Annotated in this window: 49 protein-coding genes and 2 pseudogenes (2 of these 51 cut by a window edge); 15 read left to right on the forward strand and 36 right to left on the reverse strand. The window is 45.3% G+C overall.

What is annotated here, in order from left to right; genetic code table 11:
- The 6 genes and pseudogenes from D0A34_07035 to D0A34_07060 form a co-directional block, all read right to left on the reverse strand.
- On the reverse strand, positions 1 to 21 hold the 5' end (the start) of the coding sequence (locus D0A34_07035) for a CHAT domain-containing protein (protein ID UNU18662.1). 2,886 nt of this gene lie to the left of the window's left edge; the window shows 21 of its 2,907 coding nt (coding positions 1-21); it begins with the start codon at positions 19 to 21; its stop codon lies beyond the left edge, outside the window.
- A gap of 279 nt (positions 22 to 300) precedes the next feature.
- Complete coding sequence (locus tag D0A34_07040) at positions 301 to 1,458, reverse strand: transposase (protein ID UNU18663.1); 1,158 nt, start codon at positions 1,456 to 1,458, stop codon at positions 301 to 303.
- 232 nt (positions 1,459 to 1,690) lie between these two features.
- Entirely contained in the window at positions 1,691 to 2,062 is a 372-nt protein-coding gene (locus D0A34_07045; GenBank protein ID UNU18664.1) for a hypothetical protein, read from the reverse strand.
- Between the two features lie 28 nt (positions 2,063 to 2,090).
- The gene (locus D0A34_07050; GenBank protein ID UNU18665.1) at positions 2,091 to 4,442 is read right to left on the reverse strand and encodes a filamentous hemagglutinin N-terminal domain-containing protein; all 2,352 of its coding nucleotides are present in this window, start codon (positions 4,440 to 4,442) and stop codon (positions 2,091 to 2,093) included.
- Positions 4,443 to 4,528: 86 nt separating this feature from the next.
- Positions 4,529 to 5,131 (reverse strand): annotated as a pseudogene (locus tag D0A34_07055) (hypothetical protein).
- Between the two features lie 140 nt (positions 5,132 to 5,271).
- Positions 5,272 to 8,337, reverse strand: a complete 3,066-nt coding sequence (locus D0A34_07060; GenBank protein ID UNU18666.1) for an NACHT domain-containing protein — start codon at positions 8,335 to 8,337, stop codon at positions 5,272 to 5,274.
- A 643-nt stretch (positions 8,338 to 8,980) separates the two neighbouring features.
- On the opposite strand from D0A34_07060, the gene D0A34_07065 reads away from it, so the two are divergent.
- From D0A34_07065 to D0A34_07075, 3 genes are all read left to right on the forward strand, one after another.
- Positions 8,981 to 9,514, forward strand: coding sequence for a DUF2726 domain-containing protein (locus D0A34_07065; protein ID UNU18667.1), 534 nt, complete (start codon positions 8,981 to 8,983; stop codon positions 9,512 to 9,514).
- 535 nt (positions 9,515 to 10,049) lie between these two features.
- On the forward strand, positions 10,050 to 11,513 hold the full coding sequence (locus D0A34_07070) for an ABC transporter permease subunit (protein UNU22205.1): 1,464 nt from the start codon (positions 10,050 to 10,052) through the stop codon (positions 11,511 to 11,513).
- Complete coding sequence (locus D0A34_07075; GenBank protein UNU18668.1) at positions 11,479 to 12,228, forward strand: amino acid ABC transporter ATP-binding protein; 750 nt, start codon at positions 11,479 to 11,481, stop codon at positions 12,226 to 12,228. Before D0A34_07070 ends, D0A34_07075 begins: the two co-directional genes overlap by 35 nt.
- Positions 12,229 to 12,375: 147 nt before the next feature.
- On the opposite strand, the gene D0A34_07080 is transcribed toward D0A34_07075, so the two are convergent.
- From D0A34_07080 to D0A34_07095, 4 genes are all read right to left on the reverse strand, one after another.
- Complete coding sequence (locus D0A34_07080) at positions 12,376 to 13,101, reverse strand: hypothetical protein (GenBank protein ID UNU18669.1); 726 nt, start codon at positions 13,099 to 13,101, stop codon at positions 12,376 to 12,378.
- Positions 13,102 to 13,119: 18 nt separating this feature from the next.
- Positions 13,120 to 14,427: a glutathionylspermidine synthase preATP-grasp family protein gene (locus D0A34_07085; protein ID UNU18670.1), complete on the reverse strand. Its 1,308-nt coding sequence runs from the start codon at positions 14,425 to 14,427 to the stop codon at positions 13,120 to 13,122.
- A 95-nt stretch (positions 14,428 to 14,522) separates the two neighbouring features.
- On the reverse strand, positions 14,523 to 15,176 hold the full coding sequence (locus tag D0A34_07090; protein UNU18671.1) for a DUF1190 domain-containing protein: 654 nt from the start codon (positions 15,174 to 15,176) through the stop codon (positions 14,523 to 14,525).
- Positions 15,177 to 15,396: 220 nt separating this feature from the next.
- Positions 15,397 to 16,458, reverse strand: coding sequence for a UPF0104 family protein (locus D0A34_07095; GenBank protein ID UNU18672.1), 1,062 nt, complete (start codon positions 16,456 to 16,458; stop codon positions 15,397 to 15,399).
- Between the two features lie 254 nt (positions 16,459 to 16,712).
- Here D0A34_07095 and D0A34_07100 point away from each other — a divergent pair, with 254 nt between their 5' ends.
- Positions 16,713 to 18,758, forward strand: coding sequence for a peptidase S8 (locus D0A34_07100; GenBank protein UNU18673.1), 2,046 nt, complete (start codon positions 16,713 to 16,715; stop codon positions 18,756 to 18,758).
- 165 nt (positions 18,759 to 18,923) lie between these two features.
- Here the strand turns inward: D0A34_07100 and D0A34_07105 are convergent, their stop codons facing one another.
- The 9 genes and pseudogenes from D0A34_07105 to D0A34_07145 all read right to left on the reverse strand — a co-directional run bounded on the left by D0A34_07105 (position 18,924) and on the right by D0A34_07145 (position 30,078).
- The gene (locus tag D0A34_07105) at positions 18,924 to 19,403 is read right to left on the reverse strand and encodes a hypothetical protein (GenBank protein ID UNU18674.1); all 480 of its coding nucleotides are present in this window, start codon (positions 19,401 to 19,403) and stop codon (positions 18,924 to 18,926) included.
- A gap of 177 nt (positions 19,404 to 19,580) precedes the next feature.
- Positions 19,581 to 21,317 (reverse strand): annotated as a pseudogene (locus D0A34_07110) (hypothetical protein).
- A 58-nt stretch (positions 21,318 to 21,375) separates the two neighbouring features.
- On the reverse strand, positions 21,376 to 24,351 hold the full coding sequence (pruA, locus tag D0A34_07115) for an L-glutamate gamma-semialdehyde dehydrogenase (protein UNU18675.1): 2,976 nt from the start codon (positions 24,349 to 24,351) through the stop codon (positions 21,376 to 21,378).
- A gap of 85 nt (positions 24,352 to 24,436) precedes the next feature.
- Entirely contained in the window at positions 24,437 to 25,360 is a 924-nt protein-coding gene (locus D0A34_07120; GenBank protein UNU18676.1) for a hypothetical protein, read from the reverse strand.
- Between the two features lie 270 nt (positions 25,361 to 25,630).
- Positions 25,631 to 26,071: a PIN domain-containing protein gene (locus D0A34_07125; protein UNU18677.1), complete on the reverse strand. Its 441-nt coding sequence runs from the start codon at positions 26,069 to 26,071 to the stop codon at positions 25,631 to 25,633.
- Positions 26,068 to 26,349, reverse strand: coding sequence for a hypothetical protein (locus D0A34_07130; protein ID UNU18678.1), 282 nt, complete (start codon positions 26,347 to 26,349; stop codon positions 26,068 to 26,070). Before D0A34_07130 ends, D0A34_07125 begins: the two co-directional genes overlap by 4 nt.
- 252 nt (positions 26,350 to 26,601) lie before the next feature.
- Positions 26,602 to 29,304: a protein-arginine deiminase gene (locus tag D0A34_07135; GenBank protein UNU18679.1), complete on the reverse strand. Its 2,703-nt coding sequence runs from the start codon at positions 29,302 to 29,304 to the stop codon at positions 26,602 to 26,604.
- 102 nt (positions 29,305 to 29,406) lie between these two features.
- Positions 29,407 to 29,748, reverse strand: a complete 342-nt coding sequence (locus D0A34_07140; protein ID UNU18680.1) for a hypothetical protein — start codon at positions 29,746 to 29,748, stop codon at positions 29,407 to 29,409.
- A 3-nt stretch (positions 29,749 to 29,751) separates the two neighbouring features.
- Positions 29,752 to 30,078, reverse strand: a complete 327-nt coding sequence (locus D0A34_07145; protein UNU18681.1) for a DUF433 domain-containing protein — start codon at positions 30,076 to 30,078, stop codon at positions 29,752 to 29,754.
- Between the two features lie 415 nt (positions 30,079 to 30,493).
- On the opposite strand from D0A34_07145, the gene D0A34_07150 reads away from it, so the two are divergent.
- The 4 genes from D0A34_07150 (at position 30,494) to D0A34_07165 (ending at position 32,346) form a co-directional block, all read left to right on the forward strand.
- Positions 30,494 to 31,228, forward strand: coding sequence for a hypothetical protein (locus D0A34_07150; protein UNU22206.1), 735 nt, complete (start codon positions 30,494 to 30,496; stop codon positions 31,226 to 31,228).
- A gap of 134 nt (positions 31,229 to 31,362) precedes the next feature.
- Positions 31,363 to 31,569, forward strand: a complete 207-nt coding sequence (locus D0A34_07155) for a type II toxin-antitoxin system HicB family antitoxin (GenBank protein UNU18682.1) — start codon at positions 31,363 to 31,365, stop codon at positions 31,567 to 31,569.
- Positions 31,570 to 31,642: 73 nt separating this feature from the next.
- Positions 31,643 to 31,984 carry a DUF433 domain-containing protein gene (locus tag D0A34_07160; protein ID UNU18683.1) on the forward strand — a complete coding sequence of 114 codons (342 nt, stop codon included), beginning with the start codon at positions 31,643 to 31,645 and terminating at the stop codon, positions 31,982 to 31,984.
- The gene (locus D0A34_07165; protein ID UNU18684.1) at positions 31,984 to 32,346 is read left to right on the forward strand and encodes a hypothetical protein; all 363 of its coding nucleotides are present in this window, start codon (positions 31,984 to 31,986) and stop codon (positions 32,344 to 32,346) included. Before D0A34_07160 ends, D0A34_07165 begins: the two co-directional genes overlap by 1 nt.
- 203 nt (positions 32,347 to 32,549) lie before the next feature.
- Here D0A34_07165 and D0A34_07170 read toward each other — a convergent pair whose 3' ends face one another.
- The 3 genes from D0A34_07170 to D0A34_07180 all read right to left on the reverse strand — a co-directional run bounded on the left by D0A34_07170 (position 32,550) and on the right by D0A34_07180 (position 35,655).
- Positions 32,550 to 33,959 carry an NAD(P)(+) transhydrogenase (Re/Si-specific) subunit beta gene (locus D0A34_07170; protein UNU18685.1) on the reverse strand — a complete coding sequence of 470 codons (1,410 nt, stop codon included), beginning with the start codon at positions 33,957 to 33,959 and terminating at the stop codon, positions 32,550 to 32,552.
- Entirely contained in the window at positions 33,956 to 34,249 is a 294-nt protein-coding gene (locus D0A34_07175; protein ID UNU18686.1) for an NAD(P) transhydrogenase subunit alpha, read from the reverse strand. Before D0A34_07175 ends, D0A34_07170 begins: the two co-directional genes overlap by 4 nt.
- 257 nt (positions 34,250 to 34,506) lie before the next feature.
- Entirely contained in the window at positions 34,507 to 35,655 is a 1,149-nt protein-coding gene (locus D0A34_07180; protein UNU18687.1) for a Re/Si-specific NAD(P)(+) transhydrogenase subunit alpha, read from the reverse strand.
- A 444-nt stretch (positions 35,656 to 36,099) separates the two neighbouring features.
- On the opposite strand from D0A34_07180, the gene D0A34_07185 reads away from it, so the two are divergent.
- Both D0A34_07185 and D0A34_07190 read left to right on the forward strand, forming a co-directional pair.
- The gene (locus D0A34_07185) at positions 36,100 to 36,612 is read left to right on the forward strand and encodes a DUF2808 domain-containing protein (GenBank protein UNU18688.1); all 513 of its coding nucleotides are present in this window, start codon (positions 36,100 to 36,102) and stop codon (positions 36,610 to 36,612) included.
- A gap of 289 nt (positions 36,613 to 36,901) precedes the next feature.
- Entirely contained in the window at positions 36,902 to 38,173 is a 1,272-nt protein-coding gene (locus D0A34_07190) for an MFS transporter (GenBank protein ID UNU18689.1), read from the forward strand.
- A 415-nt stretch (positions 38,174 to 38,588) separates the two neighbouring features.
- Here the strand turns inward: D0A34_07190 and D0A34_07195 are convergent, their stop codons facing one another.
- The 3 genes from D0A34_07195 to D0A34_07205 form a co-directional block, all read right to left on the reverse strand.
- Complete coding sequence (locus D0A34_07195) at positions 38,589 to 39,356, reverse strand: ATP-binding cassette domain-containing protein (protein ID UNU18690.1); 768 nt, start codon at positions 39,354 to 39,356, stop codon at positions 38,589 to 38,591.
- 158 nt (positions 39,357 to 39,514) lie between these two features.
- Complete coding sequence (gene glyQ / locus D0A34_07200) at positions 39,515 to 40,393, reverse strand: glycine--tRNA ligase subunit alpha (GenBank protein UNU18691.1); 879 nt, start codon at positions 40,391 to 40,393, stop codon at positions 39,515 to 39,517.
- 308 nt (positions 40,394 to 40,701) lie between these two features.
- Complete coding sequence (locus D0A34_07205) at positions 40,702 to 41,955, reverse strand: hypothetical protein (protein UNU22207.1); 1,254 nt, start codon at positions 41,953 to 41,955, stop codon at positions 40,702 to 40,704.
- A 361-nt stretch (positions 41,956 to 42,316) separates the two neighbouring features.
- Between D0A34_07205 and D0A34_07210 the strand changes: the two genes are divergently transcribed.
- Entirely contained in the window at positions 42,317 to 42,520 is a 204-nt protein-coding gene (locus D0A34_07210) for a response regulator (GenBank protein ID UNU18692.1), read from the forward strand.
- A 271-nt stretch (positions 42,521 to 42,791) separates the two neighbouring features.
- On the opposite strand, the gene D0A34_07215 is transcribed toward D0A34_07210, so the two are convergent.
- From D0A34_07215 to D0A34_07250, 8 genes are all read right to left on the reverse strand, one after another.
- On the reverse strand, positions 42,792 to 43,079 hold the full coding sequence (locus tag D0A34_07215) for a hypothetical protein (protein UNU22208.1): 288 nt from the start codon (positions 43,077 to 43,079) through the stop codon (positions 42,792 to 42,794).
- 113 nt (positions 43,080 to 43,192) lie between these two features.
- Positions 43,193 to 43,480 carry a hypothetical protein gene (locus tag D0A34_07220; GenBank protein UNU18693.1) on the reverse strand — a complete coding sequence of 96 codons (288 nt, stop codon included), beginning with the start codon at positions 43,478 to 43,480 and terminating at the stop codon, positions 43,193 to 43,195.
- A 112-nt stretch (positions 43,481 to 43,592) separates the two neighbouring features.
- Positions 43,593 to 43,880 (reverse strand): hypothetical protein, encoded by a 288-nt coding sequence (locus D0A34_07225; GenBank protein ID UNU18694.1) that lies wholly within the window; start codon positions 43,878 to 43,880, stop codon positions 43,593 to 43,595.
- A gap of 260 nt (positions 43,881 to 44,140) precedes the next feature.
- Positions 44,141 to 44,344, reverse strand: a complete 204-nt coding sequence (locus D0A34_07230) for a hypothetical protein (GenBank protein ID UNU18695.1) — start codon at positions 44,342 to 44,344, stop codon at positions 44,141 to 44,143.
- 467 nt (positions 44,345 to 44,811) lie between these two features.
- Positions 44,812 to 45,282 (reverse strand): GNAT family N-acetyltransferase, encoded by a 471-nt coding sequence (locus tag D0A34_07235; protein ID UNU18696.1) that lies wholly within the window; start codon positions 45,280 to 45,282, stop codon positions 44,812 to 44,814.
- Positions 45,282 to 45,911, reverse strand: coding sequence for a restriction endonuclease subunit R (locus tag D0A34_07240; protein UNU18697.1), 630 nt, complete (start codon positions 45,909 to 45,911; stop codon positions 45,282 to 45,284). Before D0A34_07240 ends, D0A34_07235 begins: the two co-directional genes overlap by 1 nt.
- A 43-nt stretch (positions 45,912 to 45,954) precedes the next feature.
- Complete coding sequence (locus D0A34_07245; GenBank protein UNU22209.1) at positions 45,955 to 47,004, reverse strand: DUF1611 domain-containing protein; 1,050 nt, start codon at positions 47,002 to 47,004, stop codon at positions 45,955 to 45,957.
- Positions 47,005 to 47,162: 158 nt separating this feature from the next.
- A complete protein-coding gene (locus tag D0A34_07250; GenBank protein ID UNU18698.1) occupies positions 47,163 to 48,242 on the reverse strand; it encodes a dipeptide epimerase in 1,080 nt (359 codons plus the stop codon).
- A gap of 178 nt (positions 48,243 to 48,420) precedes the next feature.
- Between D0A34_07250 and D0A34_07255 the strand changes: the two genes are divergently transcribed.
- Complete coding sequence (locus tag D0A34_07255) at positions 48,421 to 49,077, forward strand: hypothetical protein (GenBank protein UNU22210.1); 657 nt, start codon at positions 48,421 to 48,423, stop codon at positions 49,075 to 49,077.
- Between the two features lie 48 nt (positions 49,078 to 49,125).
- A complete protein-coding gene (locus tag D0A34_07260) occupies positions 49,126 to 49,572 on the forward strand; it encodes an NADAR family protein (protein ID UNU18699.1) in 447 nt (148 codons plus the stop codon).
- A gap of 453 nt (positions 49,573 to 50,025) precedes the next feature.
- Here the strand turns inward: D0A34_07260 and D0A34_07265 are convergent, their stop codons facing one another.
- Positions 50,026 to 50,730, reverse strand: a complete 705-nt coding sequence (locus tag D0A34_07265; protein UNU18700.1) for a hypothetical protein — start codon at positions 50,728 to 50,730, stop codon at positions 50,026 to 50,028.
- 189 nt (positions 50,731 to 50,919) lie between these two features.
- Positions 50,920 to 51,189, reverse strand: a complete 270-nt coding sequence (locus D0A34_07270) for a hypothetical protein (protein ID UNU22211.1) — start codon at positions 51,187 to 51,189, stop codon at positions 50,920 to 50,922.
- Positions 51,190 to 51,568: 379 nt separating this feature from the next.
- On the opposite strand from D0A34_07270, the gene D0A34_07275 reads away from it, so the two are divergent.
- Positions 51,569 to 54,622, forward strand: a complete 3,054-nt coding sequence (locus D0A34_07275) for a tetratricopeptide repeat protein (protein UNU18701.1) — start codon at positions 51,569 to 51,571, stop codon at positions 54,620 to 54,622.
- Between the two features lie 87 nt (positions 54,623 to 54,709).
- Positions 54,710 to 56,059: a 16S rRNA (cytosine(967)-C(5))-methyltransferase gene (locus D0A34_07280; GenBank protein ID UNU18702.1), complete on the forward strand. Its 1,350-nt coding sequence runs from the start codon at positions 54,710 to 54,712 to the stop codon at positions 56,057 to 56,059.
- A 23-nt stretch (positions 56,060 to 56,082) separates the two neighbouring features.
- Here D0A34_07280 and D0A34_07285 read toward each other — a convergent pair whose 3' ends face one another.
- A protein-coding gene (locus D0A34_07285; GenBank protein UNU18703.1) for a penicillin-binding protein 1A crosses the window boundary here: on the reverse strand, positions 56,083 to 57,671 show its 3' portion. The gene runs 1,015 nt beyond the window's last position; 1,589 of the gene's 2,604 nt are visible here — the last part of the coding sequence; its start codon lies beyond the right edge, outside the window — the gene reads right to left on this strand; it ends in the stop codon at positions 56,083 to 56,085.

Here is a 57,671-nt window from a genome sequence, read left to right on the forward strand (position 1 = left end):
TCCCATCTGTTTGCGTGCCATTTACGGTTCTCAGCTAAAGTTCATCTCGATCGAGCCCCATCGCCCTCAACCTTTCGGCTAAACCTTCTGCCCGAACAGCAGCGCTGTTCGGCTTGCTGCGCCGGCTCCTTCGGCAGTCGCGGCAATCCAATTACCATTAGCATCATACCAGCGCAGGCGATGCCACCTTCGGTCAACACAAAAGCCCGGAGATTATTAGTTGCTCCATCTTGACACTCCCCTGGCTAAAGCCGAGGGGATTCTTGTTTCGCAGAATCGACTTGCCGATGCAGAATTGCTTCAACATCGGTAGCGGTCAATTCTCCACAAGCGTTCGGATCTAAGATCCAAGTTCCGGTGTGCCCCACCGTACTTAATCCCCTCCTTGAGGATATTTCTAGCGGCGTTCCAATCTCTATCAAGGGTGCATCCGCACTGACAAGCGTGGGTTCGCGTTGATAGACTTTTCTTAACAACAGTCCTGCAGCTAGAACATTCTTGACTTGTTCCATTGGCTGGCACGGCAATCGTAATCCTTCCGAATACTTTGCCGAAATATTCCATCCATGTTCGGAACATATACCAAGATGCGTCGTTAATCGATTTGGCTAAACAGTGATTCTTCACCATATTTTTAATCCTCAAATCTTCGTAGGCTACACAGTCGTTTGACTGGATGACGCATCTTGCCAATTTCACGGCAAAATCTTTACGCTGTCTACTTATTTTGAGGTGGCGCTTTCCTAGAATCACTCTAGCTTTTCTTCTGTTGTGCGAACCCTTGACTCGTTTTGAAACTCGTCTTTGGGCTTTTTTTAATCTGTACTCTCCCTTGCCCAGAAATCGCGGATTTTCGACGGCAACGCCCTTTGAGTCTGTGTAGAACTCTTTGAGCCCCACGTCTAATCCAATGGCATTGCCTGTGACCTCAATCTTTTGAGAGCGGTCAACTTGAACGCAAAACTGGACGAAATATCCGTCTGCTCGCTTTACTAAGCGTACTCGCTTGATTTGACTACGGTGATAAAAATGTAAGTCGCGCGTCCCTTTTAGTTTGAGTTTCCCGATTCCTTTCTTGTCGGTAAAAGTGAGAGATTTCCGGTCGGTTGCCAGACGCCATCCGGTTGTCTTATATTCGACCGAGCGGTTGTCTTTCTGGAACTGCGGAAATCCCTTTTTTCCCGGAATTTTCTTTTTACAGTTATCGTAGAATCGGGAGATTGCCGACCACGCTCTTTCTGAGCTAGATTGCCGAGCCATGCTGTTCAAGTCATCGCAAAACGAAAATTCTTTAGCTAAAACAGCGCTGTACTTATTTAAGTCGTATTTATCGACTTTTTGGTTGTCCATCCAAAAGCGCAATGCTTTGTTGCGGATGAACTGCACTGTTCTAATTGCTTCATCTATAGCATCTAATTGCTGCTTTTTACCGTATGCTTTGAATTCAAAAACTAGCATGACTTCGACCTAATCACGATACTCTTATGCTAGCAACGCTAGCTTAACATCGCTAAACTTGTTCACAAAGCTTTACAAGTACGTGTCGTATCCCCTACATTAGGAGAAAGCCGTCGAGCGAAGGACGGGGTTTTAAACCCAATTTCTTGATAACAGATCGAACTCTATCAGCGTTAATTTGTGTTAATCCGCTGATATCTGCGGTTGAAAAATCACATTCTACTCCGGTAAATCAACGCAGATGCGGCCCACAAGCAGCCCGAGTTTGAACTCGATGATTTGTTCCCGTACCTGCAGGGTTATAGCCAACTAAAATTACTTCCCCCCGTTCGTTTTGAATCCACCCATTAGCAGCCACAATTATCGGCGCAGTTTCCCCATTCCCTCCCTCAATATTTGATAGCGGCTGCGTTTGCAGTGTATTTCCCGAATTTGCCGGTGCTGCGGGCTCGACTAAATTAACTCGCACGCTGTCGCTATTTAACGCTTCGCCGGGATTCGCAGGCAAGCCGCCGCGCCCGGTAATTGTGAATTCGCTTTCCCGCCCTCTTTCGCAGGGATTCTGCCCGATCAATGCCGCCGGATCGACAACGTTTTCCGGCAATTCGACTAACCCAGATGCGGGGTCAATATCAGGAGTTACGATTGTTACCGTGCCGCTGAGGGTGGGGGTCTGTTTGAGAAATTGCTACGATATCGCTGGTCGGCAAAAATCGCTGGCTGAACTCTGTATCGATAATTTGCTCGCCTGTCAATCGAGATTCTACTTGCTGTCTTGTCTGGGATTTTGACCCAAAAATTGCTTGAGAAGAAATCGATATTACTCCCCCTCCTCCATTTCGGGCGTTGGCTGTAATGTCGCTATTTCCTAATCCAACTAATGTACTGAGTCTGAGAGTAATATTCCCGCCGTTGGTATTGTCGGCATTAGTAGCGATCGCGCTATTTCTCAGCAGTTGCAATCCCGATGAATCTAATTGTATTTCCGCTCGTTTCCCGGCTTGCGTGTTGGCTTCAATGCTGCCTGTTTCTAAACGGATGTTGCCGGCTTTAATGTTGATGCTGCCTGCATTGTTCCGCAAATTGTCCGCTGTTTGCAGCGGTTGAAAAGTCTGGCTGCTTGCGGTTATTTGGGCGCCGTTTCTGACAGTAACAGATCGGGCTGCGATCTTGATATTGCCGCCAAAACCGCCTTGCGCCCGATCGGTAACAGTGGCAAAAATGCCCGATCGCTCGCTGGGATTGGCGCTGTTGCTGCCGGCAATCACCACGCGATCGCGCACGCTGATGTCAGTATTGCCCGCGATCGACCGATTAGCCGGATTTCCCCCAGAAGTCGCCGTTTCCAGGCGAGAACCGTTGCCGAGCGCCAGCGATCGCGCGTTTATGACAATTTCGCCGCTTTTTCCGAGCACTTCATCTCCCACTGCGGTGACAATAAAACCGTGATCGAGCGTCACCCCTTCGCGCACGTTAACAATCGCATTTCCCGCATTTCCCCGGGAGGCAGGCTTTTCGGCTTCTGCTTTGCTAGCGCGCGTTACCAGCGCCGCGCCGTTTGTCAGGGAGAGCGATCGCGCCACAATGCTGACATCGCCGCCGTTCCCCACAGCACCGCTGTCAACTTCCGCTTCGATCCGGCTGCCGCCAGTCAGGGAAACTGCATCTCCCGCGCGCAGGGTAATTTGACCGGCATTTCCCTGTCCCGACGTACCCGTCCGCAGCTTAGCGCCGTCAGCGAGGGAAATTGAGCCGCTGCTAGCAGTAATTCTAATTTTACCGCTCCTGCCGACAACGCCGTTGCCTATGTTGGCGACGATCGCAGTATCGCTCCCAGTCAGGGAAACGCGATCGCGCGCTTCCACAGCTATATTGCCCCCATTTCCTTGACCGGCGGGGTTTTGAGCGTCGGCTTTCCGAACGCCGCTCAGCAGCACCGCACCGTCTCTGACAAACAGAGAACCCGCCCTCACTTCGATCGGCCCGGCATCGCCGACACCTCCGCTTTTAACATCGGTTTCGACGCGGCTGTTCGCGATCGCCACCGCATCCGAAGCGTTGATGCTGATGCTTCCGGGCACAGCGCCCCCCAAATTGAAACCCGCGAGCACGCCCGCATTCAGAGAGCTCTGCGAAGCAATGTCTAAATTTCGAGCGGCGATCGCAATGCTGCCTCTGCCGCTAGCTGACACGTTCAGGCTGGCGCGGTTGTTCAGGGATACGTCAGCGCGGGCCACCCGATCGGGAAAAATCAAGCCGTTAGCGCTCAATTCCACAATTCCCGCCGCCGCCAACCCTCCCAATTCAATTCTGCCATCAGCAGCAGTCAAACTTCCTGCCGCTGAAACCGTCACTCCTGCCGTTCCCGGTGCGGTATTTTGCCCCCCCACTAAAGCCAAAATTCTGCCATTTTGTACCTCAAGTTGGCCGCCTGCATTCAGAATTCCTTTTTCCGTTCCCCGAAACTGCAAACCTACAGGAATATTCACAGTTAACAGCGGCGCAGTTTGCGGATTAGCTGCACTGAAATTCAATCCGCCTCTAAATACCAAATTGCTCGCAGTTGAGGCATAAAAAGCACCCCCGACATCCAAACGCGCCTTCGGCCCGAAGACAATACCGTTGGGATTGAGCAAAAATAAATTGGCATTTCCCAAAACGCCGATCGTTCCCAAAATATTAGAAGGATTGGCGCCAGTTACCCTAGTCAAAATATTTTCCACACCCGCCGGATTGGCAAAATAAACTGCCCTGCCTTCGCGGACGTTAAATTCTCGAAAACTGTGGAATAAATTAGCACCGCGCACCGCGCCCCCCTCTGCGCGATCGCCCGGAATTCCTTTAATCTCGACATTCGGCGCAACCAGAGAATTTTCTGCCCCTAAAGTCGTGTCGGGAACGAGCTGCGCTGTGGCTGGAGTCGAACAGCAAAGATTTGCTAGTTCGGCAAAGATTAATGCACTCAGAAATAAACTTGATTTCATGACGGCTAAAATAGTTGTTTGGCGATCGCCTCCAGTCCTTGACGCATCAACGCCGCAGCAGGTCGATATTTCTGTATAATATCAGCTCACCCTCGGGCCATCATCCAAACTAGAAAACCCAAGATTTGCTCGACCCGAGGTAGCGGATAATCGGTAAGATCGATGGACGCGCATTGCTATCCTAGCTTGAGAAACCGCCAAACCGTACCGCTAGTAACCGTTCCGTAAATCGTCGATATCGGCTGTTGCTTTTGTCGGTTAAACCGTTGAGCCGCCACCATTTCTGCAAGGCATTGTCCTAGAGCGGGTTTCAGGTCTTCTTTCTTGGCTGACACCAATATAACCGCAGGAGCTTTGATAAATAATTGCTCCGGGGAACGACTCAATAAAAAGTCAATATAACCTGGGAGCTCTGCCTCCGGTTCTCCATTGAATTCCTCGCCGGAAAAAATGCTAATCTGTCCTTGAAGTTGGCGTTTTACTTCCAATAACACCGGATTGATAATGCCTTCCGCTCGAGCTTTTTCGCTACTCACTGCTATTGCCCAGGGCATCGTTTCTCTGAGAGTATCCTGCCGTAAAGAACTGGGAGTAACTGGGGAAATTTCCGGTAAAAATCGAGTTCCTTCAACGATCGTGAGATCGAAAGCTTCTACAGCTTTGCTGAGAGTGAACTTACTATAAGGCATCGGCTTTCAATTCCTGCGTACCTAGAGCTTCTTGAAATATGGGGCGATCGGCAATGTTTCGAGCGAGTTGGATTTGGGGGTGTGAGTGCGATCGCGCCTGAGTTGATGAAAAAGCGATCGCCTTCTGCCAAAATCAAAATTCAAGCCTCCAAAATCGATCGATGCAGCCATTTCAAAACTGCATCGATGAGATTCGGATGGTTAGGAGAAAGGCGTTTTACATTGTCGCATGGTCGATCGGTGATGATTGCGATCGTGCCTCCAAAAGCACTCAGTGCAGTTAGAAAAGGTTCGCTGAATTCGCGATCGATTTTAGAGTTGTAGAACACCAACGCAACTCGTTTTTCTAGGTTTCTCAAATTCAGTCGCCAATAGGCTTTGAGCAGTGGCATAGTTGTGGGTGTTCCTTCTTGTCGTTCTGGACAACCTTGCTCTACCATTTGGATGTAGATATCAGTGGCAGGATTATCTGGAGGGTTAAATTCGCTACCATCAATACAAATCAGTTGTACTGCTCGATTGAGCATTGGGTCGCTGACAATTGCAGAACGCAGGACTTCTGGAAATTCAGCAAAATTGAGGAGTTGAGTAGTGTTGGAGTTGCTAACTAGGATGTTGTCGGATACTTTTGCATTTATAGTAAATGGTTGACGGTGCCATGCACTATAAAACTCTGGATAACTCATTGTTTGGGCGCACTGCCAGATCACTCCATAGCAATGGAAATATCGATCGACATCATCTTTGTCAGTTTGCCTGTATAGACAATTTCTTAGTCCTCTAACTACCAATGGGAACATTTCATACTGAATCATTTTTGTGAATTTTAAAGTAACCATGAAACAGGCCATATCGTCTTCACTATTACAAAGTAAATTAACTAGAGATTTTGCAATAAATTCTTTAGTTGATTTAAGTTTCTTATATTTAGAGGACTTTAACATCTGTTTAAATGTGTATTCATTGTAGTCGCTTTTTGTTAAGTGATCTAAAATTTTAATAACATTCAAACTCTCATTTTTTATTGCCAGTTGAACTTTTATAGGCTCACCTTTAGATGGTAAACCATATACTAATGAATGAGCAAAAGAAAGAGCCTCTTGCTGATCCATACCCCTGGAAACTTCCCTTGCAGTGTAAAAACTGATTACATTTTCCAGAAGGTCTTCTGCTAATTTGTTTCCTGGGTCAAGCTTAGTTAATATCCTAGCAGCTTCATGGGTATTATCCGCATTTTCCCGAAGACGAAAAGATTGATTTCCCAATGTAATTTTATGTTCTTTTTCTTCACAAATTAATTTGGTTAATAAATTAATTGCTTTCAGGCGATCGGTTTTTTCAACTACTTCTCTAGCGGCATTTTCTACACAATAATGCAATTCTTCACCGATGTTACTAAATCCGATTTGAAACAGTCTCTCCACGATTTCATCTGCTCGGTCATAAGTTGTAAATTCAGAGATTGCACAAGCAGCCAAAAAATAAGCTCTGTAGCCATAAAAATTCTCAATACCACATCTATCATTAAAATCTGTTAACAAATCAATAAACTTATCTCTGTTTTTATTGTTGTTTCCAAACCATAATATAATTACTTCTTTCCACTGCGGTTCAAAAATGCGATAAATACCTTCATCTGGATTATGAGGAACGTGATTTAGGAAAAAATGCCAATCATCGATCGCCAAGGCAGCAAAATATTCCTGGAATGTAGGATGAAAGAATGCGTAAACAGGTTCATCTGTTGCAGCTTCTCGATCTACTAAGTTCAGCCAACCGAGATCCCAGGCTAATTTAAACAGCCTATCACCCATTTCTTGCTGAATTAAACTCAGTGGCAACCGAAATCTAGCATCGCTATCCAATCCTGCTATAGACAAACGACCGAGGGCTTGATGTAATTCTTCTCGCAAACCTGGTTGAGTCGCCCAATCAATAACCGTTTGGGATGGTTTCCACTCATAGAAATAGAGGACAAAGTGTTGATATAGTTCGGCTTTGGTTTCTGGTAATTCGACTTGCTTATTTTGGCTGAATATTTGACACAGTAGAGATAAGCGAAGCGGATTTTTTACGAGTTGGCGGATGCGTTCCTTTTGGGGCTCTTGCAGCTTTTTCTGTAACTCCTGTCCCCCTTGAATATTTTTTGCTTCAGCAAACCACTGCTGAATAAAATCATCTACTTGCTCTTGTTTAAACTCCTGAGTTTTGTAAGTATCAAAGCCTGTGAGGGGATTGTTGAGACGGGCATCCCAAACATTGGTTCGACAGGTCAAAACAACCCGCACATTACCCAACCAATCAGTAAGCTGGTTTCTAATTTCCTCTAAGGACAAACAACTATTCGCCCCTACAGCCATTTCATCAACACCATCAAGTAACAGCCACACCCCACCGTGACGCAACCGTTTCTGTAGAGATGTTTTGTGAGACTTCTCTACATCAATATCAGGATAAACCAGAGCCATAGCTTCCAGTAACCATTCCTGAAGGATATAGTCTTTCAGTGTCTTTCCTTGCAAACTTGCCAGCGCAATGCAAATCGGCAAATCTTGATTATTTTCATGAATGTGAGTAGCGATTTTATCTAACAGCGTTGTCTTTCCTGCTCCTGGTTCGCCGACAATAGCAATATGCTTATTTTTTCCAGTAGGGTTTTGTCCAATAACGTCAGTCATGAATTCATCATGCTCGTAAATTCGGGTAACAACTTCCGGTTCTAATTGATGTAACAGTTCCATAGGCACATTGCCACTGCGACGCTGCTGCTGTTTCCGTTCGATTAAACCTAGCGGTACAAAAACATTGATTTCAAATCCCTGTTCAGTTGCCTTACGCCTAATTCGCTGTTCTTTTTGCTGTTCCTTTAACATTTGTTGGCAAACTCGCTGCCAATCAATGTCAATGTTTGGCTGTGGATCTCGCTTGGAATTCTGCAATTTGGAGTCATGTTCGGCAATAAAGTTTATGGGTTCAAATTCTAATGCTTTAAGAATTGAGATGACAGTACCGCGATCGCGTGGCGTACCTTCAAGAAAGCGTTTAACCGTACTAAGATGCACATACGCCTGCCTTGCAAGGTCTTCTTGAGACCAACCTCGTTTATCTGGATTTAGTGGCTTCTCCAATTCAGCCATCCGTTGACGAACTTTCTCCAAACCTGCGCCATCAATCCGAACACTGCGAGATGCCATAGTTTGACTCATTCCTAACAACTAGAGTGGATGAAATTGAGAATTTTGCATCAGTTGCATAGCCCGCCAAGGGTTTAAACCCCTGGCTCATAGCGAAAGTCCTCTAAAAGAGGACTAAATGCTGACCCAAAAAAGCGCTCTTCAGTCCACTTAAGTGGACAGTAGCTCTTAGCCGTGGACTTGAGTCCACGGCGGGACAACACTACAGGCGCAAAATCTCAATCCAAACTATCCCTAGCATAGTCAGCATCAAGTTTCTTGACCAGTTCAGATCAGTTCACTTTTTTCTGAACCGTTTTGCTCTGGAGAAATCCAGTTGACTCCAATAGGCTTGAATCATTAGCACTCAAAGGTTCAGCTTATGACAGCCTTTCAACTCAGCCTTTTCCCAGACGAGCCACCCACTCCCCTCGACTCCCTTAACAAAAAGAGAAGAGTAAAACTGCCATCCCAACCAACTGTAATAGAGCAATCCTGCACAACCCATAGAGCCGCACAACTGCTGGAGGTATCCACGACAACTCTCTACCGCGCTCGGAAAGAAGGCAAACCTTACCAGAAGGGCGCTTGGACTGCCACCGCTCTTGGTGCAAACGCTTGGACAGTCATCTACAACCCCTTTAATTCCCACTAACCCTAATCGGAAATAAAACTAATGCTCTACGCCTTTGACTATGACAATTCTTTGTCTTCATTTCCCCAATTCCAAAGCGGAGAAATTATCAACGAGTTAGAAACGATCGCTATCGATATTCTAGAGATGATTTTAGGTGATCGCTTCCGTTACTGTCCCCAAGTTCCCCTAGAAATCATCTGTTCTCGTCGAGAAACTTTCACCCGTCTTCCCATTGAACTTTGGAAATTTTGGGTGAGTTCCAGAGTCGATATCGCCTTGATGGAACGCGGCTGTGGTGCTAGTCGCAAAGCCAAACTGGTGATAGAATGTCAATCTCATTGGCACGATCGCCCAGAGGTGCAGGTGCGCGATCGCAAAAAAGCCCGACTCCTTGCATCTGTTGGCGTTCCCTTAGTATACCTGCGACAAATCGATCTCGATCGACGCTTCTATCGTTTCTACACTCCCAATGGACAAAAAGAAGTCTTCTACAACTCAATTACCCAACAAGGACGGACAGAACTGGAAGCATTTTTGCAACACTATTCAACGCAGTTGACAGTTGACAGTTGACTCTTAGACTATAATTTTTCTGTGTAAGTCCTGTAATTAACACAGGACTTACAGACGGCATCTCTCCTAATCGAAAATCAATAATCGACAATGGTATTACTCCCACTCGATCGTTCCCGGCGGCTTAGAAGTAATATCGCATTTTTTGCTCTGATCTACTGAATACCTTGTACCACATATAGATGGAATATGCTGGATGATTAGAAATACCGATCGCAACTAGGACAACGGTACAACATGGGTGGGAATTTAGCAAACAAGCTTTACTTTCTAAAATGTTAAAAAATCTGCCTTGCGGACATTTTTTAAATATAAGTTAGTGGCACAATTATCTATCTTTAGCCCTGGACGCCTTAATACCTTTATAATCGATTTTTTACTATTATGAAAGGCTAATTATGCAGTTTGTTTGTCCCTCAAACCCCGCTTCTGGAAACCCGTGCGTCCAGGAGTATATCTTCCTTTACAAAGGTGACTTGATTCCGATTTGTGGTATATTTTCTGGGCGAGGGGATATTTTAGGACAATGTTCGATATGAAACGTTTAAAATTAAAATCAATGCTGGCGGCGGCGATCGCGATCGCCTTTTGTTTAATTGCGATCGCCAGCTACGCCCAAGCCAACAAGACTTTAACACTGGCGACTTCCCCAGACTACCCGCCCTATGAATTTAAAGATACGGCTGTTAGCGGCAACGAAATTATCGGTTTTGACATCGATATTGCCAAATATATTACTAAAAAATTGGGCTACGAACTGAAAGTAATTGGCATGGACTTTAACGGCTTAATTCCCGCTTTGCAGGCGGGCAGAGCCGATTTTGTGATGGCTGGAATGACTCCCACAGCAGAAAGGAAAAAAAATGTTGATTTTTCTGACCTTTACTACGAAGCTCAAAATACAATTGTCGCCAATAAAGGCAGCAATTTGACCAAAGCTGAAGATTTAGCCGGGAAAAAAGTAGGCGTTCAACTCGGAAGCATTCAGCAGGAAGCTGTGAAAAAAATGGCCGGGGTGCAACTGGCTGCTCTCAATAGGATTCCTGACATCATTCAAGAAATTAAATCGAACCGCCTCGCGGCGGGAGTGATCGAGGATACTGTCGCTACGGGTTATGCTGCAGCGAACCCGGACTTGGAATTTAACACAATCCCGAATACTGAAGAAAGCGGTTCGGCGATCGCCTTTCCCAAAGGTTCAAGATTAGTTCCAGAATTCAACCGAGTCCTCCAGCAAATGAAAGCCAGCGGTCAAATTAAGGAACTAGCTACTAAGTGGTTTTCTCGACCAATTCCGCAAGAACCTGCTCAAGCAAATCAGCCTGCGGTAGCGTCCAAGTTCGGGTTAGATTTTGGAAAAATCGAGCCGAGTTTGCCTTATATTTTGTCCGGGATTTGGGTAACGCTAACTTTTACCTTGCTGTCGGCATTTCTCGGATTTATCTGGGGAATCGTGCTGTCTCTATTTAAGATTTCTAGCATTAAACCGCTGGCTTGGTTCGGTACTGCTTATACTTCTATTTTTAGAGGAACACCGCTAATTTTGCAGTTGACTTTAGTTTATTTTGCAACGCCACAGCTTACGGGCTATAATATATCGGCGCTGCAAGCTGGCGTAATTACTTTTTTCCTGAATTCTGGGGCTTATATTTCCGAAACAATCCGCGCGGGAATTCAAGCCGTAGATAAAGGTCAAAAAGAAGCCGCAGAATCCCTTGGCGTTCCCTACAAACTGATGATGGGCGATATTATCTTGCCGCAAGCGTTGAAAAATATTTTGCCTGCATTGGTGAATGAAAGTATTGCTTTGCTGAAGGATTCAGCTTTAGTTTCAGTAATTGGCGTAGAAGACTTGCTGCGCCGCGCTACAATTGTGGGAGCAGAAAAGTATATTTACTTTGAACCTTTGATATTTGTCGGCGCAATTTATTATTTGATGGTGCTTAGTTTAACTTGGGGGGCAAATGTACTCGAACGTAGACTCCAAAGTAGCAGTTAAGGTCGATCGCCTGTATAAATCTTTTGGCACTCTGAAGGTTTTGCGCGAGATAACTACTGAAATTCATAAAGGAGAAGTGATTGCCATTATCGGCCCTTCGGGGTGCGGCAAATCTACTTTTTTGCGGTGTTTGAATTTACTGGAAATTCCGACTTCGGGAAAGATATACATTGATGGGGTGGATATTACTTTGCCGAAGGCAGATATTATGAAAATCCGCCAGAAAGTGGGGATGGTTTTTCAGCATTTCCACTTGTTCCCGCACATGACTGTGCTGCAAAATGTGATCTATGCGCCTGTAAAGGTGAAGCAGGTTGAATCGGATGAGGCACGTCTGAAGGGGTTAGAATTGCTGGAAAAAGTGGGTTTGTCAGATAAGGCAGAGGTTTATCCTTCTAAGCTTTCGGGGGGACAAAAACAGCGGGTGGCGATCGCCCGCTGTTTGGCTATGGAACCGGAAATTTTGTTGATGGACGAACCGACTTCTGCACTCGATCCAGAAATGGTTAAAGAAGTGTTAGATGTGATGAAAGCTTTGACGAAAACGGGAATTACAATGGCAATTGTAACTCACGAAATGGGTTTTGCGCGGGAAGTCGCCCACCGGATCTTGTTTCTGGATGGCGGAAAGGTGGCGGAAGATGTGCCGCCGCAGGAGTTTTTTAGCAACCCGAAGTGCGATCGCGCCAAGCAATTTCTGGAAAAAATGCTTTAATTCATATAATAATTAGAGTTTTTAACCGCAGACGACACAGAGTTAGAGGAGAAAAAGACTGTTGCGGTAGGCTGCGTCAGGTTGGAGAGGCTCGATCGCCACGGAAAGTATAATAATGTTTATCCGATGATTAACGTGGTAATTCTGTTAGAAAAATGAGAGAATTCTTTGAATCACCTGGGTATTAAAATCTTTCGGAAAGCGGTCTCTTTCCTGAGCGTGATCGAGAAAGAAAGTCTTGGGATAATAAGCAAGACCGGCTTCCATCTCGCTAATCTTTTCTAATAAGGGTTCGATCTGATCGATTTTGTCGGGATGGCGATGTTGGATGAGAGTCGCAGCATTCCTAAAATGCCGCCCCTCATCCTGCGTCACCAAATGTCCTACGCGAGCAAAGCCGTTCCCATAGTGTTGGTAGAATTCCTTAATATCCCGGTGATAAGACCACACGGAACCCATTTCGTCAAACATTAAACCAACTAGAATGGTGAATTCGTTCTCAATCAAAAACGAGATCGGTTCGAGTTCATGCACCCGACTCTGGTTTTTTTGGTCGATCGCCTCTGGCGACAAACCTGATACCATGTGATAGACCTTACGTAGAGCAACGTAGTGCCGTAATTCGTCTTGCAGCCAAAGTTCGATCGCACTCATGAATTCTAACGAGAACTCCGAACTGCGAGATAGCAGATGCTCGTAGAGTGGCTGACTGTCTCCCTCAGAGAACACATCTCGGCTCAGGAGATCCATAAATCCAGCCTGAATTGTAGGCGCGACTTCGGGAATTTTCAACTCATCGGCAATAAATTCATCTACACTCCACTCACTGCTAAGAATCGGAATTCCCCGGACATGATGAGTTTGTAATTTCATAGTTTTTCTGATTAGAATTTAAGTATTCACCAGACGATCGCTCACGATATGCGGAACAATTAAGCAATGTCGTCCGGTGATCGGATTGGTATCTCCGCGCAATACGATGCCGGATGGAGTATCGCCGACAATCCAGGAACCTACGACGAAGTGGTAGCCAAAATATTCGGGCAAGGGTTGATAGGACTGAATAATGAATCCTTCGCGATCGTAGCCCATCGCCTCACGGGCGTGAACGGCTCCGGCAACAAAATCGCCTGTTTCAATAGAAACCCCAACACCTTCTAGACCGACGAGGGGCTTTTTGACGTGCATTTGGGTCAGTAATGCTGTGGATTCGAGCGAGATAGTATCTGTGAAGAAAGTGGGTAGCAAGAATTGAGCGTACACTGGGTGGTTGCCAAATAATTCCCACATCCATACCATCGATCCTTTATTGCTTAAAATCTGTTTCCACAGCGGTTCAATGATTTTCACGTCCCCTGCTATCAGGCGCGATGCTAGGGCTTCATCTGCGTTAAAGGATTGGCTGGCGAGTTGCAAATCCAGCCAATCGACGATTTTCCACAGCCGCAATATCCGATTATTGAATTGATCAACAAAAAATCCTTCTTCATCAACGCCCAGATGGTTACGCAATCCTACAAGTTGGGTGAAAAAGCGATCGTTTCCCAATTCTTGATTAATAATTTCCACCAGTTGTCCTGCCATCTCGGTATCTTCTGACAGATGCTCGTCAATTAACAAGCTCAGACCGAACTGCTTTAAATCATAATGACGACTTAGAGTGCGGAATCGACCCGCAACTTCGTCCCAAAAGTTGTTGAACTGATTGGCATCGTTGGGAAGCGATCGCAAATCTCGGCTTGGTTTTTTCATGTCATCTAACCACAGCCATTGATAGACTGTTTCTGCACCCAAGAGAGGAGTTTCGCCGTTGATTTCTAGAAGGCTAATTTTTCCATCTTCAGTGACGGCAAGATCGAAACGGGTATAAAGAGACATATCTTCTGCTTCGTCAACCCGATCCCACGAAACCTGAATTGCTTCCCAGAAAGCAGGGGGAATAGCGAGTTTTTTCATCCGATTTTCTAGGCCATCAGCGGTGAAAAACCAGTCCAAAAACTCCCGGCACATATCCCAAAGAGCCTCAGTAGCATCCCAGATCCTCGCCTCTTCCTGGCGCGAAAACATCACCCCAAAGGGACGGTCTAAGGCTTCTGCCCAGTAGCGTTGGTTGATGTCTGCAAGAGGCTGACATTGGTAGGCGTTCTCTAATACGTGCTGCTGCCAGTTGCGCCGTCGCTGAAACAAAAAGGGATACATGGATGAAGCACCTTGCTAGTGGTGTGGAACTCAAGGATCTACAAAAACAGAGAAAAAATAGTTGTGGGATGAATGGCCGCTCAAAAATGCTTGCATCACTTGCCTCCGTCTCCCAAAGAACCCGTGGAGCGGACAGCATTACCAAACCTCCCTCGTCCTTTGATGGTTCCCTGAGCTGCGTGGCCTGGGGGGCGATTTGGGGTGTCGCGACTGGAGGAAAAGGAGGGAGAATCTAGCGGTATGCCCTGTAGGGGACGAGTAATCTGGGTTCTATCTGGAGTTACAATTCCGATGTTGGAGCGGTAAACGGGTTGCACTGGATAAACCCTGTAGGAGCCGCTAGAGCCGCCGTTGACCACTGTTGGAGGGGCATCATCATCGACATCATCAGTGAAATAGAAGCCGCCGAAGTCTGGTCGCCATCCGGCGGTAGCAACGCTGGAATTCGATACCTGCGAGCAAATGCTTGCTGTGTCTTCTTGGCATTCTGGCTGCGTGCGATACACGGGCGTAATGCGTTCGTATTCCTGCATTGCGTACCGGAACTGGGCCTGACACTGCTCTTTGGTGAACCCGTTGCTTTGGTTCATCGCATCTACAATACATTGCTGTTCGGATTCGTAGTAGCGTACTTCGTTGCGTTGGTGCAACATGGTATAAGCAAGATAGCCTAATCCACCGATCGCTAGTACACCTGATGTAATTAGAAGGTAACGAATTGTTGTCGTTCGATTGTTGTTATGAGTCATGGCTAACCGGAGGTTAGAGTCATTATTTCAAAGAACCTGTAATGTGATGAATTTGCTGCCACTGAGAGGATTGGATTTACACGGTCAGCCAAAGTTCAAGTAATTTACCTAAGTCTGTGAGTTGGCACTCACGACTTTGACTTTGATTATAGCTTTTACTACATTGCCCGATTCAGGGATTTCTCGAACGCAGCAAATTATATTGCTCCTATATTTGATTTCAAATTCGCCTTTTTTGACTGCGCTGATTTCGCTGCCGATCGAGCTTTGCCAAAGCAGCACCGGAAACATCCGCCAGAATGCTAATTATCCGATACAAAGCCACGGCACTCAGAATTATACCCGTAGAAAAGCGATCGGACAGCAGGGCGATCGCCGTTGCTTCAAATACTCCCATTCCCCCCGGTGCACCCGGTACGACTAAACCGACAACAAACGCAAAACAAAAAGCACCGAACAAGTTGGGAATATTGCTAAAGTTCACCGGAGTTAAAGCCGTTACAGTTAGCAAAAAACCGCAGCCCCGCAATCCGATAAAACACATTTGTCCGATTAACGGCACTAAAGGATAGCGTTTAATTGGCAAATTAATTTGGCTGTGGGACTTGACAGGAAATGTTTTTTTAGCTATCTTGGAAGTAGACTCTGTAGTAAAATTTAGTTGATCCTCCGCAGCCTCCTCAGCCTGGGAATTTTCCCCATTGTTCTTGGATAACTTCAACCGCTCTACAAAGAGAACGATCGGATTTAAAATTCGGGGATGAATCGCCGTTAAAATAGCAGCACAACCGACAATCCGCAAAAACCAATTGATTTTCTCAAAACAAATCAACCCTATCAGCACGCCCGCAGAAGCCATAAGCAGCGGTTCCAGCAACACGCTGAGAGTAGCAGCTTTCGGGAAAATTCCTGCTTTTTTGGCTTCCAATATTCGACCCCAAAAATGCCAAATATTCCCCGGCAAATACTTGGCAATATTAGTTTTGAGAAAAACTTGAATCGCCCAGGCGGCAGTTACAGGTTGGCGGAATTCCCGCAAAATCAACATCCACACCCAACCGACAAAAATTAGAGACAATAAAGTGACGCCGAGGGCGATCGCCAGCAACGGAAAACTTTCGGCTCGAATTTGGATATTCGCGACTTCTCGCCAGTGAGTTAAAAAAGCTTTGGCAATAAATAAAAACGTCCCGCCCAAAATCAAATAGCGCAAATAAGGCTTTAAATGCGACTTCGCGATCTTCAAAAAATTCTGAATTCGATGCAAGTGTGGTTTTCCCATTTTCTGATCCCGATTTTGAATTTGGGATTAAGTTATACTGTTTTAGATTTTATATTTGAGATGGGCTAAGGCGGAATTGTGGTTGATTTACACGGCATGATATGACGGAATAAATCTGTTTAACCTAACCTATGCAGACTTCTACAGACTGTGCGTAATGCCCGCCTTACAGACTATTTAGGGCGTTTTTAACCACAAATTTAAATTTAAAATCTAAAATTTAGATCGATATACCTCGCTAGGAGTACATTTCTATGCCCGGCCCGAGCCCTGACGGTCTTTCCTATCTTTTAGATGATAGCCCCAATAGTTTCGCCTTGACTCCGGGCTTTTTGACTCCTTATCCTAACGGATTTTTTGCCCTTGGCGGCAACGATTTTATTATCGGTTCGTCGGATGCCGATCGCATCAGCGGCGATAATGGTAACGATCGCATTCTCGGCGGCAGCAATTCCGATACCCTGTTCGGGGGTGCCGACAACGATGTACTTAACGGCGGTGTCAGCAGCGACATCCTGTTTGGCGATACCGGCAGCGATACCTTGCAGGGAGGTAAGGGAGATGACGCCCTCAACGGTGACTCTGGCAGCGACGTTTTAGTGGGCGATGGCGGCAAAGATATGCTGACAGGGGGTTTGGGCTTCGATGCCTTTGTCCTCCGCAGTGACTCCGCAGTCACCGATCCGGCTGCTGCAGACGTTATTACTGACTTTAACAGTTTTGTGGATTCGATCGGACTGACTGACAACCTTACCGAAGCTGACTTGATCCTCGAAGAAATCTCGATCGCCCCCGGTATTTCCAATACATTAATTAAAATTCGCCAATCCAATGCTATTTTAGGCTTGGTAGCCAACGCATCTCCACAAGACCTCGCCGATACATTCATCTCTGCAACTACCGTATTGGGCAACCAACTGGATCAAGCTCGCGATTTAGGCGTTTTGGGCGACACTCAAACGATCGCAGACTCGGTTAGCAACGCCCGGCCAGACAGCCTTTACCGCTTTACTTTGCCTGCAAATAGCGACTTTAAATTAACTGTCAGCGGTTTGACGGCGGATGTTGATGTTGCTGTGATTAAAGATATTAATGGCGACAATTCTATTGACTTCACCGATATTATTGCTTCTTCTCAAGAATTGGATTTATCGCCGGAGTCGATCGACATCGACGGTTTAGCCGCAGGAACTTACTTTGTCCGAGTTTATCAATACCAAGGCAGTACAGATTTCACCCTAAATCTGTCTGCAACTCCTGCAACTGTTTCTCCTAACAATCCGAGCAACTTGCAAGGTTTTGACTCTCGTTTTGGATTAGGTTTGGTAAATGCAGCGGCGGCAGTTGCTAACGCTCAAGGTACTGCACCGTTTCCTGACGTTCCCGACTTGGGCGGCGACGAGTGGGGCAGAGATTTAATTAAAGCTCCGGAGGTTTGGGCCCAGGGCTTGACTGGAGACGGAATTGTGGTGGCAGTTATCGACAGCGGAGTTGACTACAATCACCCGGATTTGACGGGGAATATTTGGAGTAATGCGGGGGAAACCGGTGTTGATGCGATCGGTCGCAATAAAGCTAGCAACAGGGTTGATGATGATGGCAATGGCTTTGTTGACGATTTCCGAGGATGGGATTTTGTCAACAACGATAATGACCCGATGGATGATAACAATCACGGCACTCATATTTCGGGTTTAGTTGCTGCGAAAAAAGATGGGGTTGGGATTACTGGAACGGCTCCAACTGCGAAGATTATGCCTTTGAAAATACTTGATGGCGCAGGGGTGGGCAAAATTCGGGATGAAATTAATGCCATTAATTATGCGGTGGCAAATGGAGCGAAGGTGATTAATGTAAGTTTGGGCGGCCAAGAGTTGAATTATGAAGAATTGAATACGATTCGAGCCGCTGAAGCTCAAGGCGCGATCGTGATTTCGGCGGCAGGAAATGATGCTCGCGCCCAAGCAGATTATCCGGCTCGGTTTGCCAATGAGGTAGGAATTGCTGTCGGTGCTGTTAGCCGAAATGGCTTGTTTGCGGATTATTCTAACCGGGCGGGTTCGGAGGCAATTAATTATTTTGTTGCTCCGGGCGGCGACGGTGGCACGACGGGTTCTGGTGACGTTTATTCAACTGTGTCGCTTTCGGAACCGGGGATTCCCTATCAATATTTTGCGGGTACTTCAATGGCAGTGCCACAAGTATCCGGGGTGATAGCTTTGATGTTGCAAGCTAATCCGAGTCTGACTCCTGCTGATATTAAGAGGATTCTTGCAGAAACTGCGAATCGAGCGGTTTGAATTCGATCTGGTGCGATCGATCTACAATCCTCAATCTTATACCAATTATTCACTGTAGGGACAGGGCAATGCCGTGTCCTACTTCCCGCGCCGGACATCGCATTGCCCTGTCCCTACAGACGCTTCCGTACAATCAATCTGTATCACTACTTTTGGGAATTGGTATTAAAAATTGGCGGCGTAAGTTAAGTCAAATTGGCGGCACAGGGTGATGCAGCAGTAGCTTGGTCGATCGAATACTAACTCGTAATTCATGTGGCCGTCTATTTTGGTGATCGGCTGCTTTAAGGGGATGCCCTGAATGTCGTATTGGCGGCGTTCTAAGGCACTCCAGTCGATAATTTTGAAGTCGATTTGGTTCTGCAACTCAGTTGCGATCAGATATAGGTGCATCTTGTCTTGAACTTTCCCAGTCAAGGGAACTTTTATTAACACTGACTGGGTGACAAGGGGTTTTTGGTCGTTGGGATGCTTCTGGGTGTGGCAGCTTTTGAGTTCTATATCGTAAGGTTCTACCTTGAATTTCTCTCCACTGGCGATCGCAGATGAGTGCAAATCTTTCAGGCACTTTTCTAGGTGAGGAATCAGCCCTAAGTCTGGATCACACAGCAGTTTACGAATGTTGGAGGTTTCAGTGGCTGTCATTGGAGATTTTTGATGTTATTTTTTGATTCTTAACTTTTAGCTTACCACGAAAAGCAAACCTATCGAACTCTACTTGGGACATAGTTCCGAAAATACCGTTTATGGTCAGTATGTCGCAGTTAATAAGACATTTATTTTTTGGCAGCAAACCCGTGTTTTTTGCCTTAATGTTTTAGATTATTTTTTGGTAATTTTCCACAGATTAAGCTCGACATTAGGGTCAGCCGGATCTATTTGATAGTTTTGTTGCTGAATTGCCGATCGCAAAGTAGAGGACGGTCTGTATAAAAACAACTCACTGAAACCGCCGGGAACTTGCGGGGGTTGGGGTTTTTTCTTTGCCAATTCTCGATTTTTGTAGCAAGAAGTGTAACAGCGGGGTTCTATTAGCAGTTTGACTTTTGGTTCTAGGTAATAACTTAAAGGCATGATATGTGCGATATTGGCATCGCTGATAATTAGGGGATTGCTGGCTTGATTGACAGTCCCAGCTACTTCTAAGGCACGCAACCAACCGCTGCCTTTATTCCACCAAATGTCTGCTTGAGAACTAACTCCACCGGATATAATACCTGCGGAAAAAACTGCCACTATAACTATTTTCCACAGTTTTTGCTGTTTTAACTTCTCCAAATTGTTACTAATTTTCGCCGACAGCAGGTAAGCCACTGCTAGCTGAATTCCCACATAACAAGGAACTAAATATCGCGGATTTGCCGATCGCCTTCCACCCTTGATTAGATCAGGTACTGCTAAAAACAAAGCAGTTGTTGCAATTAATAACAATACAATCAACCACACTCGCTTTGGTGTTTGTCGGTATAAAAAATAAAGGGCATAGCCGACTAAAGCTAGAACCATGATACCAACTGGAATTAGCAAGGCTAGTTGTGTGGCGTTGGCAGTTCCATCAATGCCTATATCAAAAAATGCTATGCTGAGGGAACCAACCCACCTGCTGACTAATCTTAAGTAATTTGTTTGTTCTGCCCATACTGTTGTGCTTCTAACTTGATTGAAGTTTTCTACAGTATTTATGAGGGAAGGCATGAAGCCGATCAAAGCGATTAAAGCTGCTACATAATAGGAAATGAATGTTTTCACATCGCGCCAGTTGGCAATAACTGCGACGTAGATTGCGTGGGCGGCAGCGACGCAGACAAATAACAAGTGGGTGTACAATCCCAGTGTTGCTGTGCCTGCATAAAGCGCCCAGGAAAGAACTAGGGCGACAGGATTTTGATTTTCGTCAGAGCGCATTGCTCGCAGCAAGGCTGCACTGGATAAAATAGTAGTTACTGTCCACAAACTGTACTGTCTTGCTTCTTGGGCAAATATGATATGGTAGGGAGAAATCGCGAAAAGTGCGATCGCCATCCACGCTACTGCTGAAGATTCAAATAACTCCCAAGCCAGCCAATAAATTGCGGGAAATACTAGCAGGCTAATCACGGCGGCCAAACTTCTCATTGCGGCAACGGAACTGCCGAACCATTGCGCCCAATATCGCGCTAGTACGTAATACAGAGGGGGGTGTTGGGGGTCTTCTGTTGCTAAAGAATTCAGGGTATCCCTTACAGTTTTTTCGGAATTTATCTGCTGATATTTTTGTAAATCAGCAGGCGAGGTTATTTTCTGGTACGAAATTTGTTTGATTATTTCGGCTTCGGTGTAGCCCGAAACTCTCAAAGAAGTATATGTTTCGTCGATCCAGTAAAATTTGCGATCGAGATTGGCGAATCGAAATAAAATGCCTATGACTAATACGGCGATAATTAAAAATCGCAGCCACTTGTCCAGTGAAGGGTTATGAGAATTTAGTCGATCGCGATCTTTCGTAGATTCCATTTTATAACTAGCTAATCTCGCACAAATTTTTTCTGTTACCCCACCCGTAAGGTGCGCTAGGCGCACCCTACTAACTTAACAGCCAGAGAGAGGACTTCAGTCCTCACTACGAACAAAGGAATGATTAATCATCCACTCCTTCAATCGGCGCAAAACCCTGCCGCTGAATATTTTCGGTTATGGTGCGGGGTTCGAGGAATTGCAGCAAATAATCCGGGCCACCTGCTTTAGAACCAACTCCCGAAAGTTTGAATCCTCCAAAAGGTTGCCGCGATACCACAGCGCCGGTAATTCCGCGATTGATGTACAGATTTCCGACTTCAAAATCCGATGCGGCTCGATCGATATGCGAAGGCGTGCGAGAATACAATCCGCCGGTTAAAGCAAAATTCGTGCCGTTAGCAATAGCAATCGCTTCGCTGAAATTTTTTGCCCGCATCACCGACAAAACTGGGCCGAAAATTTCTTCTTGGGCGATAGTTGCTGTCGGGGATACTTCCGTAACAATGACTGGGCCGACAAAATAACCGGTTTCCGGTGCCGGCATTTCTAAAGCTATTTTAGCTTCGGCGCGGCCTGTTTCGATGTATTCGCGGATGCGCGAATGGGCATTTGCATCGATCACAGGGCCAACTTGAGTGCCGGGATTTTCTGCTGGGCCGACATTGAGCGATCGCGTCGCTTCTACCAATCTTGCCACAAAATTATCGTACACGGATTCGACCACAATTACTCGCGAACAAGCGGAACATTTTTGGCCGCTATATCCAAATGCCGAATAAACTACGCCTGCAACTGCTTGGTCTAAATCCGCACTTTCATCGACAATAATTGCATTCTTTCCGCCCATTTCTGCAATTACTCGTTTCAGGTGTTTTTGTCCAGGCTGCAAAATCGCAGCATCGGCATAAATCTGACACCCCACTTCCTGAGAACCGGTGAAAGTAATCATGTGAACGTCAGGATGTTTCACCATGTAAGCGCCGACGGTTGAACCTTTGCAAGGCACGTATTGAAATACGCCTTTGGGAATGCCAGCTTCCAGCAAAATTTCTGTAATTTTTGCTGCAATTACTGAGGAAACCTCCGCAGGTTTGAGCAAAGTACAATTACCTGCAACCAGCGAAGCAACTGTCATGCCAACGGGAATTGCGAGGGGGAAATTCCAAGGCGAAATGATTAAAGAAATTCCACGTGGCTGATAGCTATAACGGTTAGTTTCTCCGGGAATATCGTAATTTTTCCCTTGGTCTAACCGTTCCATTTCGTCGGCGTAGTAGCGACAAAAATCTATAGCTTCGGAGACTTCGGCATCGCATTCTCTGACAGGTTTGCCGACTTCAAACACCATCCAAGCTGACAGTTCGTGCCGCCGCTGTTCCATCAACTCAGCGGCTTTGCGGAGGACGCCTGCACGCTGGCGGACGGGGGTTTTCCGCCAACTGGTAGAGGCTGATTTTGCTGCTTCAAGGGCTTGTTTGGCCTGTTCTTCGGAAAGCAATCCGATTTTGCCGACTACTTCTGTGGGATTGGAAGGGTTGAGAGAATTAACTGTTGCTTCAGTATTTTGGTACTCGCCATTGATTAGGGGTAAATAGGTTTTACCTAAGTTAGCCCGCACTGATTTGATCGCTGTTTCTGCTTGTTGCCGTAAGTTGGTATTGGCGTAGTCTGTATCGGCAACGTTGGGAAATACTTTGCTGTAAACTAGCTGATCATTTCCGTTAGCAACGGGTGCGGCTAACAATTGTTCGATCGGCATTTCTTCGGAACTTTGCCGGATGAAAGAACTGTTGGCGGTATTTTCCAGCAAACGGCGGATCAAATAAGCCATTCCCGGCAGCAAATCGCCGTAGGGACAGTAGACTCGGACGCGATAACCCCGATCGACCAAAAGCTTAGCCAATTTGTCGCCCATGCCATACAGCACTTGCATTTCAAAGCGGCGGCGCGGTATATTGAGAGTTTCGGCAATGGCGATCGCCCTCGCTTGCGATCGCACATTATGACTGCCAATAGCTGCATACAAATATTCGTGATTTTCTAGCAGCAACTGCGTCATCTGCTCGAAATTTGCATCGGTAGTAACTTTGTCATTGTAGACCGGCTGTGGCCAATCTTTCTGCATCGCTTTGATAGTTTCCTGATCCCAGTAAGCGCCTTTTACCAGACGCACTGTTACCGGATTTCCGCGTTTTTTTGCCCACGCAATAAGACCTTGCAAATCTTGGGCACTGTCGCGCAAATATGCTTGCAATGTAATTCCAATATCCGTGCGACTGCGAAACTCTTCTTCTAACAATAAGTCTTTGAGAATGCTCAAAGTCAAACTTTTGTAAGCATACTGTTCCATGTCGAAATGAACTGCCGCTCCCAATTCCTTGGCGCGGCGCAGTAACAGACGAATTCTCTCGCTTACTTTCTCCTCACTACCTTTAGCATCCAACGGGTCAAACTGAGAATAAAAAGCTGTTAATTTTACGGATACTTGCACTCGTGGCAGAGTTTCGCCGTCAGCTTTGTCAATTGCATCTACTTGCGGCCAATTCTTCGCTGCATTTGCGAGTTCCTCCATCAATTCCAAATAGCGGTTAAGATAAATTTGCGCCTCAGTTTCAGTAATGACAGCTTCCCCCAAAAGGTCAACTGTAAAACCCATTTTATCTTTACGGAGCCGCTCTAAGGTTTTAATTACCTGCTTGATATTTTCCCCAGAAATATACTTGTGCGCCAAAGTTTCCACAGCAGGCGCAACCGTCGTCGCAGCCAACTGACCGGGAACCGAATCAGGGCTAGCAAAGTTGAGCAATTTTTTCAATGCTTCAGGCAATTCTACCTCTTGGGCGGTCAGGTATTCTTGCAGGTGGCGGGCAATTTCCGGCCGGCTGCGGAGAGCCGGCAAACAGTCAATAAATCGAAACAACTGCACCCGCAGTCCCGGGCTAGCCATCGCCCAATCCATCAGTTTGTCGTCCCAGCGCATTTGGTCTTGGAGTTGCCCGAAAAAAGAGCGCTTTTTCTCTTGAGTTGCCCGCAGGATTTCTGTGGCAATTTCTTGAGTTTTTGCTTCGTAGATGCTTGGAGATATTTGTGCAACCATTGGTAATTAGTAATGGGTAATTTGTAATTGGCAACCAGGGGGGGTTTATGTATTGTGTAACTACCCCCTGATACAATTATAGTTGCTATTTAACTTCAATTTTAACTTGGTAGTTTGCTTGGCGATCGCCTGAAATTTCAATAGTATAATCGCCGCTACTGGCTAGTTGCCCTTGCCACTGACCTGTACTGTCAGCAGTACCTAAGTTTTCACCGTTAGGAGCAATAATTGCTGCGCTAACTTGACCTTCTTGAACACTTATTGTCATGCTTTGGCCGCTATTGCACTCCAGTAAGTAGCGCCTGGATATGTTGGCTCGCAAACTATTGCTCAGAGTAGTTCCCGTAGCACCAGCTTGAAAGTAAACTCGCTCGGTTACAGGGGTTTCAACCACAGCGGGAGAAGCAGAAGGAGAAGGCAACGGCAACGGCGACGGTGACGGCGAAGCAAGTTGGGAAACGCCCGACACAGAGGGTATTTGAGTGGGACGGGGCGACGGATAGATTGTGGCGGGCAGTCGAGTTCCAGGTGCTGGGGGAAGTCCGGGCCGACGGTTGGCGGGCGCTGTTACGACAGGGGGAGGGCTTTCGGGAAGGGGTACGTCAGCGGGTAGTTTGATTTGAAGGTTCGCTCTTTCCTGATACATTCTCCACGCTAGCAAACTGCCGACACTAAGGACAGAACCGACTAACATTCCGCTGAGAAAAACTGCTAAGATTTGCCAGGATCGAGCTGGTTTTGGTTCGGGGTTGGCAGTTGGAATTGTTGGAGGCGGATAACTTGCAAGTTGAGTTGTTGCCGGCGCGCTATCGGCGGCAATGGGAATTGTTTTGGCTTCGTGGCTGGGGGTTGAAATATTTTCGGGCGCGACAATTTCTGCGGGAGTTTCTACTGATGCTGAAGCTGCATCGCCACGGGCAATTTCACTGCGATCGAACTCATCACTGGCAGTGGAAATTGTTTCCGGTTGCTGAGTCAAAATTTGTTTTTTTTCCTGTTCGTCGCTCATGGGGCTAAATTTATTTTACAAAGACCGCTTTTAGACATTTTACGTTACTGGTGCGATCGCCTGCACTGAAATTATCTAGGAGAATAAAGAAGGCACGACACGGATACACGGATTAATTATCAAGCGTTAGGCCAAAGTTAGAATGAAGATTGTTCATCTGCATACAAACCTGCCATGATATTAGTCTATATTATAGCGCTCAATATTATAGCGCTCCATCTTTTTACTAATAAGAATAAACAAGTGAATTAATTTCCTATAAAGCTAAGGCTAATGGGGTGTTGATACCTCGAAATCGTTAAACGATAGAACCTTATAAGATGTGCCTGCTAAAGCTCTGACTAGCTTTTGGTCAAGAGTTAGCAAAGGCGAGTCAACTTGCTGTGAAAGAGCAACGTAACTGCCATCATAAGCAGAAATTCCATAATTTAAGGCGATGTTTGTTGCATCTAAAATCAATTCAGCAGTAGATACTGCACGCAAGGATAAAGCTCTAAGATTAGCTAAATCTGTTGGAACATCGGCAGCAGCGTAAAGTCCAGCACGGACATACTTCCAGATAATATTTGCACACTCAATATAAAACAGATCGGGTACAAATATTTCAGTCTCTGGAATTTCAAGATGGGTAAACAATTGAACGACTTTAGATGAGAGCGGATCGGGGATAAATTGCTTAATCCCCACGCTAGCATCGACTACGCACCTCACAGGATTGGTCCTCTGTCGCGATCCTCTCTAATTAAAGCGGTACTATCTAGTATCATCCCCATATTCGCCGGACGAGACTCGCGACGGCGGCTGATTTCTGCCAATAGTTCTGTTACAGACTTTTTACGTTTTCCTGAGAGGGGTTTTGTCTCTGTTGATAACTCGGCTTCTAAAATGGCGATCGCAAACGCGCTAATCGAGCGGTTTTGAGCCGCGGCTAACTCTTGCAGTCTCGCGTACAATTCCTCTGGTATATTTTCTATTTGCAGGGTAGCCATCTGTTAAACTCCTAGCATAGTTTTCCTAAATATTAGCATAGGCAGGCGGGTTTAAGAGATAGTTACTTTTAAATATAGATTGTTGGTAAAACCCACCCATTGTATTTTTAAAGAGGTATCTTGCGATTTACCTTTGGTTGGGGGCGGGTTTATGAGATTGTTAGTTACAGGCGCGTATTGTTGGTAGAATCCGCACCTACAAATTCCCCATTCCCGATTCCCCATTCCCGATTCCTCATTACCAATTACCCATTAGTAATTATTAGGCAAAGACTGCCAAAAAGGTCGCTCTTCAGGCTTCCTCACAGTATTCGTCGCCGACTGCACGTTTCCTTTCAATTCTTGATAATACCTGTCATCCAGAAAACTAACGCTGACGCCAGCAGGAAGCAGCAGTTGGCGCAATCTTTCCTGAGTGTAATCTACACCGTCAATCATTGGTCCGCGCGGATTGGAAACTAACAATTTGCCGTTAACTGGCACCGAATTGACCATATTTGGCGACCAAGCATAACCGCTGTAGCCAAACATCACCGGAACTTGAATAATTTGGTCGTCTTTGAGTAAAAACTCTCTTTTCAACTTCTCTATAATCGGATTAAGTTTCTGATTTTGCAAATAGAGATTGTGTTGAATTAAAGCACGGTTTTGCAAAGCGGCGCTGACAGTTGTTTGAGTGCTCAAACCACGATTAAGCGTCACATCGCCGTAACCTCTTCCCTCCAATTCTTCCAACAGCTTAACTCCGGCTGCGGGACTGGCGATCGCCATTACATATTGTCCGGGAGTTTGAGTGGGAATAAAATTGATAATTTCATCGACTTGGCGAGTCAAAAGCCAAGAAGTATCAATATCCACTGGCGGCCCTTGAATTCTCTGAGCTTGAATAAAATCAAGTACCTCTGGATTAAAACTAGCATTTCCCGAATTCCCGTAATAAACTCGACCCATTGGGTGTCCGGGAATCGGCGGTGTCACCTGCAAATTTCCGTATCCCTCAGACCACTGACTTACAGGGTCTAAAGAACGAGGATTGCCAACTTTAAATACTTTCAAATCCCGGTTTTGAGTTGATTTAACAGGCGGGTTTTTCTCTGGGCCGCTATTGCTTTTTAGGGCTACATTAAACAGGCGTATATCCGATTTTTCGGGCAATTGAACGTAGCCGTTTTTCTGGGTATCTTGCATCCAAGTGTGATCGCCCTGGAGAATTTTTACTTTAGCGCCCGTGGGTTCTACTGCTTGTTTTAGTTGCGAGATAAATTCGCTGTTTACCGAGCCTCTGTCGCTGACCTGAACTTCGGTTACTGGTGCTGTATTTGGCGGTATCATCCAAGGACTAACGCCCATTTGGATTGTTGTGGAGGCGATTTCTTGACCGTTGTTTTGGGCAGTTGCTTTGAGATTAACAGTCCCGTTCCAATTGCGATCGGCAAATTGTTTGGCTTCCACACCTAAAACAATATTTGTGCTGAAAACTAGAGGTTTAGCACCGGATATATCTACAGGTTGCCAGCCGTCGCCCGTCTTCTGAAAAACGCTGATGTGAGGGCTAGCAATGCTGTCAGCAGTGATAAATAACTGAGAGGTTTTGAAGTTTTCCGACAGTGTTAAGTTAACTTGAGAAAGCATTGCTGCACGGCGGGGAGCGCTAACTTTGGTCTGTTTCCAAGTCGGTATCTTGCCGCGATCGTTATTGCGATCGTTAAATAAAATTAGCGCGCCCTTGGACAAAGACCATTGTTCTTTTCCGGCTTCGTCTTGCTCGTTAATTTGGCCATCTCTGTTGGTATCTCCCGCAAAGAAAAAGTTCGGCGGCGACGCAGCCGGCGTAACTGGGGCGGAAGTTGGTGTTGCAGTTGATTCAGGAGTTGGTTGAGAAGTTGCTTGCTGATTTCTCTCTAACTCTTGTCTTTCAAGTTCTTTTCTGGCTAATTCTTGCCTTTCAAGTTCTTGTCTTTCAAGTTCTTTTCTGGCTACTTCTCGCCTTTTAAGTTCTTGTCTTTCAAGTTCTTTTCTGGCTAATTCTTGCCTTTCAAGTTCTTGTCTTTCAAGTTCTTTTCTGGCTAATTCTTGCCTTTCAAGTTCTTGTCTTTCAAGTTCTTTTCTGGCTAATTCTTGCCTTTCTACTTCTTTTCTGGCTAATTCTTGCCTTTGGAATTCTTGCCTTTCTACTTCTTTTCTGGCTAATTCTTGCCTTTCTTGCTCTTTTCTGGCTAATTCTTGCCTTGGGAATTCTTGTCTTTCTAGTTCTTTTCTAGCCCGGTCTTTTTTCTCTTGTTCTTTTCTCTCTATTTCTCGACGAGCAAATTCTTTTTTCTCTTGCTCTTTGCGGGCTCGCTCTCTTATCTCTTCTTCCTCGGCTCTCACTTTCTCAATAGAACGTGCAACTTGCATTTCATAGGTAGCGACACTGAGGTTTCCTTGGTATTCGATGGTTTTGTCGATCGCCCCATCGGCAAAAAAAGAATCGTGAGGAATGAGTCGCAGTGTATTGATAGCCAACTGCCACAGCCGCTGGGACTGTTCCCAAGTAGCAGAAGAAGGATTAGAAGTGCGTCCAATTAAGACTGCTTGGGCGGCTAATTTAGCAGCATCGTCCCAATTATATTTGGCTCTTTCTTCTATTTGAATCTGACTTTGAACGTTTTGGAGTTGCTGCGTCAGAGTTTGAGATTGCTGACGGTGGATTGCTGATTTCCAAAGTTCTGCCGGAAACGGGGCGCTGTCGGGAGTTTTGGCAAGGTTATCTAATTGTACTTTCAGCCGATCGCGCAATTTGTAGAGTTCGGAAAGGGATTGCGGAGTTTCGGCCTCTGGCTGTCGCCCAGAGATTGCGAGTTGGTAGTTTAGGGAAGGTTGAGCCACTGTTGTGGGGACTGCAACCCAAATAATACCGATGACGACACCGAAAGCATTGACGATCGTGATCGCAATATATTTAACCAAGCGCATATAGTTTATCCTCAGACACGCCAATTATTTTACCTAATCTGGGGAGCAATGGGGGATTTATTTATAAGGTTTGTAGGATGGGTTTGGGCGCTCGGCTTTTTTTCATGTCGAAGGACGGTTAACTCGAATCAATTTACCGTTCAAAGTATCGAGCGTAGAAATAGCATCATTAATTCGGGTGGCCTGTCTTTCCCAGTTGCTATCTTGAGTACAAATGATAATACCAGCATGGTTGGGTTGTGAGCGATGCAGTCGAATGAAATCCCCTCGATTGAGAGTCAAAACTGCTCGCTCATTACTCACTGCAAAAGCCAATACATCCTCATCAGGAATCCCTAATCCTGCGTTTCCGGCTTCTTGAACTGTTAATACATCGTGACCTAAAGGTCGAAGAAACTCAACTACTGGCAACGGATACTGTTCGTCTGCATAAAGTCGCGCCATGTTTTAGGCTTCCTCATTTTCTTTGATTGCTTGTTCAATTTCTTCTGGGTAAGCATCAGCATAAGCCCAAGCATTGACTAAATCAGCCGCCGTCAAAAGGGGATAGCACTTAAAAAGTTCCGCATCGCTGCATCCGAGACGGCGATAACCCACCAGTACCCAAACTTGTATGCGAGTATTGCCGACACAGGCATCCCCTCCACAGACACCGGGAGTCTTTTTAATGCCTAAAGAACCGTTCGTTAAATTTTGAGTTAGGATGCTGATTAGTTTAGCTTTATCAACCGCATTTAAGGTTAAGACTTGAGTTTCTAATTCTTGTATAGTCATAAGTGCGATCGTAGGAATATATTATCTACATTATATAGGACTTACGCATGGGGGCCCAGAAACCGGTTTTTTTTAAGAAAATACTTCGTTGCTGCCCGGAGATTCGGTAAAAAACCCGGTTTCTTTGTCGGAGTGCGTAAGTCCTGTTATGGCAAATTCGCGCCATGTTTTAGCCTTGCTCAATTTTTTTAATCGCTGCTTCAATTTCCTCTGGGTGTGCCTCAGCATAAGCCCAAGCATTCGCTAAATCTGCTGCACTCAAATGGGGATAGCACTTCAAAAGTGATAAACGGGTAACTACGAGCGCAAAAAAATGGTTAACTTTCATGTTAATCTCCTACCTGAAAAACAACACATCAGTGTTGTTGAAATTATTCATTTACTCCCTTATTCCCTAAAAGAATCAGCCCAATCTATGAAATCCCCCTCTTGCTGGCTAATTTTTACCCTCATCGGACTCTCTTTAACAAGCTGCCGACAGCAAAAGTCATCTCAAGAAATTCAAGCGGCGCTGCAACAAGCAGCGACAAAAGTGGCTGGAGACATACAAATTAATACTTTTCCTTGGGGTATTTCTATTAAAACTTATCTGGCAAATCCGTCGAATTTAGTAAATCAACCAATTGCTAAAGCAAACTATACTAAACTGGAACAGTTATTAGCGGCGGGGAAGTGGAAAGAAGCAGATGAGGAAACTTATAACAAAATGTTAGAGGTAGCGGGGAAACAACAACAAAGTCACTCGATTAGGGGTGAGCTAATACAGATAAAAGATATCGAGAATTTTTCCTGTCCAGATTTGCGGGCGATGGATCGACTTTGGGTAAAATACAGTAATGGACGGTTTGGCTTTTCCGTGCAGAAGCGCATCTATCAAAATCTGGGTGGTACTAAAGAATTTAATGGACAAGTCTTGTTAGCTTATTATGAAGCGATCGGCTGGAAACAGAAAGGAGAGAAAGGAAAATGGTTGGCATACTCTCAACTAACTTTCAACACCAATGCAACTTCAGGCCACCTGCCGGCAGGGTATGGTGCGCCGTATTGTGTGGCGAAGACGGAAGGGGAAGCGAGGACGTGCGGTGAGAGGCAGATCGAGATGATGAAACTAAATTTTTTATTCTCTCGTGCAGAAAGGTGTAAAATTTAATCTAGAAAGCCTTCAAATTTTGATTGAGAAGTGTGAGAAAGTCAAAATCCACGAAACCATAAAGAATGAAAGATGTGATCTAATCTCAAGTAAAACTATAATTTTCTGAGCTGGGCAGTCCGCCACTTCAAATTATGAATTCCACACAACAGTTGACAGCAATTATTGAACGAGAAGGCGACGGATATATATCCCTTTGTCCCGAACTTAATATTGCCAGCCAAGGTGACAATAGAGAAGAAGCGCGACAAAATCTGATCGAAGCGTTGAAACTATTTTTTGAGACAGCAGAGCCTTCTGAAGTAAAGAATCGGCTGCATAGCGCTCGCCCTTTTAACTAACCCCACTCAGACTGAAGTAGGTGATGTGCTAAACTCAGGATACGCTCAAAACTCACAGGGAAAATGATACACCATGCAATTAGAAGATTACTTTGAATTTTTAACACCAGAAGATATCCGCATCAAAGGAACTCGCGTAGGTATCGAACACGTTCTCTACGAATACATCCACTGCGGCAAAACTCCAGAAGCCATAGCTCAAAAATTTCGGACACTAACTATGGCTCAAGTTTATGCTACGATTCTCTACTATCTGGAAAATCAAGAAACTGTAGGTAAATATGTAGGAGGTTGGTTGGAATATTGCCTCAAAGCTGAAGCTGAATACGATCGCAACCCCTCTCCTTTCGTCTTAAAAATGCGTCAAATTAAGGAAAAAAAAAACACATTTACACAACTGGATAGAGTTCATTAGTGACTGTTAAATACCTGTTAGACGAAAACATAGACCCTGAATATCGGGTGCAGCTTTTGTATCATCAATCCGATATCGTCGTTTTGATGGTTGGCGATGAAGGTGTTCCGCCTAAAGGAACGAAAGATCCAGAAATCTTGTGTTGGTGCGAGGAGAATAACTTTATCCTCGTTACTAATAACCGACGTTCAATGCCCGTTCATTTGTCAGATCATACAGCCCAAGGTCGCCACGTTTTAGGAATTCTCACAATCCGCTTGAATGCAGATATGGGCCAAGTGATTGACGAGTTAATTGAAATTGCGGGAGCATCGTTTGAAAATGAATATCAAGATAGGATTGAATTTATCCCACTGATATAATTCGCAAGGCGGACAATATATCAGTATCTTTTTATAATATTCGGCGATTAAAATCGCTGCTTGTCACACGAAGTCCTTCTCTAAGAGACTGAAAGAAAGAGAAGTATGAGCATCTATACAAACCCAAAACAAAAACCCGGTTTATTAGATAAACCGGGTTTTATCATCCGCGTTAATCCGCCTTAATCTGCGGTTGCAAAATCCTACAACTGCTTCACCTCAGAAACCAATTTGGCAACCACATCCTTAGCGCTACCAAACAACATCATCGTCTTATCCTTGTAGAACAACTCATTATCTACACCGGAAAAACCAGCATTCATCCCGCGCTTAATCACGATCGTATGTTTGGCCTTATCAACCTCCAAAATCGGCATCCCATAAATCGGGCTCGCCGTATCGTGGCGCGCCGCCGGATTCACCACATCATTCGCACCAATCACCAAAGCCACATCCGTTTCTTCAAACTGCGGATTGATGTCGTCCATATCGTACAACTGCGGATAAGGCACGTTTGCTTCCGCCAACAGCACATTCATGTGCCCAGGCATCCGCCCAGCCACCGGGTGAATCGCGTATTTCACGTCAACACCCATTTTTTCCAAACCGTCGGCTAACTCGCGCACGGCGTGCTGTGCTTGCGCTACAGCCATCCCGTAGCCGGGAATAATTACAACCGATCGCGCATAACCCAACATCATCGCACTTTCTTCGAGATTGATGCTGCGAACAGTTTTGTCAGTAGCACCAGCAGCCCCAGCAGCAGCCGCAGCACTACCGCCACCGCTACCAAACGCGCTAAACAGCACACTAGAAAGCGATCGATTCATCCCCTTGCACATGATTTGCGTCAAAATAATCCCCGACGCGCCCACCAATGCACCAGCGATAATCAGCATATTGTTCATCAAAATGAACCCAGCCACACTCGCCGCAATCCCCGAATAAGAGTTAAGCAGCGACACCACCACGGGCATATCGCCACCGCCAATCGGGAGCACAAACATGATTCCCAGAATATTGGAAATCGCCACCAAAGCCAGGAATACCGGCACATTTTCGGGATTCGTCAGCATATAACCGCTGCCGGCTAAAAGTGCGATCGCCAGCATGGCATTAAACGGCTGTTGCAGCGGAAACGTCATGGGCGCACCAGGTAGCAATTCTTGCAGCTTCGCAAACGCCACAAGGCTACCAGTGAAAGTAATTCCGCCAATCAACACACCCAAAAGGATCGTGATTGTCGCATCAGGCGCAGGCGATTCCGGGATGCTGAGATAGCGCCAGAATTCGCCCACAGCAACGAGTGCAGAAGCCGCGCCCCCGAAACCGTTAAGCAAACCCACCATCTGCGGCATATCCGTCATCGCCACGGTATTCGCCATAATCGTTCCCAAAATGGAACCGACGATAATTCCGACAGCAATCAATTCGTAGCTGACTACTTGCTTTTCCAGCAACGTACCGACGATCGCAATTAACATCCCGATCGCAGCTAACACATTTCCTTGACGCGCGGTTGCAGGGGAACCCAACTGTTTCAAACCGACAATAAACAAAGATGCGGCAACTAAATAACTTAGCTGAATGGCACTGGGCAGAAAATCGCTCACGCTTTAACCTCTTTTTTCTTGAACATTTGCAGCATTCGATCGGTTACTAAGAAACCGCCGACAACGTTAATTGTGGCCAGGGCGATCGCGATCGTCCCCAAAATCGAAGTAACAGTCACATTGCCTTGGCCAGAAATCAGAATTGCGCCTAAAACCGCAATTCCTGAAATCGCATTCGATCCCGACATCAAAGGTGTGTGCAGCGTCGGTGGGACTTTATTAATTACTTCAAATCCCACAAACGACGCCAGAGTAAACACCACTAAACCTGCAATCAATCCTTCTGCCATAACAATTGGTAATTGGTAATTGGAAATAACTCGTTCCCGGTTGCGCCCGCCAGGGAATTCATTCCCTGGCTAATAGCCAAAGTCCTCTTAAGAGGACTAATAGACATCTCCAATAATTCTTGTAGAACAGGCCGGAAAGCCTGTTCAAAAAAGGCTTTTCTGGAGATATCTAATGAGTTCTTCAGTCCTATGCAAGAGGACTTAAGCTTTGAGGCAGGGGTTTCAACCCCTGCGGGACAGCCTTGTAATGAGAGAATCTAACTGACGGCTGAAGCCTGAGCTGCCAAAGCATCGCGAACTCGCTGGTTGCTAATCTCACCGTCGCGGGCGACGCAAGCACCAGCAATGATATCGTCTTCAAAATTCAAATTGAGTTCCTTATCTTTCACCATCAACTGAAGTAAAGAGGAGATATTCTTCGAGTAAGTTTCGCTAGCGTGTACCGGCATCGACGAGGGCACATTAATCGGGCCGATGACATTAACGCCGTTCCATTCAACATCTTTCCCCGCTTCCGTGCATTCGCAATTGCCACCTTGTTCGCCCGCGAGGTCAACAATTACCGAGCCGGGCTTCATTTGAGAAACCATTTCTCTAGTAACTAAAATAGGTGCTTTTCTGCCGGGAACTTGAGCGGTTGTAATCACTGCATCGGAAGCGCTGACGTGTTGGGTGAGCACTTGGCGGGTGTATTCTTTGGCCGCTTCTGAAAGCTCTTTAGCATAACCTCCGGCGGCGACGGTTTCTTCCTTGAGTTCGACATCAAGGAATTTAGCGCCCAAACTTTGCACTTGTTCTTTTGTTTCCGGGCGGATATCGAAAGCTTCGACTACAGCACCCAAACGGCGCGCAGTGGCGATCGCCTGTAAGCCAGCAACCCCCACACCCATTACCAATACTTTCGCGGGGCGAATTGTACCCGCCGCCGTTGTCAGCATCGGAAAATACTTTGGCAAAGCTGCGGCTGCGATCAGTACCGCTTTGTAACCGGCGACGTTACCCTGAGATGACAGTGCATCCATGCTTTGAGCGCGACTGGTGCGCGGGATCATTTCCATGCTGAATGCCGTTACTTGGCGATCGGCTAAACGCTGCACTAAAGCTGGATCTCCCAGAGGATTCAAAAATCCGATGAAAACGCCTCCTTCCCGGAGTTGATGGACTTCTGATTCTTGCAGGGCGCCGATTTTCACGACGACATCGGCTTCGCCCCACAGCCTAGCGGTATCGGCGACAACCTGAGCTCCCGCTTCTTCGTAAGCAATATCCGAGAAAAAGGATTGTGCGCCGGCACCGGCCTCAACCCAAACTTCGACGCCCTGTTTGACTAATCGGGCTACAGCGTCGGGTACTAAAGCCACCCGGCGTTCCCCTACTGCTATTTCTTTTGCGATCGCTAATTTCATACACTCTCCTTATTTAAGCCTTCCTAGGACGGTTGAAACCGCGCCTACACAGACAAAACCTGCCTCCGCAGGTTTCTTGAAGTGCGATTTTTAATCGCCCGATGCCTTGCTTTACATTGAAGCAGCCGTTCCCCTAAACTTCTCTCGTTGATACTAAAGCCGATAGCCCAAATTCGACCCGTATCTTTAACTTATCTTATACATTCAAATTCGCTAAATTGTTAAGTTGGCCACCGATTATGATATAATTTTATGTCGCCTACTTCTGTAGTTTGAATGTCAGTTATCAGTATTACGCAAAAATTACGCAAAAAAAAGTGACCTCAGCCGGCAGTCGCTCGCCCTCATCAAATTGCTGAGACATTCGATATATTGTAGGCACGATCGCAAATTTCGGGCGAGCAATATTTAAGGTTCACCAAGAGTTTAAGTAGAGGAGTTGTTATGCGACGATTATTTTCAGCAGTAGCGGTTACAGGTTGCTTGGTGGCTGGATTACCCGCCATCAGTTTAGCCCAGTCCATGCCAGGATTCACGATTTTCGGCGGCCCCGAGCGCGCCAACCAATTAAGCTATCGCTTGGATTACGGTACAGCCGGGATGAGTGGCGATAGATATCGGCTGCGAATTCCTTCCAAAAAAGTAAGTTTGGCGATCGCTCAACTGAACATATCCTATCCAGACTACTACAAAGGCGAATTTGACCAAAAAGACATTACAGTGCGCGTCAAAGACAAAACAATCCAATTGCAAGAAGTAATCTGGGACAAAGAAAATCGTTTCATAGAAATTTATCCCACAGAACCAATTGCCGCCGGCAACAATGTTGAGGTTGTACTCTCCAACGTCAGAAACCCATCTCCCGGCGGAATGTACCATTTCAACGTCCGCATCCGCACCCCCGGTGACGTTCCCTTGCTGCGTTACCTCGGTACTTGGCTGTTGAGTATTACTTGAGGGAAGAGTTCGGGGAAGGAATTTCTCGTTAGTCAAGCGATCGCGACAGAAAAATTTAACTGTGGCGATCGTTTTGCTGCGGGTAAAAATTTAACACTACTCAAATCCGGGTTTTCGGGAGTTTTAAAATAGAACCTTCGGCTCATATCGCAATTCTCAATGATTCGTAATAATGAGTCTAGGGGCAGTCCCCCGATGGTTGCCCTTCGCTAATTAGGGGTAAGCCCAGGGGTGCTACCCCTAAAAAATGTTTACAAATCAAATAGGATTGCTCTAGCCGTACTCTCGCATGAATCTACTAGCAAAAATCAAAACAATACAACTTCCTCCAGCGCTGCGATCGAGAAATTATCGCCTGTTTTTTGCAGGACAAGGCCTCTCACTGATTGGCAGTTGGATGACGCAAGTCGCTACTATTTGGCTTGTATACAATTTGAGCGATTCACCTTGGATGCTCGGCGTGGTGGGATTTACAAGTCAAATTCCCACATTAATTTTACTGCCTTTTGCAGGAGTTTTAATCGATCACTGGAACCGGCACCGAGTGATAATTGCCACTCAAATATTAGCGATGGTTCAATCCTTAGCGCTAGCATTTTTAGCGCTAACAGGAGTCGTTAACATTTGGCAGATCCTGGTACTGAGTTTCTTCCAAGGCGCAATTAACGCCTTTGACGCGCCGGCACGGCAAGCTTTTGTACCGGAACTTGTAGAAAAGAAAGAAGATTTAGCAAATGCGATCGCCCTCAACGCTTCCATGTTCAACGGCGCCAGATTAATCGGCCCAGCAATTGCAGGTTTGCTAATAGCTACAGTCGGCCCAAGTTATTGCTTTCTCATTGACGGACTCAGCTACATTGCTGTAATTGCAGGCTTATTAGCGATGCAGATCAAAGCCCGTAAAATTGCCGCAACTAATACCAAACCCTTACAAAGATTAAAAGAAGGATTCGTTTATGCCTTCGGGTTTCCCCCGATTCGAGCAATTTTACTGCTATTAGCATTAGTAAGTTTTGCGGGAATGTCCCACACAGTTTTAGTCCCAATTTTTGCAACCAAAGTTCTGCAAGGCGGCCCAGAAGCCCTAGGCTTTTTGATGGCGGCTTCGGGAGTCGGAGCCTTTGGGGGGGCGATTTATTTGATTTCGCGCAAAAGTGTAGTTGGCCTTGGGAAATGGATTGCGATTTCACCGGCAATTATGGGATGTGGACTCATAGGTTTTGGTTTGTCCCGCGTCTTGTGGCTGTCATTAATCATGATGTTGTTTGTGGGGTTTGGTTTCATTTTGCAATTTGCAGGAGGAAACACATTTTTGCAAACAATTGTGGAAGACGACAAACGCGGAAGAGTGATGAGCATATACACGATGGCATTTTTTGGAGTGACACCGTTTGGGAATTTAGTTGCCGGCGGATTGGCAAATTATATCGGCTCTCCCAATACAGTCATTATTGGAGGTATAATTTGTGTTTTAGGCTCCATAGTTTTTACCAAACAGTTACCAGCTTTAAAAAACTTAGTCCGGCCACTTTATCAAAAAATGGGTTTAATTCCGCAGTAGCGATTTAGCGGAAAAGCACAAATGCTAACATTAAACAACATTCCCAAAGCTAATATCTGACTGTATCTCTAGCAATCCTCAGCAATTTGTAAACTTCCCTCTTTCCCTCTTATCTTCTCTTTCTCTGCGCCTTCTGCGCCTTCTGCGCCCTCTGCGGTTAAAACATCCAAATTAATTACGCAAGCAGAGGTTAAACTAATCGCAAATACAAGTGGAATTCCACAGCAGAGGGCCTTCTCTTAAAAACCTGAAGCGTCGTCATGGGAACAATTCTCGGCACTTTCATGGCAGTTTTGGACATCCCCATCACCAACGCATCTCTCAGAGATATTCAAGCAGCCTTAAGCGCAACTTGAGAAAAAGGTTCTGGGATTTCCACCGCGTATCTAGTCGCAGAAAATATTTTTTAGCTTGTTCACCATTCTTGTTGGGCTTCTGCTTCTGCTTGGATTAAATTTTGCCGCAGTTGCACCCAATTTATTTGATGAGAGGGCAAGTCTTCGATGAGCTTTCCGCGCTGTAAATGCAGAATTCGCGTGCTAAATTGCTCGGCTAATTCTAATTGATGGTTTACCATTACAATTGTAGTTTTGCCGTTTGTTAGCTGTGTCAATACTTGCAAAAGGTGAGCGGCTTTTCCTGCGTCTAGGGCGGATGTTGGCTCGTCTAAAAGCAAGATTTTTGGTTGTAGGATGATGCCGCGGGCGATCGCCACGAGCTGTTTTTGGCCTGTGGAAAGCTGCAATTCGCTGCGATCGAGCCATTCTTGGGGTATGTGCAGTTGTTCGATCGCCCCGCTAATTCTCTCAGCAATGTTTGATGCAGCCACCCCCCGCAGCTTCAAAGGATAAGCCAATGCTTCTCGCACCGACATTCCCAAAAGTTTGGATTCTTGCAGGATGAGGGTGATTTGTTTGCGGAGTTCGATCGCAGGTATTTGGCGATATTCTGTATTTTCCAGATAAATCGAGCCGCTGGTGGGAGTGCTGAGGCGATTTAGCAACCGCAACAGCGTTGTTTTCCCCGCACCTGAAGGGCCAACAATTGCCACGCGAGATCCCTTGTGTACCTGAAATGATATATTTTCCAACAAATGACTTGAGGCGATCGGTGTTTTCAAACTAACATTATCAATTCGCAGTTGAGGATTTGTTTCTGTATTATTTTCGGAATAATTAGGCATTTAATTAATTAAAAATATGGCTTTCGTGGAACGGGCATCTTGCCCGTTCTTGAGGCAGGCAAGATGCCCCCTCCCCAATCCAACTCACTCTTTGTGGAACGGGCATCTTGCCCGTTATTAAGGCAGGCAAGATGCCCGCCCCACAATCCAACTAAAACTCAAACTTTTACAGCTTTTTCTAAAGGAAAACCCAGCTTTTCGCGCTGTTCCAAATAAAGCTGAGCAACTCGCCGCGCCAAATTGCGAATTTTGGTGATATACCGAGTTCTTTCAGTTACCGAAATCACACCTCTAGCATCGAGTAAATTGAAAGTGTGAGAACATTTTAACACATAATCAAGACTCGGCAAAACCAATCCTTTTTGTGTCAATTGTTCGGCTTCTTGCTCGTACAATCCAAATAGAGTAAACAGCAATTCTGGATTGGAAGCTTCAAAGTTATAAGTACACTGTTCTATTTCTCCTTGCAGGTGAACGTCGCCGTAAGTTATGCCATCTTTCCACTGAATTTTGGTCATAGCATCGACTTCTTGGAGATACATTGCTAGGCGTTCTAGTCCGTAGGTAATTTCAATGGAGACGGGGCGACAGTCAATGCTACCGCACTGTTGAAAGTAGGTAAATTGGGTGATTTCCATGCCATCGAGCCAGACTTCCCAGCCGACGCCCCAAGCTCCGAGGGTGGGCGATTCCCAGTTGTCTTCTACGAAGCGAATGTCGTGGTCTTCTGGGCTAATTCCTAATGCTCTGAGGGAGTCTAAATAGATGTCTTGGATGTTGGGAGGAGAGGGTTTAATTAAAACTTGATATTGATAGTAATGTTGGAAGCGGTTGGGATTTTCGCCGTAGCGTCCGTCGGTGGGGCGGCGACAGGGTTCGATGTAGGCGACTGACCAAGGTTCGGGGCCAATTGCTCTGAGAAAGGTGTGGGGATTCATGGTTCCTGCACCTTTTTCTGTGTCGTAGGATTGGGCGATCAGGCAGCCTCGATCGCTCCAGAATTTGTTTAAGGTGGCAATGACTGATTGAAAGTTCACTGGTTTAAATATGGCTAGTATGTGTCTCAACTTATTTAAGCATACTCAAGGCACGGTTTATTGAAATAAACCCTGCCGAAATTAGATAAGAGATGCTGAACGTATCGCTGGATATTTAAGTTCTTTTTTCAGGTATATTGTATCGATCGAGTTATTGCGATCGATAATAGCAATGTTTTCTAGATCGATACTCGCATTGCGATCGGGCGCGTTGAGTCACTAACTGACGCAAAGTGGTCGATACATAACTCATGCTGCTGTCTGTAAGTGTTTGTAAGCATGAGCTTTGGCTAAGCGCACCCAAGGTTCTAGCAGCAAGTATCGATCGAGTTCGACTCTGTGTTATCCTCAGAGGCAATAAAAGGAAAAGACCTGCAAATCAATCCGTGTTTACTTCGTCCCAATGGATCATCTATCTCAATTTTTATAGACTCCATATAATTACCCTGATACCCCAGAATTGCAAGAAATACCCGCACAACTAGGTTTGACAACTTGCGAAGTTCAAGAGCTACATCCACTTCACCAAATCCTTCATGAACAATCTTGTCTCTTATTGTTATGAACTCTAATTCTGGAAATAAGTCTTCATATGGCACACTATAAGTCTTAAACATTTCCTTGAGGCTATTTCGTAAATTTCCTATCTGATTGTATGAACCACTAGCAAAAGACTTTTCAACTTTAAGCGCAAAAATATTATATTTTTTAAGATCATCTGGGTTATTAATACCTTGCGGGAAGTCCGATACAACATTTAAAATCTTGTCTCTGATTTGTCGGTAAATATTCGTAGGAAGAAGGCTCTTACTAGCATGGCTCGAATGTTTTTTGTTTAAGGATTCTAAAACCGTACATAAAAGTAAGAAATTAACTTCAGCCATAGGGCTAACAAATGTATCAATGTACCAGCTTAAGGCTAAACCTACACCTTTATCGCTGAAGGTTTCCCATGTCAAATTTTTAGCACACTGCTGCATGAATAGCTCTAAATGAGGTGATTGTATAACAGCTATTCCCCTGGGTTCACTACGTAGTTTTCTCCCTGACCAGTATTCACTTTTTATCTGAAAATGCTCATACCTCACAGCCTCTATTCTATAGATTTGAGCGACGCAATGCCCCGATGCAAGTGAAAGAAGAGATATGAGCCAAGCAGAATAAGTCTCATAGGAATCTTGTTCATTTTCACGAATATTTTTGAGTGTCATCTCTGCGCTTAAGATACCACTTTTATTTCTGCTTTCTATAGTTGAAACTGACTTAATACACATTTCAGCTTCAAGGTTTCCAATTTGAGCTGAGAAATTGTCTATTACTTCTATATTTGCAAGACCATACGCAATTTCTTGGGTTCCTCCCTCTTCTAAGGAATCTAAATTGTAATCAATGTCCAAGTCCCTAAGTCTAACTAGAGATTTACCCTCTTGCTCCATATTTTCCGAGTTGTCAACCCCAAGCGTGACTTGAAAGTTGGCATCAGCAATAATCGCCTTTATTTTCCATCCCTCAACAGTTTTGCCTTCAATCTCGTAATCACCCTCATATGCTTGTTGAACCATCTCTCTTTCAAGTCCATCGAGTTCCCAGAATTGCAGAATATCTGGTTGCTCTATAGTCACACCTTTCGACTGATAAATGGGAGCAGATTCATGAAATCTTTTGTGATTAATATGTTGATTTACTTGCGAGTTAATTTCTAGGGAAATATTGCCGTCTACATAGCAATATATATTAGCGTCCTTAATTTCTATCGGCTGAGTATCTTCTTCGTGAAACTTCTTAAATAACCCTGAAAAAGTAAACGGCTTCTTAAGTTCCATACTGGGGCCTCTAGAGAGTAAATAATCCTGTTTAAATTATGAGGTTGATTCAGCAGGTTGTCTGCTTCAATACCACACAGCCTAACAATTCAAATGCAATATAGCACAAATTAAGAAAAAGCGCTTCGATTTAGTGCTGCTGGATGCAATCATGCCAGATATAGATGGATATGAGGTGACGGCACAAGTGCGTCAGAATCAGAAGTTATCTTTTATGCCTATTGTGCTGATGACAGATTGCGATACTCCCAGCTTAGTTTATAGGGTAGATTATACTGCTCGAACCACTACCGCCGATCGCTAAGGCATCAGAAAAAGCAGCAGTCAGCGGAGAAAGTAGCGAATCTCAACTCCGCGATCGCCTCAACAAACAAGCTCTCAAAAATGCCATTTTATTGTAGCGCGATCTGCCATATTTCTACTGGTAAATAAACTGAGGCAGATATTGCTGTCTTGCGTCAGGTGTGGAGTGGAAGCGATCGCCAAATTGCCACTAAAAAACAGAATAGTCAGAACCCCGACTTCTTGAATAAGTCGGGGTTCTGACAGTGAAAAAGTTGAGATTACTTTCTAGTTTAGTTTGCGGGAGCCAGGGAAACTAACAGAGTGATGTTGTCAACGCCGATGACATAAACGGTGTCTCCCGGTGTGAGGGTGATTTGGCCATCGCACCGTGCGGGCCACCAGCTACCTTGGAAGCGGACGCGACCTGTTTGATTCGGGTAAATCGATTCATCAACGACTGCTTCTTCGTTGAAGTAGTTAAAATTGGTGTTGATGTAGTTATCCATTAAGAGATTCTTTTCTGTGCTGTAGGTGTGAGTAGAAAAAATAGAACCGAAAGCTTTTACTACGTTAAACATTTTGTTGACTCCTTTTGTGTTAATATATACCGAAGTTTTATCGCTTATTTTGTTAGCTTGGAAAAGTAGCATTTCCTGGTTGAAATTGATTACCAGGTTGTTAATGCTCTGATTTAGTCTGCGGGAGCGAGGGAAACTAACAGAGTGATGTTGTCAACGCCGATGACATAAACCGTGTCTCCCGGTGTGAGGGTGATTTGACCATCGCACCGTGCGGGCCACCAGCTAGCTTGGAAGCGGACGCGACCTGTTTGATTCGGGTAAATCGATTCATCAACGACTGCTTCTTCGTTAAAGTAGTGGAAATTGGTGTTGATGTAGTTATCCATTAAGAGATTCTTTTCTGTGCTGTAGGTGTGAGTAGAAAAAATAGAACCGAAAGCTTTTACTACGTTAAACATTTTGTTGACTCCTTTTGTGTTAATATATATCGAAGTTTTATCGCCTATTTATGCTCTTTGAAAAGTAGCATTTCCTGGTTGAAATTGATTACCAGGTGGTTAATGCTCTGATTTAGTCTGCGGGAGCGAGGGAAACTAACAGAGTGATGTTGTCAACGCCGATGACATAAACCGTGTCTCCCGGTGTGAGGGTGATTTGGCCATCGCACCGTGCGGGCCACCAGCTAGCTTGGAAGCGGACGCGACCTGTTTGATTCGGGTAAATCGATTCATCAACGACTGCTTCTTCGTTGAAATAGTGGAAATTGGTGTTGACGTAATTTTTGATGAGCATATTGTTAGCGCCGCTGTATCCTTGGGTAGAGAAAATCGAGCCGAAAGCTTTTACTACGTTGAACATGATATTTACTCCTGTTGTTTTCAAATATATGGATGTGTAATTGTCGTTTATGCTATTTGAGAGGCTGCATTTCCTCGGTTGAGATTGATTGATTGCCTTGATATTTCATTGTTCTTGCCTTCCGTGGTTTTATCAGGATAAAAAGCCAAGAATTGTTGAAATGTTGAGGGGATTTGAGAAGCGGTTGGGGGAGTATAAATCCAGTAATTCCGAGGTATTGAATTAAGGATTTTATGGTTGAGCCGTTGGTGGGATTTACCTCAGGCGTCGATGTTGTTAGCTACATTAGATATTGTCTGATTCCGCATTACTGCTGCTGTGAATATCTTTAATTTTTGGGTTGATTTTTTTGGTTTAAGTTTTTGATTGGGTTGTGACTCACTTGCTTTACACTTACTAATTTGCCAGGAGTCGAAGATCTTTGGTGCGATCGCCAGTCCACTTTCCGAGTCTGGTACTGGCACAGGACAGTTATGAAGCAGCAACTAACGATTTTTCAATGGTTTCAGCGGATACATCTGGCTGGTAGCTGTGCCAATTTAGCAAATTGGACTACCGCGAACGGTGAATTCTGAACTTACGCACTCTCGATCGCCCAATCCGGAATATCCATACATATCTAGTCCGTGACTTACGCACCAAACCCCTAAAAACTCGTTTTCTGACACCCTGTGCGCCATTAGGGGCCCGTAAGCGGATCTATGATATGAGGCACTTTACTAGGGCACTCACCCGCCCTCCCCATGCGATGTTGATTTGTACCTACCTATTTAGGCATAGAAAATAGGCGATCGAGATTGACGCAGATATCAGGAGGCTGTAGGAGTTTTGGATCGATGCAGCTCGATCGCACCCTGTTATCCAATTATTGAACAGGTTGAACTTAAAATCCATTCATAAATTCAGAATCTTAAATTCATAAAAGTCATAATTATAGACAACCTGCTGGATACTGCATAATTGTTACAGGAATTCTGAATAAAGTTTTAGCTAATTGAGACAAACCGAACTTGAATTTAAGCGACTGCGGCAATTCTTGTACGGAAACTTCTACGAAGCCAAAGCGAGTATAAAATGATGCGAGCCGCTTTCCCAAACATTCTAAATATAGCGGTTCTGTAGCTTGTTGAATTAAATATTTTGTGAGGTAGCTTCCCAAACCTCGATCGCGCCAATCTTTCGCCACCACCAAACTGCCCAATTCTTGCGCGCCCGCAAAGTTCCGCAACTGTCCGCAAGCTGCCAATTCCCCACCGCATTCGATGACCCAGAATTGCTGCCAGCGCAACTGAGTTGGATCGAGTCTTGCGCTCCAAACTAACTTTCTAATTGATTTGATATCTTGAGCTGAGGCTGGGCGGATGGCGCATTCAGACGGTAAGGAAAAAGAAGTTTCAGTCATTAGTTATAGTTGGTAACTACAGCAGCAATTCGTTTAAAAATGCGGAATACCTCGTAAAAGTCCTGGGCGCGATCGATTACGAACTCATAAGATAAAGCGTACTGCGGAGTGTCTTGTTTAATCAACTTAAGGAATCTGAAGTTGCTGCCATTTGTCAGAAGCCCAAAAGTGGGTCTGTCTCGATTGGGGTTACTCAGCATATAAAAGAGTAGCTGGGGAAGTCCTGCCTCAAGGGAGTATTGAGTTCGCTTGGCTTCGATTGCCACAACCCAAAAAGATTCCATTAAAACCAGAATATCAATGCTTCCTCTGACAAGTATATCTTCATCCACTGTAACCAGTTCCACCGATTTTTCTGACTCTATGTGAAAGGGAGTCAGATAAAAATCTGCTAAAAATAGCAAGGGAGCCAGTACCACCATTTTTACGGTATCTTCTATCATGGGGTACTCAGCACTGTTAGTGTAGCCAGCTTTTATTTTGTCTAGATATCGCTTTTCTTCATCACTAATTTCTGGTAAATCATCAATCCACTCCGGGAAAAATTGCTCGTCTTCTGCAAGTTGCAAGTTAAATTTTGTTTTGACCTCACGCAGTGTCAGTGTTTTTGCTTGAAGTGATTGTGTCATAGTTTTCTGTAGCGATTTGCTACTTGTAATTTATTGTAGCATATCAACTGTCGATCGCCTCCCACAAAACCTCCGCGCCAAACCGCACCGGATCGGTACAAGGCAACCCCGTTTCTGCTTGAACTTCAGTTATTGCTAACAGCGCTTCTGCTTCATTTAAGTGATGAGTGTTGAGGGCGATCGCGCTCACTTTTCCCCCTGAAAAAGCACCCGCCGCAGCGGCAACCATTTCGTACAGTTCGACCACTTTCGATAAATTGGGAATCGATACGTGCGGGTGATTGCGAATGCTAGTTTGTCCGGCTCTGTGGGCTAAAATTAAGTGAGTTGGCTGCGAACCCCGCAACAGCGGCAGAGTCGCCGTCGAACCCGGATGCAATAGCGAACCTTGCCCTTCTACGTGCAGAATATCGCATTCCGAACCCAATTTAATCACCATTTGTTCGACAGCACCCGCGGCAAAATCAACTCGCACTGCATCCAAAGGAATGCCTTCATTTCCGATCATTAAACCCGTTTGTCCGGTTGCCAAAAATTTGGAACGCAAACCCCGCTGCAAGCAAATGCGGTTGAGTTCTAAACTGGTTGACATTTTGCCAATGCTCATATCTGTGCCGACGGTTAACACGCGGCGACAACTTAATTTAGCAGCAGCAGCAGAGGCGATCGCACCGACAGATTTCGGTTCCTGACGCACGTCCCAAATCCATTGATTTTCGCTTAACGGAACTGTTATCAAAGGTGCAAGTTTCGCGTGCAAACCGTTGACAACTGACAAACCGGCTCCTACCGCTTGATTAATTTCTGGCAGCCATTCCGCAGGCAAAACACCGCCGGAAGGAGCGATACCAATTAACAGAATATCCGGCGCAAATTGCAGTGCTTCTGCAACGGAAGCAACTATCGGTACTTGTTGAGGAATGTCAGTTAATTCAGCCAAAGATTGTCCGGCACATTGGCGGTCTATTACTGCTACAATTTGTGCTTCGCTGTAGCGCAAAAATGCTAAGCCTGTTTTGCCGGAAGGGCCGAGAATTCCCTCGTGCAGCAAGATAGCAACTTTGCCATTTTTGATGGGATAGTTTTTAGTCATTGGTTCACTGTAAGTAGATGAAGCTTGAAAATACATCAGCCCTGGACGCAGTGAGTGAAACTTTAGCTTTCGCGAGCCGAAGGAAAGCAATCGCAAAGTTTATGATAGCTTGATATTCTGTTACATGGTAAAGTTTATGGGCGCCTACCTACTTACTTCTATTCTACAATCTCAACTCGCCGCACTCCCAATCCCGATCGCCCGTTTGGCAGCAAACACCCATTTTCGACGATCGCACCGGTGAAAGGATCGTCTAATAAATTTAAGTGACTGTCCAAATCCAAATAGTCAGCTAGCGGTGAAAGTTGTGCTGCTGCTGTATTTGCGATCGCGCTATCTGAATAGCAGCCGAACATTACTTGCAAATTGCAGGCTTTTGCTGTGTGAATCATCCGCATAGCTTCTGTCAATCCGCCTGACTTCATCATTTTGATGTTGATGCCGTGGACGCAGTGCGCTAACTTGGGTATATCCGAACTATTAAAGCAACTTTCATCAGCAAAAATTGGCAGGGGCGATTGACGGTACAGTTCTGAGAATTCATCCATATCGGCGACGGGTGAAAGCGGCTGTTCGACATAATTTATCTTGTATTTTTCTAGCCAGTGACACATCTCGGCAGCATCTTTTAAACTCCAACCGCCGTTAGCATCTACACTGATTTTAAGGTTAGCGGGTGCTTCGTCAAGCACTGCTATTAACATAGCTTTGTCGGCTTCGATTCCTTGGGGATTTCCTAATTTGACCTTAACGGCGCGGTATTTGATGCTTCCTGGATCTGTGGCATCTTTACCAAACCAATCGCGCACTCTTTCTCTTGCACCAGAGGGCGAATTAATGCCGATTGTGACGGAGGTGGGGACGATGCGCGATCGATCTAATCCCCACATTTTCCACAGCGGCAAGCCTGCTTTTTTGCCCAGCCAGTCGTGCATTGCCATGTCTATGCCGGCGCGGGCGGCTGAGGGTAAGTTGACCTCTGTTAATACTTGTTCGATTTTTTGGCGATCGAACGGAGTAAACTTTTCTAGCAGCGGTGCAACTTCCTGCAATGTGGCTAGCAGAATTTCGGTAGTTTGGGGCCGAGAACCTGTGGAAAAGGGCGATGCTTCTCCCCAGCCTTCGATTCCTTCGTGTGCTAATTTTACCCATAAATTGGTACTTTGGGCTGTTGTACCGCGGCTGATGGTAAGGGCAAACCGCTTGCGGACAGTGAAGGTTTCAATTTGAACGTGCATTGTCAGTGATTGGTGATTTTTTGTAGAGAAAAACCCGAGGTGGCGGATTGCGCCACTCTTGCGATTTGTAACTTTTTACTTTATAGTTTGATTTTGCTTGTTCTAGTTTATCAAAAACTTGATGAAATTCATTATTTCTGTTTCGCCGAAGAGAGTTGCTTTCTCTCTCAGCATTTGGGTGCTCTTCTTTGCTGTTGCTGGTTGCATCGTACAAGTTCTGCGCTACGGTTTTAACTATCAACAACGCTGGATTAGTTTGTTTAACTTAGATAGAGAAATAAATTATCCTTCGTGGTACTCGTCATTTACTTTGCTGTTTTGCGCGATTTTGCTAGGTATTATTGCTACTGCTAAGAAGAAGCAGGGCGATCGCTATTTTGGGCACTGGAAAGCGCTGGGGTTCATGTTTGTATTTTTTTGTTTAGATAAAATATTGAGTCTGCACGAAATATTAATTATTAACGATTTGCGAAAAGCACTGCATTTAGGAGGATTTTTTTACTTCATTTGGGTAATTCCGGGGGCGATTTTTGTTGTGGTTACTGCGCTGGCTTATCTCAAATTTCTCCTGCACCTACCCCGGGAAACAAGGGATTGTTTTTTACTGGCAGGCAGTATATATGTCGGTGGAGCACTTGGCATGGAAATGGTTAGTGGCTATTATGCAGATGCGGTAGGTCAGCGAAACTTGATGTACGGTTTGATGACTTCCGTTGAGGAAATTATGGAAATGGTAGGGGTGATCGTATTCATCTACGCCCTGCTGTCTTACATCGGTTCCTATCTTGAAAATATTGATTTGCGGTTAAAGATAGTGGATAATCCAGAGAGGTAAAACTGACGCTCTGCCACGATTATTAGGGCGGTTGAAATCGAAGATATTATGACTATCTACTTTTACAGCACTCGCAGCGAATACGGCTGTTTTTCTAACTTTTCCTCTCATGGATTCGAGTTAGACGGAGAATATTGGGCAACTACCGAACATTATTTTCAAGCACAAAAGTTTCCCAAAACGGCTTATTGTGACCAAATTCGCCAAGCAAAAACGCCGAAAGATGCGGCAAAAATGGGGCGCGATCGCTCTCGTCCCCTCCGCAAAGATTGGGAAGAAGTAAAAGATGATATCATGAGAAAAGCCGTACTCCGCAAATTTGAAACTCATGCCGAAATTAGAGAAATTTTACTCGCTACTGGCGATGAGGAAATAGTCGAAAATTCTCCTAGTGATTACTATTGGGGTTGCGGCAAAGATGGCAGCGGCAAAAATAGGTTGGGACAGATTTTAATGGAAGTAAGGGAGATATTGCGAAAAGGCACGTCAGAGTAAAAGATAATTTAAATTTTCCATCATAAAGCAGGACTTGTTTAATAGTAAGTCCTGCAAACCTCTAAGCGAGCATTTTCCCAATTTTATTAAACACGCTGACTCAAAAATCCGCCTGACCAACTGTCGAATTTTGTGCCAATCTCCTCAGGCTGTTCTGGTAGAGGGTTTAGCCTCTCCGAGAAGACTGCAAAGCAGGGGAAACGGTAAAAACCCTGCACCACATTTTGATTTCCACAACTACTGTCAACCCGAATTAACTTTTATCGTCGCAAGTACAGCATTTGTTCGCCAGTCGCCTCCCGGACACCGTTCTCCTTAGGTTGGCGATTCACAGGTCAAATAGCAAAACTCCTGTTCTGGTTAAAGTTTGTTTTTTATTGATGCTGTATCTTTCTATTGTGTACGATTTATGGAAAGTGTTAGCTATTGTACAGAATTCTTTACATTTGCGATTTATTCGGATACAATCGCGCCACTCTGTCGCAGTTGCTGTTGAATTCTGTTAAATTCTTTCTGTTCTGCGCTTAGCAAAGTATTGTCGATCGGCGATCGCATATCCCACTGCAATTCGGACAATAACAACAAACAGCCAGCCATAATTATTCCTGTGGTTAGATATTGCCAAGGTGCAACAAAAGTTAATAGAGGGATGCTAAATAAATGAGTTAGTCCGATCAGGAGAAAAGTGCGCGATCGCAAACCTAATCCCGTCAACAAATAGCCGATCGCGCTCAACCCCAACCACAAATCGCAAAGGTGCAGCAACACACCTCCCCAACCGGCAAAAATACTGCAATCGGTCAGAACCAAACCAGTTATCATCAAAATCGCCCAAGAGTAAAGAATCCAGCTAACTCGCTCGACTCTTACCCAAAACAAAGTCAAAACGGCCATTGCCGCAGTGCCAACTAAAGTCAAAGTTGACCACAGAATCGCCTGAAAGCTCCAACTGATAGGGAAAAACTGAGCCGTAAAAAAAATCCCCGCTGTCACCAAACCCCAAAGCAGAAAAGTTTGGTCGATGCGGGTATAAAATCCTGAGAAAAGAGTAATATTTCCAATTTGCCAGCGGAGTTGCAACAGGCCTTCGCGGTCTTGTACGTCGAGATGTTCCTGTTTGCAGCGGATTAGGGGTTCGGAGGCGTTGAAAAAGGTCATCCAGTGTTGGGGAAAGTATGAAGTTTTGTGTATTGTAACAAGTCTTAAGGAATATTTTTCAGATTTTTTCTTGTTCCCCGGCTCAGCCTGGGGACGTAGATTGGGAGGCTCAGCCTCGTGTTTTTCTCCGCAACCGACGAGGCTGAAGGCTGCGTTAAACTTAAACTAACGCAGCCTTGAGGTTTGAGTTCAAGCAAGTCTCCAATTCTTATCTTTTGGAGAATAAATGAAGGCAACATTCACAAGAATTGAGCCATCTTTTTGGCCTGTAGAGTAAATTTGCCACGTACCTGTGGGAACCTGCCGCAGATAGGGTTTATTTTTTCTTAGCCGATCGTAGATTGAGCTTTTTGAGCGTTGTACTAATTCGGCGGCACGTTCAACTGTGCAGCCCATTTCCACCGAAACTGCGATCGGCTGGGTGAACAAATTGAGCTGTTCGCTGTTATAATTAGTCATGAGAAATCCTCGGTCTATATAGACCATAAACAACATGAGAGTCCTACTGGTTGCACCCAGTGGCTCCCGAAAACTGATAAGCGATCGAAAGCGTCTCTAGTACCACCTAGGGGCGCTTGTTTGCTTGTTAAAGGCAGTCTAACACTGCTTTAAAAAATATACAACAAAAATAACGTATATTTTTACAACCTATGGTAAATTAGACGTATAATTTTTCAAAGCCTTGTATCACAAGCATTTTCTCCTCGTTCCCTGGAAGAGCCTGGAGACGCTGATCCGGAGGCTCGGCCTCCTGTTTCCCTCCGCAACCGACGAGGCAGAGCCTCTAGATATCGGTTCCCAGGCACAGCCGGGGAACCAGTTAAACCCAATAGATATTATGAAAAATACATTTATCTCTCGATTTACTCCTAGCTTGATGTCACCAGAAACCCTGGAAGCTATCTTAGTACAGCGTCACGCACTGGCAGAACGTTTAGTAGAGCTAATTCGGGTGAGCGCGCTAACAAATAACAAGCATTTTCAACTGCTAATTGGGCCGCGCGGCATTGGCAAAACACACTTGGTTTCCCTGATTTATCATCGCGTTGTTAAGATGGAGGATTTGCAGGAGAAATTGCTGATTGCGTGGCTGCAGGAAGAGGAATGGGGGATTGCGTCTTTTTTGGATTTATTGCGGGGAATATTCCGGGCAATTGCTAAAGAATATCCGGCTGCATATGAAGCTGAGTTACATGATGATGTTGAAAAGCTTTATGATTTGTCGCCGGAGCAAGCTGAATTTAAGGCCGCAGAATTGCTGAGAGACTTTGTTGGCAAGCGGGTCCTGTTGTTGATTGTCGAAAATTTAGAGGACGTGTTTAGCGGCTTGGGGGATTTCGGGCAGAAGCAGTTGAGGGCGTATATTCAAAATTATTCATTTTTGACAATTTTGGCAACATCACAAAGCTTGTTCGATGGAGTCAAGCTCTCTAATAATCCTTTTTATGATTTTTTTGATTTACATGAATTAGATGAGTTTAAGCTCGATGATGCTGTAGCTTTATTAAATCATATTGCCAAGTTAGAAGGAAATAATGATTTAGCATCTTTTATTCAAAGTCCAACAGGGCGCGATCGCATTAAAGTTGTGCATTACCTTTCTGGTGGCAGTCCTCGCGTCTATATTGTTTTTTCGGCTTTTCTGATGACTCCTGAATCGCTCGATAAATTGGTAGAACCGTTCATGGAAATGCTGGACAGCCTCACGCCATACTATCAGGATCGGATGAAATATCTTTCAAATCAGCAGCGAAAGATTGTTGACTTTTTGTGCGATCGAGGTGGTGCTGCACCAGTCAAAGAAGTTGCTAAACGCTGTTTTATTGAGCAGCGAACTGTATCTAGCCAACTTAAAGATTTGCGAAATAAGGGTTATGTCAAAACTGAGGAGATTGGACGGGAATCGTGGTATGAATTGCGGGAACCATTGATGCGTTTTTGTCTGGAGGTAAAGAAGCAGCGAAATCAACCGATTCGATTAATTGTCGATTTTATTCGGGTTTGGTATACGCGGAAAGAATTGCAGCAACGATTGGGATTGAGGATGGCGGATGTTGATTTGGCGGAGAAAGAAAGTCATTTTATGTATCGGCATGGTTTGAAACCGATTCCACCTGATGCTGTCATGGAACGAGAATATTATACGCGGGCGCTTGAGGCTATTGAGAGAAATGAGGAAGACCCGCGTCTGAAGGCTTATTTTGATGAAATTGAAAATTGTATTGAACAGAAAGACTATGTTTCGGCTTTAGAATATGCGGAAAAATTGGTAGCAAGTCGGGGTGAGGCAAAGGATTGGTCGGTAAAGGGATACTGTTTAAGTAGGCTAGAACGCTATTATGAAGCTGTGGAATGTTTAGACAAAGCTATTAAAATTGACTCCAATTATGTGAGGGCTTGGGCTCATAAAGGCAATGTACTCGACAGTCTTAAACGCTACGATGAAGCATTAGCATTCTTAGATCGGGCGATCGAACTTGACGACAATAATAAGTTTTATTGGTTTCTCCGAGGGAATGTACTCAACAACCTCAAACGCTATGATGAAGCCTTAGTATCTTATGATCGGGCGCTCGAACTTGATCCCAATTATCAGTCGGCTTGGGCTAAGCGAGGCGATGTACTCAGCAACCTCAAACGCTACGATAAAGCCTTAGAATCTTACGATCGGGCGATCGAACTAGATGCCAATTATCGATGGGCTTGGGCTAATCGAGGCGGTGTACTCTACAACCTCAAACGCTATGATGAAGCCTTAGTATCTTACGATCGGGCGATCGAACTAGATGCCAATTATCGATGGGCTTGGGCTAATCGAGGCGGTGTACTCTACAACCTCAAACGCTATGATGAAGCCTTAGTATCTTACGATCGGGCGATCGAACTAGATGCCAATTATCGATGGGCTTGGGCTAATCGAGGCGGTGTACTCTACAACCTCAAACGCTATGATGAAGCCTTAGTATCTTACGATCGGGCGATCGAACTAGATGCCAATAATCAGTCGGCTTGGGCTAATCGAGGCAATGTACTCTACAAGCTCAAACGCTACGATGAAGCCTTAGTATCTTACGATCGGGCGATCGAACTAGATGCCAATAATCAGTCGGCTTGGGCTAATCAAGGCAATGTACTCTACAAGCTCAAACGCTACGATGAAGCCTTAGTATCTTACGATCGGGCGATCGAACTAGATGCCAATTATCAGTTGGTTTGGTTTCTTCGAGGTCTTTTACTCGACACACTCAAACGTTATGAAGAAGCCTTAGTATCTTACGATCGGGCGATCGAACTAGATACCAATTATCAGTTGGTTTGGTTTCTTCGAGGTCTTTTACTCGACACACTCAAACGTTATGAAGAAGCCTTAGTATCTTACGATCGGGCGATCGAACTTGGCGATCTATCTTCATATTTCTTCTTCTATCGCGCCATTGCCATTCTCGGATTAAATCGTTGGGATGAAGGCCTCGTCGCCTTAGACCACGCATTCCAACGCATTGAATCAGACGATGAAGTTAGTTCTGAATATGCCAATTTAATTATCCGCAACCTATTCGCAAACACGCACGATTCGATAACTCAAACTCGCATTATCAGCCTAATTGCAGTTTATGAAAAACACAAATATCTCTCAATCTTAGCACAGGCAATTGTGCGAAACATCCCCGTCCTAATGTCAGAAATGGTCAGCGACAAAGCCGCACGCACTTGGTTAGAATTGTGGCAAGAACTAACCAGCAACTACGACGAACAATTCAAAATTCCCATCCGCCTGCTGGATGCGGCTGTCCGCTATAAGGAAACCAAGGGCGACAGACGAGTTTTGCTAGAACTTCCCATTGAAGAACGCAATTTATTAGAACCGTTGGTGTCCACAAAACCAGAATAAGCTGAAAACTCAACTTGCAATAATTTAGATAAGCAGCTATTTACCCTATACACTTAACATTGTGTAAGTCCTTTTATGTAATATGTTATGCAAAATCCCCGCCAAATAGCCTTTCTCGCACTCCGCGAAGTCCACCGCCGCGGTGCATTCGCAGATGCCGCACTCGATCGCGCTTTCGGCAATTCTCAACTCAACGACCTCGATCGGCGTTTAGTGACAGAATTAGTTTACGGTAGCGTCAGGAGAATGCGATCGATCGACTTCATCATCGACAAACTAGCAACAAAGAAATCCTCCCAACAACCGCCCGAACTCCGCACCATCTTACATTTAGGTTTATATCAACTCGAATATCTCAACCAGATTCCCCCCTCCGCCGCCGTCAACACCACCGTTCAACTAGCAAAAGAAAACGGATTTTCAGGACTCAGCAGTTTTGTCAACGGTTTGTTGCGCCAATACATCCGTTTAACAGATAACGACTTAAACCCCTTAACCGTTACTAATTATAAATCAACCGTTGAACGCCTAGGAATTTTGCACAGCTTCCCCGAATGGCTGGTGAAATTGTGGATCGAACAAATAGGCGAAACCGAAACCGAACAACTCTGTGAATGGTTCAACCAATCCCCCACAATTGACCTGAGAATCAATCCCTTAAAAAGCTCGATCGCCCAAATCGAAGCTGCCTTCAAAACCCACAACATCTCAACTAGCAGAATCCCCAACTTGCCACAAGCATTAAGACTAAATGGCAGCATTGGCGCCATCCAAAACCTCCCCGGATACAGCGAAGGTTGGTGGACAATCCAAGACAGCAGCGCTCAATTAGTCACCCATATACTAGGGGCGCAGCCCGGGGAAACTATCATCGACGCCTGCGCCGCGCCGGGGGGAAAAACCACCCACAGCGCCGAGTTAATGCAGGATGAAGGCACAATTTATGCCTGCGACAAAACCGCCAGCAGACTCAAAAAACTTAAAGAAAATGCAGACAGACTCCAGATGAAATCCATTAAAATTCATACCGGAGACAGCCGCCATTTCCCAGAGTTTGTTAACCTTGCAGACAGAGTTTTACTAGACGCACCTTGTTCTGGCCTCGGAACCCTCCACCGCCGCCCCGACGCCCGCTGGCGCCACACGCCCGAAAACATTCAACAACAATCTCAACTGCAATCGGAATTACTAGCAAATGCAGCGACATTTGTCAAGTCCGGCGGCGTATTAGTTTATGCAACTTGCACAATTCATCCCTTGGAAAATGAAACAGTTATTCGATCGTTCTTAGACAGCAATCCTCACTGGCAAATAGAACCGCCAACAATTGATTTACCCGTACAGCCATCACCCGAAGGATGGGTGAAAGTGTGGCCGCACAGACATCACATGGACGGCTTTTTTATGGTGAGGCTAAAGCAATTGAAAAACGAGTAAAGTCCTTACTCCAAACAGATAGTTTAATATCCCGGTTCTTGATAAGCAGGTTCTTCATAAGCAGGCTCTTGATAAGCAGGCTCTTGATAAGCAGGCTCTTGATAAGCAGGCTCTTGCGGTGGGTTATACTTCGGTTCAGGATTAGGATTGTAAGGTACGATCGCACCATCCTCATTCACAATCATCCCGCGAATAATCCTCTTAGGCTCCACCGGTTTGGGCTTAATACTGCGTTTGCGGCCCTCCAACTCCGGCAACTTCGGAAACTTCTCAACCGGCATTCCCTTAACAGCTTGACTCATAAAATCGCGCCAATTATAGGCCGCCGTACCGCTAGTTCCCCAGGTGGGATAATTGTCATCATTCCCTAGCCAAACCCCAGTCACCACCTGTGGAATGTAACCAATAAACCACAAATCCCTGACATTTTCCGAAGTACCAGTTTTGCCCGCTACAGCGCGATCGGACAAAGCCGCAGGCCCCCCCGTACCGTCTTGCACAACACCTTCCAACATCCAAGTAGTAATCGCAGCGCTATCCTTATCCAAAACCCGCTTCGGTTTAAAATTAGCCTGATAAATCACATCTCCCCGCTGATTAACCACCCGAGTAATTCCGTGGGCTTCAATAAAATTCCCTTGCGATGCTAATGTACCGTAAGCATTGGTTAACTCCAGCAAATTCACCTCCGAAGAACCCAAAGCCAGGGAATAAATGGGACTCAATTTAGACTTAATTCCCATATCGTTGGCTAATTTTATCGTCGGTTCAAACCCTACATCCATCAACACCTTCACAGCTACGACATTCACCGAACGCGTCAAAGCATCAGACATCGATCGCCAACCGCTAAATTTTTTGCCATAATTATTCGGTTGATAGCCGTCGATAATAATTGGTTCGTCTTCGTAACCGTCATAGGGAGAAAAACCAGCCGCCATCGCCGCGGCATAAACCAACCCTTTAAACGTCGATCCGGGCTGCCGCAAAGCCTGCGTAGCACGATTAAATTGACTTGCCTTAAAATCTCCCCCTCCTACCAGCGCCTTAACTGCCCCAGTCTTAGTGTCCATAGAAACTAAAGCGGCCTGTTCAAAACCCTGACGGCGGCCATCAACTTCGATCGCATTTTTAACAACCTCTTCCGCTATTTTCTGCCACTTCAAATCCACCGTCGTCTCAACAGTCAAACCGCCAGCTTCCAAAGCATCCTGAGAAACATAGCGCGGCAATTCCTTCCGAATGTAACTAGCAAAATAAGGTGCGACTACTTTAAATCGCTTCGGCGCACTTGGTTTAACGGCGATAGGTTCCGCCATCGCCTCCTTCGCCTGAGCCTCTGTAATTACCTTTGCTTCCTGCATTTGTTGCAGCACAAGATTGCGGCGTTTCTTAGCAATATTCGGATTAACCAAAGGCGAATATTCGCTCGGGGCCGGCGGCAAACCCGCCAAAGTTGCCATCTCTGCCAAAGTTAATTTATCGACAGTTTTGCTAAAGAAAACCCAAGCCGCATCTGCCACCCCGTAAGCATCCGAACCCAAATAAACCAGATTTAAATACCGTTCTAAAACTTGGTCTTTACTCAACTCTCGCTCTATTTTCTGAGCTA

It is taken from the genome of Microcoleus vaginatus PCC 9802 (assembly GCA_022701275.1).
GTDB lineage: Bacteria > Cyanobacteriota > Cyanobacteriia > Cyanobacteriales > Microcoleaceae > Microcoleus > Microcoleus vaginatus_A.

What these genes read in the sequence shown, in the direction of transcription:
- D0A34_07135 (UNU18679.1), bottom strand. Translation starts at nt 29,304, where the DNA reads ATGCGCTTGGTTAAATATATTGCGATCACGATCGTCAATGCTTTCGGT.
- D0A34_07220 (UNU18693.1), bottom strand. Translation starts at nt 43,480, where the DNA reads ATGTTTAACGTAGTAAAAGCTTTCGGTTCTATTTTTTCTACTCACACC.
- D0A34_07275 (UNU18701.1), top strand. Translation starts at nt 51,569, where the DNA reads ATGAAAAATACATTTATCTCTCGATTTACTCCTAGCTTGATGTCACCA.
- D0A34_07060 (UNU18666.1), bottom strand. Translation starts at nt 8,337, where the DNA reads ATGAGTCAAACTATGGCATCTCGCAGTGTTCGGATTGATGGCGCAGGT.
- D0A34_07155 (UNU18682.1), top strand. Translation starts at nt 31,363, where the DNA reads ATGAATTCCACACAACAGTTGACAGCAATTATTGAACGAGAAGGCGAC.
- D0A34_07215 (UNU22208.1), bottom strand. Translation starts at nt 43,079, where the DNA reads ATGTTTAACGTAGTAAAAGCTTTCGGTTCTATTTTTTCTACTCACACC.
- D0A34_07080 (UNU18669.1), bottom strand. Translation starts at nt 13,101, where the DNA reads ATGAAATTACAAACTCATCATGTCCGGGGAATTCCGATTCTTAGCAGT.
- pruA (UNU18675.1), bottom strand. Translation starts at nt 24,351, where the DNA reads ATGGTTGCACAAATATCTCCAAGCATCTACGAAGCAAAAACTCAAGAA.
- D0A34_07100 (UNU18673.1), top strand. Translation starts at nt 16,713, where the DNA reads ATGCCCGGCCCGAGCCCTGACGGTCTTTCCTATCTTTTAGATGATAGC.
- D0A34_07145 (UNU18681.1), bottom strand. Translation starts at nt 30,078, where the DNA reads ATGACTATACAAGAATTAGAAACTCAAGTCTTAACCTTAAATGCGGTT.
- D0A34_07075 (UNU18668.1), top strand. Translation starts at nt 11,479, where the DNA reads ATGTACTCGAACGTAGACTCCAAAGTAGCAGTTAAGGTCGATCGCCTG.
- D0A34_07120 (UNU18676.1), bottom strand. Translation starts at nt 25,360, where the DNA reads ATGAGCGACGAACAGGAAAAAAAACAAATTTTGACTCAGCAACCGGAA.
- D0A34_07190 (UNU18689.1), top strand. Translation starts at nt 36,902, where the DNA reads ATGAATCTACTAGCAAAAATCAAAACAATACAACTTCCTCCAGCGCTG.
- D0A34_07225 (UNU18694.1), bottom strand. Translation starts at nt 43,880, where the DNA reads ATGTTCAACGTAGTAAAAGCTTTCGGCTCGATTTTCTCTACCCAAGGA.
- D0A34_07065 (UNU18667.1), top strand. Translation starts at nt 8,981, where the DNA reads ATGCTCTACGCCTTTGACTATGACAATTCTTTGTCTTCATTTCCCCAA.
- D0A34_07130 (UNU18678.1), bottom strand. Translation starts at nt 26,349, where the DNA reads ATGGCTACCCTGCAAATAGAAAATATACCAGAGGAATTGTACGCGAGA.
- D0A34_07250 (UNU18698.1), bottom strand. Translation starts at nt 48,242, where the DNA reads ATGCACGTTCAAATTGAAACCTTCACTGTCCGCAAGCGGTTTGCCCTT.
- D0A34_07085 (UNU18670.1), bottom strand. Translation starts at nt 14,427, where the DNA reads ATGTATCCCTTTTTGTTTCAGCGACGGCGCAACTGGCAGCAGCACGTA.
- D0A34_07205 (UNU22207.1), bottom strand. Translation starts at nt 41,955, where the DNA reads ATGGTTCAACAAGCATATGAGGGTGATTACGAGATTGAAGGCAAAACT.
- D0A34_07070 (UNU22205.1), top strand. Translation starts at nt 10,050, where the DNA reads ATGAAACGTTTAAAATTAAAATCAATGCTGGCGGCGGCGATCGCGATC.
- D0A34_07140 (UNU18680.1), bottom strand. Translation starts at nt 29,748, where the DNA reads ATGGCGCGACTTTATGCAGACGAACAGTATCCGTTGCCAGTAGTTGAG.
- D0A34_07050 (UNU18665.1), bottom strand. Translation starts at nt 4,442, where the DNA reads ATGAAATCAAGTTTATTTCTGAGTGCATTAATCTTTGCCGAACTAGCA.
- D0A34_07105 (UNU18674.1), bottom strand. Translation starts at nt 19,403, where the DNA reads ATGACAGCCACTGAAACCTCCAACATTCGTAAACTGCTGTGTGATCCA.
- D0A34_07245 (UNU22209.1), bottom strand. Translation starts at nt 47,004, where the DNA reads ATGACTAAAAACTATCCCATCAAAAATGGCAAAGTTGCTATCTTGCTG.
- D0A34_07090 (UNU18671.1), bottom strand. Translation starts at nt 15,176, where the DNA reads ATGACTCATAACAACAATCGAACGACAACAATTCGTTACCTTCTAATT.
- D0A34_07240 (UNU18697.1), bottom strand. Translation starts at nt 45,911, where the DNA reads ATGACACAATCACTTCAAGCAAAAACACTGACACTGCGTGAGGTCAAA.
- D0A34_07175 (UNU18686.1), bottom strand. Translation starts at nt 34,249, where the DNA reads ATGGCAGAAGGATTGATTGCAGGTTTAGTGGTGTTTACTCTGGCGTCG.
- D0A34_07235 (UNU18696.1), bottom strand. Translation starts at nt 45,282, where the DNA reads ATGACTGAAACTTCTTTTTCCTTACCGTCTGAATGCGCCATCCGCCCA.
- D0A34_07180 (UNU18687.1), bottom strand. Translation starts at nt 35,655, where the DNA reads ATGAAATTAGCGATCGCAAAAGAAATAGCAGTAGGGGAACGCCGGGTG.
- D0A34_07260 (UNU18699.1), top strand. Translation starts at nt 49,126, where the DNA reads ATGACTATCTACTTTTACAGCACTCGCAGCGAATACGGCTGTTTTTCT.
- D0A34_07150 (UNU22206.1), top strand. Translation starts at nt 30,494, where the DNA reads ATGAAATCCCCCTCTTGCTGGCTAATTTTTACCCTCATCGGACTCTCT.
- D0A34_07270 (UNU22211.1), bottom strand. Translation starts at nt 51,189, where the DNA reads ATGACTAATTATAACAGCGAACAGCTCAATTTGTTCACCCAGCCGATC.
- D0A34_07280 (UNU18702.1), top strand. Translation starts at nt 54,710, where the DNA reads ATGCAAAATCCCCGCCAAATAGCCTTTCTCGCACTCCGCGAAGTCCAC.
- D0A34_07160 (UNU18683.1), top strand. Translation starts at nt 31,643, where the DNA reads ATGCAATTAGAAGATTACTTTGAATTTTTAACACCAGAAGATATCCGC.
- D0A34_07040 (UNU18663.1), bottom strand. Translation starts at nt 1,458, where the DNA reads ATGCTAGTTTTTGAATTCAAAGCATACGGTAAAAAGCAGCAATTAGAT.
- D0A34_07095 (UNU18672.1), bottom strand. Translation starts at nt 16,458, where the DNA reads ATGGGAAAACCACACTTGCATCGAATTCAGAATTTTTTGAAGATCGCG.
- D0A34_07185 (UNU18688.1), top strand. Translation starts at nt 36,100, where the DNA reads ATGCGACGATTATTTTCAGCAGTAGCGGTTACAGGTTGCTTGGTGGCT.
- D0A34_07265 (UNU18700.1), bottom strand. Translation starts at nt 50,730, where the DNA reads ATGACCTTTTTCAACGCCTCCGAACCCCTAATCCGCTGCAAACAGGAA.
- D0A34_07195 (UNU18690.1), bottom strand. Translation starts at nt 39,356, where the DNA reads ATGCCTAATTATTCCGAAAATAATACAGAAACAAATCCTCAACTGCGA.